Raw genomic sequence first — 46,490 nt, forward strand, 5'->3', positions numbered from 1 at the left:
CGGCCTTGAAGGCGTTCAGCAGCGTCACTTCACGCCCGAGCACCGAGAGCAGCTTCTCGTTCGGCACGGTGATGAGGGAGTCCACGTGTTGGGACAGGTCCTCGATGCCCTTGAGCGCCACCTGCATGCGGCGGCGGCCCTCGAACGGGAACGGCTTGGTCACGACCGCCACGGTGAGGATGCCCTTCTCCTTGGCGAGCTGCGCCACGACCGGCGCGGCGCCGGTACCCGTGCCACCGCCCATGCCGGCGGTGATGAACACCATGTCGGCGCCTTCGAGCATTTCCTCGATGCGCTCACGGTCTTCCAGCGCGGCCTGACGGCCCACTTCCGGATTCGCGCCGGCACCCAGGCCCTTGGTGACGTTGCCGCCAAGCTGCAGGTGCGTACGCGATGCGCAGCTCTTCATGGCCTGCGCGTCGGTGTTGGCGACGACGAACTCGACGCCTTCGATGTTGGAATTCACCATGTGGGCCACGGCGTTACCGCCGCCGCCGCCCACGCCGATGACCTTGATGACCGCATTCGGTGCCAGTTTTTCGATCAGTTCAAACATTTCCCGTCCTCCGCAGAACTTTTGTTTTATTGGTTTATGTCCCATGGGCGACTCCTGTCGGCCATGGGTTGCGGGCCTTCCTCTTGCCCCGGCGCCCCCATTCCATCGGGCACCGGCTATCCGGTAAATCAGAAATTCTTGGTGAACCAGCTTCGGAACTTCTCGACGACGCTGCCGACATTGCCGACGGCGGAGCCGGTGTGGCGCGCACCGCCGCTCGACCGCGACCCGTGCAGCAACAAGCCCACGCCGGTCGAATGCAGTTCGCTCGACACGACGTCGCCCAGGCCGGACACGTGCTGCGGCACGCCGATGCGAACCATCTTGTGGAAGATTTCCTCCGCCAGTTCCAACGCGCCTTCCATGCGCGACGCACCGCCGGTCAGCACGATGCCGGCAGCGACGAGGCTCTCGTAGCCCGAGCGGCGCAGTTCGTCCTGCACCATCTCGAAGATTTCTTCGTAGCGTGCCTGCACCGACTGGGCGAGCGCCTGACGGGCCAGCCGGCGCGGCGGGCGATCGCCGACGCTCGGCACCTGGATCGTCTCTTCCGCGTGCGCAAGCTGGGCCAGCGCGCACGCGTACTTGATCTTGATCTCTTCGGCATGCGCGGTGGGCGTGTGCACGCCGTATGCGATGTCGTTGGTGACCTGGTCGCCGCCGACGGGCAGCGACTTCGTGTAGCGGATGGCGCCCTGCGTGTAGATGGCGATATCCGTCGTACCGGCACCGATGTCGACCAGGCAGACGCCCAGCTCGAGTTCGTCTTCGGTCAGCACGGCTTTCGCGCTGGCCACCGCGGCGGGCACCAGTTCGTCGACCGAAAGACCGCAGCGCTGGATGCATTTCGAGATGTTCTGCACCGCGCTGGCCGCGCCCGTCACGAGGTGCACGCTGGCTTCGAGGCGCACGCCGCTCATGCCGACCGGATGGCGGATGCCGTCCTGGCCGTCGATGCGGTATTCCTGCGATTCCTTGTAGAGCACCTTGCGGTCGGCGGGGATGGCGACGGCGCTGGCCGCTTCGAGCACCTGTTCCAGGTCGGCGGCCATGACCTCGCGATCGCGGATGGCGGCGGTGCCGTGCGAGTTGCGCGTTTCCAGGTGGCTACCCGAGATCGAGGCATACACCGAGCGGATGTCGCAGCCCGCCATCAGTTCGGCTTCTTCCACCGCGCGCTGGATGGAGTGCACCGTGGATTCGATGTCGACCACCGAGCCGCGCTTCATGCCGCGCGACACGTGGGTGCCGATGCCGATGACTTCGATCGGTTCGCCGGGCTCGTATTCGCCGACGATCGCGACCACCTTGGAGGTGCCGATGTCGAGGCCGACGACGAGCTGTTTGTCGTTCTTGTTTCTCATGTGCTCAGCTTCCGACCTTGGGTGCGGCCGTGGTTTCCGGTTCCGGCCACCGGATGGCGAATCCGTTGGTGTAACGAAGGTCGGCATAGGCGAAACCGCCATGTCGACCGGCGACGAGTTGCGGGTAGACGTCGAGGAAGCGCGCGAGACGCCGGTCGGCCTGGTCGCGGTCGCCGATGACGATCTCGGCACCGCTGTCCGTGGTGACGCTCCAGCTGCCGCGTTCGCTCAGCGAGACGCCGACGATCGACAACTGCGCCCGGCCTTCGAACGCCCTGCGGGCCTGCGCATAGAAGCTCACCACTTCGGCCAGCCGGGAATCCGGCCCGCTCAAGCGCGGCAGGTCACCCATCTGGTCCGCGCCCGGCGCATCGAACACGAGGCCTTGCCGGCTGATGAGGCGATTCTCGTTCCAGCGCGCGAACGGCTGGCGCTCGTAGATGCGCAGGAGCAGCGTGTCGGGCCAGCGCTTGCGCACTTCCACCGACTCCACCCAGGGCAACGCACCGAGTGCGCGGCGAACGTCTTCCAGGTCGGTGGCGAAGAAGCCCTTGCCAAGACGCGGCAGCACGGCGCTGCGGATCTGTTCGGCGCTGACATGCGCGAACTCCGCCTCGACCTTCAGCTGCGTCACGGGCCAGCGGCCCGCGGCGAACCAGCCTTGCATCACGCCGACGACGGGCAGCACCACCAAGGTGATGGCGATACCCCAAGCGACGATCCGCGTGGCGGCGGCTCCCTTCATGCCTTCGCGCCCTCCCGCTTCATCGAGGTTTCGAGGATGCGCCAGCACAGGGCCGGGTAATCCAGGCCGGCTGCCGCGGCGGCCTTGGGCACGAGCGAGTGCGACGTCATGCCCGGCGCCGTGTTCACTTCCAGCAGCCAGTTCTTGCCGTGGCGGTCGCGCATCACGTCGACGCGACCCCAGCCGAAGCAGTCCAGCGCGTCGAACGCCTGCAGCGCCAGCGCACGCATGTCGTCCTCGGCGGTGCCCGAAAGGCCAGGAATGAGGTACTGCGTGTCTTCCGCGATGTATTTCGCGTTGTAGTCGTAGTACGCACTGTTCGGCACGATCTTGATCGTCGGCAGCACTTCGCGTCCGAGGATGCCGACGGTGAATTCGCCGCCCTCCGTCGCGTCGCCCTCGATCAGCGTTTCCATCAGCAGGTCGCCGGGGTAACGGCTTGCCAACTCCACCGCGGCGTCGAGGCCGGCTTCTTCGAAGACTCGCGTGATGCCCACGCTGGAACCTTCCCAGGCCGGTTTCACGATCAGCGGGAAGCCAATGTCGCGCGCCGCCGCGTGCACGTCCGCACCGCGCGGCAACGCCTTGAACTTCGGCGTGGGCAGGCCGAGCGCGATCCACACCTGCTTCGCGCGCACCTTGTCGAGCGACAGCGCCGAGCCGAGCACGCCGGAACCGGTATAGGGAACGCCGAGCGATTGCAGGGCACCCTGCAGTTCGCCGTTCTCGCCGCCCGCGCCGTGCAGGATGTTGAACACGCGGGCGAAGTGCCCCGCGCGAACGGCGTCGAGCAACGCCGGAATACCGTCGATCGGATGAGCGTCCACACCGCTGGCGCGCAGCGCTTCGAGCACGCCGCGGCCGGAATTGAGCGACACCTCGCGTTCGGCCGACTGGCCACCCATGACGACGGCCACGCGGCCGAAATCGGCGGGGTCGGTCACGGTGCGGGGAAAACGCGTACTGCTCATCACTTGTGGGTCCTCAGATGGCCGGCACCTGCCAGCTCGATGGCCGCCGCGCCGATGTCACCGGCGCCGAGCAGCAGGATCAGGTCGCCGTCGCGCGCGAGCGCGGGCAGCGTGTCGCGCAGGTCGCGCGGATGGTCGACCAGCACGGGATCGGTCTTGCCGCGAGCGCGGATGGCACGCGCAAGCGCCTTGCCGTCGGCACCGGGAATGGGGGCTTCGCCGGCGGGATAGACCTCGGTCAGCACGAGCACGTCCACCTCGGCGAGCACGTTGGCGAAGTCGTCGAGCAGGTCGCGCGTGCGGCTGTAGCGATGCGGCTGGAAGGCGACCACGAGACGGCGCTCCGGCCAGCCGCCGCGCGCGGCGGCGAACACGGCGGCCAGCTCGCGCGGGTGGTGGCCGTAGTCGTCGACGAGCAGCGCGCTGCCCTGGTCGAGCGCGATTTCGCCGCGACGATGGAAGCGGCGGCCCACGCCCTCGAACCGGGCAAGCGCGCGGGCGATGGATGCCGCGTCGACACCGAGCTGCCAGCCCACGGCGGCCGCGGCGAGCGCGTTCTGCACGTTGTGGCGGCCCGGCAGGTTCAAGGTGACGGGCAGCATCTCGGCCATGCCCGGCAGGCGAAGATCGAAGTGCATCTCGAAGCCCACCTGGCGCACGTTCGTCGCGGTGACGTCGGCGCCGGGCTGGTCGATGCCATAGGTGAGCATGCGGCGCGAAGTGTCCTGCGCCAGCTTCGCCGTTTCCTCGTCGTCGATGCACAGCACTGCCATGCCGTAGAACGGCAGGCGGTGCAGGAAGTCGCCGAAGGCCTTCTTCACCAGGGCGAAGTCGCCGTGGTAGTTCTCGAGGTGATCGGCGTCGATGTTGGTCACCACCGCGATCACCGGCGACAGCATCAGGAACGAGCCGTCGGATTCGTCGGCTTCGGCGACCAGGTATTGGCCGGTGCCGAGACGGGCATTCGCGCCAGCGGCGTTGAGCTGCCCGCCGATGACGAATGTGGGGTCGTAGTCGGCCTCCGCCAGCACGCTGGCGACGAGGCTGGTGGTGGTCGTCTTGCCGTGCGTGCCGGCGATGGCGATGCCGCGACGGAAGCGCATCAGCTCGCCGAGCATCTCGGCACGCGGCACCACCGGGATACGCGAGGCGCGCGCGGCCACCAGTTCGGGATTGTCGGCGCGGATGGCGCTCGAGGTCACGATGACGTCGGCGCCGTCGACATTGGCGGCCTCATGTCCGATGTGCACGTCCACGCCTAGCGCGGCAAGCCGCTCGGTGGTGGTCGACGGTGCGCGGTCGGAACCCGACACATCGTAACCGAGGTTGCAAAGCACCTCCGCGATACCGCTCATGCCGACGCCGCCGACGCCGATGAAATGGACACGGCGGAACGAGGTCATGAAATCTTCGTGGGCACGCAAACGACCGGGCGTCATGCGGAAACCTCCATGCAATGACGGGCAATCGTTGCTGCGGCGTCGGGCTTGGCCAGCGTGCGGGACGCGTTGGCCGCGGAAAGGATCCGCACGCGGTCGCCCAACAGGTCGTCGAGCATCTTCGCGAGCAGATCCGCGGAATCGTTCTTTGCCAGCATGGCGTCGGCGACGATGCGCGCACCGCCCACGTCCACCATGGCACGGGCGTTCGCCGTCTGGTGGTCGTCCACCGCGTGCGGGAACGGCACCAGCAAGGCCTCGAGGCCGGCGGCGCAGAGTTCCGCCACGGTCAGCGCGCCCGCGCGACACACCACGACATCGGCCCATTCGTAGGCGCCGGCCATGTCTTCGATGAACGGTACGACGCTGGCGGCCACCGCGGCCTCGGTGTAGGCATCCAGGGCTTCCTGGAGACCGCGCTCGCCGGTCTGGTGCACTACCTCGGGCATCGTCGCGCCGGCCGCGGCCATGCGCGACAGCGCGCGCGGCACGGCGAGATTAAGCGTGCGCGCGCCGAGGCTGCCGCCGAGCACGAGCAGTCGTGGACGGCCGTCGCGCCCAGCGAAGCGTTCCGTCGGTGCCGGCAGCGAAGCGATGCGTGCACGCACCGGGTTGCCCACCCACTCCGCATTCGGCAGCACGTTCGGAAAGCCGGTAAGCACCTTCTTCGCGAACGAGGCGAGCTTGCGGTTGGTGAAGCCCGCCACGGCGTTCTGTTCGTGCACCACCAGCGGAATGCCGGCGATGCGCGCCGCGACGCCGGCGGGCCCGGCGACATAACCGCCCATCGAGAGCACGCAGCGCGGGCGCAGGCTGCGCAACAGCTTCAGCGAGGCGAACAACGCGCGGGCCAGCATCACGGGGGCGAGCAGGCGCGTCTTCACGCCCTTGCCGCGCAGGCCGCCCACGGCCACGGTGTGGAGGTCGAGACCGTGCGCGGGCACGACCCGTGTTTCCATGCCGCCTTCCGCGCCGAGCCAAGCCACCGGCACGCCGCGCGAACGCAGCTCGTCGGCGACGGCCAGCCCGGGGAAGATGTGGCCACCGGTGCCACCGGCCATGATCAGCACGGGGGCGCTCATGCCATGCCTCCCGCGGGAGCGGCCGAATCCGGCACGGCGTTCGCCGGCAGGCGCACGGCGGTCTGCCGCGCGTCTTCGGCGCGGTTGATCTCGAACGTGGCGCGTAACAGCACGCCCACCATCGCGCAGGTCATCAGCACCGACGAGCCGCCGGAACTGATCAACGGGAGGGTGAGGCCCTTGGTCGGCAGCACGCCCAGGTTCACGCCGATCGACACCATCGCCTGGAAGCCGATCATCAGGGAGATGCCGTACGCCACGTAGCCGGAGAAGCGATGGCCCAGTTCCACGCCTTTCAGCCCGAGGTACAGGCCGCGCCCCACCAGCACGACGTAAAGGAAGATGACGAGCACGATGCCTGCCAGGCCGAGCTCTTCGGCCAGCACCGCCAGGATGAAGTCGGTGTGCGCCTCCGGCAGGTAGAACAGCTTCTGCACGCTCGAACCCAGACCGACGCCGGTCCATTCGCCGCGGCCCACGGCGATCAGTGCCTGGGTGAGCTGGAAGCCGTCGTTGAACGGATCCTTCCACGGGTCGAGGAACGAGGTGAGGCGCTTGATGCGGTAATCCTCCGCGGTGGCCGCGTAGATCAGCGCGGGCACGAGCGGCGTGCCGAGCAGCAGCAGGTTGCGCATGCGTGCCCCGGCCAGCCACACCATGCCCACCGTGGTGGCGACCACCAGCGCGGCGGAGCCGAAGTCGGGCTGCGCCAGCAGGAGCAACACGATGAAGCCGGCGACACCGACGGGCTTCACCACGCCGAACAATTCATATTCCACGCCCTCGCGATGGCGTACGAGGTAGCTCGCCAGGTAGGCCACGAGGATCAGCTTCACCGCTTCCACCGGTTGGAAGCTCGTCACCAGGAGGTTCACCCAGCGCCGGGCGCCGTTGATGCGCATGCCGAACACGGGCAGGAACACCATCAACAGCATGATGATGCCGACCAGGAGCAGCAGGAAGCTGTGTTTCTCCAGCGTCTTCAGCTCGGTGCGCATGGCGGCGCCTGCGAGGCACGCGCCCAGCACCAGGAAGACGAGGTGGCGCTTCAGGTAATAGAACGCGCCCTGGTGCGAACCGTCGGCCACGGCGATCGAGCTGGAGGTGACCATCACCACGCCCAGCGCCGCGAGAGCGAGCGCCGCCACGAGCAACGGGAGGTCGAAGCTTCCCCGCGGGCCCTGGCGGCGTTTCGCTTGCTTGTTGCCGATGCCGAACATGCTTTCTCAACGCACCTTCAAGGTAGCCAGACCAATGAGCACCAGCACTACGCTGATGATCCAGAAACGAACGATCACGCGGGGCTCGGGCCAGCCCTTCAATTCGAAGTGATGGTGGATCGGCGCCATGCGGAAGATGCGCTTGCCGCGCAGCTTGAAGCTGCCGACCTGGAGCATCACCGAGGCCGTTTCCAGCACGAACACGCCGCCCATCACCAGCAGCACGATTTCTTGGCGCACGATCAGCGCCACGCACCCGAGTGCCGCGCCGATGGCGAGCGCGCCCACGTCGCCCATGAACACCTGCGCCGGGTAGGTGTTGAACCAGAGGAAGCCGAGACCCGCACCCGCCAGCGCGCTGCAGAAGATCGCGAGTTCACCCGCGCCCGGAATGGACGGGATGCCCAGGTATTCGGAGAACACCTTGTTGCCCGCGAGGTAGGCGAAGATGCCCAGGGCGCCCGACACCAGCACGCTCGGCATGATCGCAAGACCGTCCAGGCCGTCGGTGAGGTTCACCGCGTTGGAGAAGCCGACGATGATGAAGTAACCGACCACGACGAAGAACACGCCGAGAGGAATCGCCACCTGCTTGAACAGCGGCACGTACAGGGCGATTTCGGCGGGCAGCTGGTGGGTCTTGTAGAGGAACACCGCCGCCCCGAGGCCGAACACCGACTGCCAGAAATACTTCCAGCGGCTGGCGAGTCCACGGCTGTCCTTCAACACCAGCTTCCGATAGTCGTCGTAGAAACCGATGACGCCGAACAGCATCGTGACCAGCAGCACCACCCACACGTACCGGCTGCCCAGATCCGCCCAGAGCAGCGTGGCGATGGCTACCGCGAACAGGATCAGCAGCCCGCCCATGGTCGGCGTACCCGCCTTCGACAGGTGCGTCTGCGGACCGTCGCTGCGCACCACCTGCCCCGCCTTGAGTGCGGCCAGCTTGCGGATCAGCACGGGCCCCAGCAGCAGCGAGACGGCCAGCGCGGTGAGCGCGGCCATGATCGCGCGGAAGGTGATGTACTGGAACAGATGCAGCGACGCGAAGTGCCGGGCCATCCATTCCGCCAGTTCAAGCAGCATCGGAGGCTCCTTCGGCGTACTTCTTCATGGCCGCCACCACCCGGTCCATGCCGGACGAACGCGACCCCTTCACGAGACAGGTGACGCCTTCGTGGATCTGTGTGCAGGCCGCCTCGATCAGGGCCTCCTGCGTGTCGAAATGCTGCGCACCCGGCCCGAAGGCCTCCACCGCCGCGGCGCTCTTCACGCCGGTAGCGAGCAGGCGTTCGATGCCGCGCTCGTGCGCGTAACGGCCGATGCCGGCATGCAGCTTCACCGCATCGGGGCCCAGTTCGGCCATGTCGCCGAGGATGAGCCAGCGCTCGCCCCGGGCCAGCGCCAGCGTGTCGATCGCCGCGGCGGCCGAGCCCGGGTTCGCGTTGTAGCTGTCGTCGATGAGGGTCCAGCCGCCGGGCATCGGTTCGAGGTCGAGGCGCCCGGCGACGTGCGGCACCTGCTCCAGCCCCTCGACGATGACGTCCACCGGCACGTCCAGGGCCGTGGCGATGGCCGCGGCGGCGAGTGCGTTCGCGACGTTGTGGCGGCCCGGCAGCGGAAAGCGCACGTCGCCGTCGCCGTGCGGCGTGGACAGCACGAAATGCGTGCCGTCGATGCGCTCCTCGACGATGTCCGCACCGATGTCGGCGCGATGATCCAGGGCGTAGCGCAGGATGCGCCGCGATCCGGCGAGGTTGGCGAAGAAGCCGGCGAAGCGTTCGTCGTCGGCGTTCACGATGGCGACGCCGTCGGCGGGAAGCGACCGGTACAACGCGCCCTTGGTTTCGGCGACGCCTTCGATCGTGCCCATGCGCTCAAGGTGCGCCGGCGCGATGGAATTCACGAGGCCGATATCGGGCCGCGCGATGGCGGCGAGGTAATCGATGTCGCCCGGCTTGCCCGCGCCCATCTCCAGCACCGCGTAGCGGGTGTCGGCCGGCATTGCGAGCAGCGTGAGCGGCATGCCGATCTCGTTGTTGAAGTTGCCCGCGTTGACGTGCGTGCGGCCATGGCGCGAAAGGATCGACGCGGTGAGCGTCTTCACCGTGGTCTTGCCGTTCGAACCGGTGATGCCGATGACGCGCACGTCGCTCTGCGCGCGCACCGCACTGGCGAGGTCGCCGAGGGCAAGCTGGGTGTCGTCCACGATCACCTGCGGGATGGGGGCGTCGACAGGACGCGTGACGAGCGCGCCCACGGCGCCGCGTTCCGCCGCGGCGGCCACGAAGTCGTGCGCGTCCACGTGTTCGCCTGGAAGCGCCACGAACAGGTCGCCCGCCTTCAGCGTGCGGGTATCGATGGAAAAGCCGGTCACCTCGGCGTCGGCGCCCTGGAGGCGGCCTCGGGTCCAAAGGGCGACGGCGGACAGGCGCATCATGCGCGAACTCCTTTCTTGCTCGATGCCATCGCTTCGGCGGCGACGGCAAGGTCGTCGAAGGGACGCTTGCCCTCCGGACCTTCCTGGTAGGTTTCGTGACCCTTGCCTGCGATCAGCACGACGTCGTCGGCCTTGGCATCGGCGAGGGCCAGCGCGATGGCCTGGGCGCGGTCACGCTCGACCATCACGGTTTCGGGATGGCTGAAGCCCGCCACGATCTGGGCGACGATGGCGTCGCCGTCTTCCGTGCGCGGGTTGTCGTCGGTGACGATGACGACATCGGCCAGGCGTTCTGCGATGGCCGCCATCAGCGGACGCTTGCCCTGGTCGCGGTCGCCACCGGCGCCGAAGACGCAGATCAGGCGGCCCTTCGTATGCGAACGCAGTGCCAGCAGCGCCTGCTTCAGCGAATCGGGGGTGTGCGAATAATCGACCACCACGAGCGGCTTGCGGCCGTCGCCGCCCAGGCGGCTCATGCGTCCATTCACCGGCTCCAGCGCTTCCAGCGCGGCATGGATACGGTCGAATGGTTCGCCCAGCGCGCCGAGCACGGCGGCCACGGCAAGCAGGTTGTGCACGTTGAAGCGGCCGAGCAGTCCGCTGCGCACCGTGCGCATGCCCCAGGGCGTATTGAGGTTGAAGGACAGGCCCTTGGCCGACGTCACGATGATGTCGGCCCGGATCTCGGCGTCCTTCTCCGTGCTGTCGGTCGCCATCGACGTGCGCAGCTTCGCGACGCCCTCGGGAAGACCCTTCGCCAGTTTCGCGCCGAACGGATCGTCGACATTCACCACGGCGGCGCGCAGACCCTCGAACGCGAAGAGCTTCGCCTTCGCCGCGCCGTAGGCTTCCATCGTGCCGTGGTAATCGAGGTGGTCGCGCGTGAGGTTCGTGAACACGGCCACGTCGAAATCGATGGCGTTCACCCGGCCCTGCTCCAGCGCGTGCGACGAGACTTCCATCGCCACGTGCGTGGCGCCGGCATCACGAAAGCCTGCAAGCAGCGCCTGCATGCTGATCGCGTCCGGCGTGGTGCGTTCGCCTTCCGCGATGGCGCCATGCAACCCCGCTCCGAGCGTGCCGACCGTGGCCGCCTTGCGGCCAAGGAAGGCCAGCGCCTGCGCGATCAGCTGCACGGTCGAGGTTTTGCCGTTGGTGCCGGTGACACCGACGATGTCGAGCGCGGCCGACGGATCGCCAAAGAAACGCGCGGCCATCGGGCCCGCCTTTTCGCGCAGTCCTTCCACGGCGATGACGGGCACGCCGGCGTCGTCCGCGGTGAACGGCGGCTCCGCCAGGATCGCCGCGGCACCCTGGGCGACGGCCTTGGCGGCGAAGTCGATGCCGTGGCCCTTCGTGCCACGGAGCGCGACGAACGCGTTGCCGGACACGATATCGCGCGAATCGAGACTGAGGCCCGAAACGACGATTTCGCCGGCGGCGTTGGCGTCGGCGAATCCGTCGAGCAGGTCGGCGAGGCGCATGGTCATGGGACCACCTCTTCCGCCGCGCTGTCGTCGGCCTGCGGCGGAGGCGCGTTGCTCGTGCCGATGAGTCCGCCCTGGCTGGGGCCACCGGCGTACCAGCGGCCCACGTTGTCCGGCGGGATATCGAGGAGGCGGACGGCGCCCGTCATCACCTGGGCGAAGGCGGGACCCGCGACCGAGCCGCCGTAGTAACGGCCGTTCTTCGGATCGTTGATCACCACTACGGTGACGAGACGCGGGTTGCTCGCCGGGATCATGCCCACGAAGAGCGAGATGTAATTGTTCGAGTAGTAGCCGCCGACCGAGTTCTTGTGCGACGTACCGGTCTTGCCGGCCACGCTGTAGTTGGCGACGGAAGCGAACCCGTAACCGGTGCCGCCCGGGGCCACCACGGTTTCCAGCATGCGCACGAGTTCATGCGCCACTTCGGGCGTGACGACCTGCGAGGGCGGATTGTCGGCTCCCTTGATGAAGCTGGGCGCGCGCAATGCGCCGCCGTTGCCGATCGCCGCGTAACCGGTGGCGAGCTGCAACGGTGTCAGGTTCAGGTTGTAGCCGTAGGCGAGGCGGGACTTCTCGATCGGCTTCCAGGTGCGCCCGACCGGCAGGTAACCGGCGGCCTCGCCCGGGAATCCGCTGCCCGTGCTGTTGCCGAGGCCGAAGGACTTGTACACGCCGTAGAGGAAATCCGTGTCCAGCGTCATCGCGATCTTGGCCGCGCCGACGTTGGAGGATTTCGTGATGACGCCGGTGGGCGTCAGGGTGCCCCAGTTATGCGTGTCGCGCACCGGGTGGCCACCCATCATCCAGGTGCCGGGCGAGGTCTCGATCAAGGGCGCGGTGGGCGTGTACTTGCCGCTCGTCAGCGCCGCGGCCATGGTGAACGCCTTCATGGTCGAGCCGGGCTCGACCACGTCCGTGACCGCACGGTTGCGCCGCTCCGACGGCGTGCTGCCACGCACGGCGTTCGGATTGAACGACGGGAGGTTCGCCATGGCCAGCACTTCGCCCGTATGGACGTCCATCATCACGATGGAGCCGGAGTCGGCCTTGTTCTTGTCGAGCGTGTCCTTCAGGGCGCTGTAGGCGAGGTACTGGATGCGACGGTCGATCGACAGCGTGATGTCGCGGCCCGGCTGGGGCTCACGCACCAGTTCCACGTCCTCCACTACATGTCCCATGCGGTCGCGGATGACGCGCTTGGCGCCCGGCTTGCCGGCCAGCCACTCGTCAAAGGCGAGTTCCAGGCCTTCCTGCCCGTGGTCGTCGATGTTGGTGAAGCCGAGGATGTGGCTGTTCACCGCACCGGACGGGTAGTAGCGGCGGTACTCGCGCTGCGCGGAGATGCCTGGAATCTTCAGGTCGACGATGGCCTGGGCGTCTTCCGGGCGCATCTGGCGCGCGATGTACATGAATTCCTTGTCGGCGCGCTGGACGATCTTCTGCTTCAGATCGTCCGCATCGACGTGCAGGGCCTTGGCGAGTTCCGGAATGCGGTCCTCGTTCTCGAGCACTTCCGGCGGATTCGCCCAGATCGATGCCACGGGCGTCGACACTGCCAGCGGCTCGCCGTTGCGGTCGAAGATCGTGCCGCGCGACACCGCGATGGGCATCTCGCGCAGGAAACGCGCATCGCCCTGGTCCTGGTAGAACTGCTTGCGCACCACCTGCAGGTCGAATGCGCGCACGACGAGCCCCGACGCGGCGACGCACAGGAGCGCGACCACCACCGTCATGCGCTTGCGCGGGCTGGGGCCCTGGCCGCGGCGGCGGCTGGGAACCACGGGCTTGCCGTAGCGCGCCTTCATCGACGCACCAGCTGGATGTCCTGCGGCTTCGGCGTGAACATGCCGAGCTTGCCGCGAGCCTCGGCGTCGATGCGGGCGGGCTCGGCATAGGTCGCCTGTTCCAGCTCGAGCCGGCCATATTCCACGCCCAGATCGTCCTTCTGCGCCTGCAGGCGCGAGAGTTCGACGAACAACACGCGGCTTTCGTGGCGCGTCCACACCACACCGATCGCGCTGGCGAGGACCGCCAGCAGCAGGATCGTGAGGCAGATGGCGCCGAAGACCTTCATGCGACCTTCTCCGCGATGCGCAGCACCGCCGAGCGAGACCGGGGGTTCCGCGCCACTTCCGCGTCGGAGGGGAAGATCGCCTTGCCGACCGGCTTGAGGCGGGCGGCCTTGGCTTCCGTCGGCGGCGCGCGACGGCTGCCCTGCACGCGGCCTTCGTGACCGCGGATGAACTGCTTCACCGTGCGGTCTTCCAGCGAATGGAAGCTGATCACGGCAAGACGCCCGCCCACCTTGAGCAATTCGAGGGCGGCGTCGAGCCCGCGCTCCACGGATTCCAGTTCGGCGTTCACGCGGATACGCAGGGCCTGGAAGGTCCGGGTGGCGGGATTCTTGCCGGGTTCGCGGCGGCCCACGCAGCGCGCGACCAGCTCGGCGAGGTCGCCGGTGCGCAGGATGGGTGCGGTGACGCGGCGTTCCACGATGGCCTTCGCGATGCGGCGGCTGAAACGCTCTTCGCCGAAGGTCCAGAGCACGTCGGCGATCTCGGTCTCGTCGGCCTCGGCCAGGAAGTCGGCGGCGCTGATGCCGCGCGTGGTGTCCATGCGCATGTCGAGCGGCGCGTCGGCCATGAAGCTGAAGCCGCGGCTGGCGTCGTCCAGCTGGGGCGAAGACACGCCGAGATCGAGCAGGATGCCGTCGAGACCGCCTTCGAGCGCGGCCCATTCGCCCATGGTGGCGAAGTTGTCGTGACGCAGGGATACGCGCGGATCGGCGGCAAGGCCCGCCTCGGCAACGGCGATGGCCGTCGGATCGCGGTCCATGAGGAAAAGACGGCCGTCGCTCGAAAGGCGCGCGAGGATCGCCCGCGCATGACCGCCGCGGCCGAATGTTCCGTCCAGGTAGCGCCCGTTCTCGCGCAAGGCGAGGCCCTCCAACACTTCGTCGAGCATCACAGGGATGTGCGCATCGCGCCCCGCCATCGCCACATCCCGCTCCCGTTCCACCGAAAACCTCGAATTAGTTCGTCGTCACAACCGCAGGTCCGCCATGTCGTCGCTGATCTCGTCCTCGCCGATCGTCTGGCGGATCTTCGCGAGGTGGGCCTGTTCGCTCCAAAGCTCGAACTTGTTGCCCATGCCCAGGAGGACGGCCTTTTTTTCTATTCCGGCGGCCGCGCGCTGGCTGGATGGCAGGAGGATGCGGGCGGCTCCGTCGGGTTCGACGATGGCCGCTGCGCCCACCAGCTTCATCTGCAAGGCACGGTGCACGGCCTTCACGCCAGGAAGCGCATTGACCTGGTCGCGAACCTGTTCCCATTCCGCGTACGGAAAGATCCAGAGGCACCCGGTCTCGAAGGGGTTGTAAGTGACGACCAAACGGTTCTTGCAGGCGTCGGCCACCGCATCCCGATACGAAGTCGGGATCGTCAGACGACCCTTGTCGTCGACCGTGATGGCTGTCTCGCCTTGGAACATGTTTGCTGGCCGCCCCACCAAATCCCACGATTTCTCACCGGGGCCCACGATAGTCTCGCCCCTTGAGACTGTCAAGGAAATTTTTCTTGTGAATCAAAGAGAAAGGGCAGCTTGGCCGTCATTTCCAGCCATTTCTGAGGAACTGGTGGAAGGTGATTGTTTCGTGGGGTTTTTTTGCGACAGGCTTCGCGTTTTCAAGGGCCTAAAAGACGGCTGGGAATGAACCGGTGTTCATTCGGAGACGACTGTGGGAGCCGCCATGGCGGCGAGAAGCCGACAGGGCGATGAAGGCGCGCGGCAAGCCTCTCTCGCCGCCATGGCGGCTCCTACAGAAAAACCGCAGCGCCCCGAAAACCGCGGCGCGCCAGAAAAACCGCGGCGCCCCTAAAAGGGACGCCGCGGCACCTTGCGAAGAAAAGGAGTCGGCCTGTAAGCCGGGTTCTGTGCGTCTTGCGACGTGACAGTCATTCTTCTCGGCCTGGCGTCGCCACCAGGCTCTAGCAACCTACCCGGGAACGACGCGGGCCGCGTCATGGTTCCCTTATTTGGTCTTGCTCCGGGTGGGGTTTACCGTGCCGTGCGACGTTAGCCCCGCACGCGGTGCGCTCTTACCGCACCCTTTCACCCTTACCTGATCCCCTTGCGGGGCCATCGGCGGTCTGCTCTCTGTTGCACTGGCCGTCAGCTCACGCTGCCCAGGCGTTACCTGGCACCCTGCCCTGTGGAGCCCGGACTTTCCTCGATGCGCACACGGCGCAACGCGACTGTCCGGCCGACTCCGTGGAGGAGTATAGCCGCTAGGAGCCGCGTCGGCGGGGCGGCAAGCTTGCCCGCTGCCGCGGGATCGCCGCTGAAGCGGCTCCCACAAGAGCAGGAGCGGCTCCCATAAGGGTAGGAACGGCTCCCACAGGGATAGGAACGGCTCCCGCGGGGATAGAATGCTTCGTTGATTGCCTCTCTTCGGCCCACTCATGTCGTCATCCCGCCCCGGCGTCCTCCATGTCGTCGCCACGCCCATCGGCCATCGCGACGACATCGGCGCACGTGCCATCGAAACCTTGCGGCGGGTGAAAGTCGTCGCCGCGGAGGACACCCGGCATACCCGCCCCCTCCTCCAGCACCTCGGTATCGACACACCGCTCGTGGCGCTGCACGACCACAACGAGCGCACCGCCGTGGACGGCCTCGTGGAGCGCCTCCGCGGCGGCGAGGACATCGCGCTCGTCTCCGACGCGGGCACGCCGCTCATCAGCGACCCGGGCTTCCGCCTCGTCCGCGCCGCACGCGCGGCCGGTATCAAGGTCAGTCCCGTGCCGGGCCCCAGCGCGGTCGTCGCGGCGCTATCGGTCGCGGGGCTGCCCAGCGACCGCTTCGTCTTCGAGGGCTTCCTGCCCGCGAAGGCCGGCGCACGCCGCTCGCGCCTCGGCGAACTGGCGGGGGAAGCGCGCACGCTGATTTTCTATGAATCCTCGCATCGCATCCTCGAGTCGCTCGAGGACATGCGCGATGCTTTCGGTGCCGACCGCGAGGCCGTGGTGGCCCGTGAGCTGACCAAGATGTTCGAGACGGTGCTCGACGGCGCGCTGGAAGACCTGGCCCGCCGGGTCGCCGCCGATCCGAACCAGCAGAAGGGCGAATTCGTCGTGATGGTCGCCGGGCGCGAGGCCGGGGAAGACGAGCGGCTGGCGGAAGGCCTGCGGGTTTTCGCGATCCTGAAAGACGAATTGCCGCCGGCCAAGGCGGCGAAGCTGGCCGCCGCGATCACCGGCGCGCCGCGCAAGGCACTCTACGGCGCCTGATGGGAGCTGTGTGGGAGCCGCTTCAGCGGCGAAGGGTGCTCGCCGCAAGGTTGCCCGCTGTCGCGGGATCGCCGGCATAGCCGGCTCCCACAATGCCTCACGCCGGTCTCGCGAATCGATGGGCTATGATCCGGACGTTTCGGTGCCGGAAGGCACCCGTGCAGCCAAGGACCATCTCCCGATGCGATCGATCCGTGCGGCCACCCTCGGCCTCCTGCTTTCCGCCGGCCTTGCCGGCTGTGTGACCCAGGGCGGCGTGCAACATGGCGCAGCGCCCTCCGGCGCCGCCACGCAGGCCGCGCAGGCGCTCTACACCAAGGGACAGTTCGACCAGGCCGCGCAGGCTTACCTCGCCCTGGCCGAGCAGGACACCAGCCATCGCGATTACTACAAGTTGCTGGCGGCGGAGGCGTACCGGCAGGAGGGCGCTCTCGACCGCGCCGCTCCCGTCGTCGCCGACATCCGCCGCTCGCGGCTGGAAGGCGAGGACGCCCTGCGCCTCGACGCGCTCAAGGCCGAGATCGCCCTGAAGAACAACGATGCGAAGACGGCGCTGTCGCTTACCGGCAAGCCGTCCTCGCGGGTCTCGCCGCAGATCGACCAGCGGTTGGCCGTACTCCGGGCACGTGCACAGGCCGCCGCCGGCGATCCCTGGAGCGCGGCCCAGACGCGTATCGAGCTCGACGGGCAGCTCCGTGGCATCGACCGCGAGCAGAACCGCAAGGAGATCCTCGCGCTGCTCACCGGGCTCGGCGCCCAGCCCTTGGCCGAACGGGGCGGATCGCTGCCGGCGAACGACCCGATGAAGCCTTGGGTCGTCGAGGCGCAGGCCCAGCTTGGCAGCGTCAATCGCGCTCCCGCCGTGCTCGACCAGGCCGTGGGTACGGTCACCGGCGACAAGGGCGTGCGCGAGGGGTACAAGGTGCCCACCAAGGTCGCCTTGTTGCTTCCGCTCTCCGGTCCGCTCGCCGGCGCGGGCGCCGCCATTCGTGACGGGTTCTTCGCGAACTACCTTGAAGCCGCCCACAGCGGGGCGCCGCGCCCGGACGTCGCCGTCTACGATTCCGGCAACGATGCGCAGCACGCCGTCGCGGCCTACGACAAGGCCGTGGCCGAGGGCGCCCGCTTCATCGTCGGCCCGCTCAATCGCGACGGCGTTTCTGCCATCTTCGCGAAGGGCGCGCTTCCCGCGCCGATGCTCACGCTCAACTATCCGAACGACAACAGGAACCTGCCGCCGGCGGGTGCGAACGAATTTGGCCTGCTGCCCGAAACGGAGGGCGCCCAGGTTGCCGACCACATGGCGGACCGGGGCATGCGCACCGCCACGGTCATCGTCTCCACCGACGACTTCGCCCGGCGTGCCGGCAACGCCTTCAAGGCCGAATGGCAGGCACGCGGCGGCACGCTCGCAAGCCAGGTCACGCTCGACGCGGGCAGCATCGACTTCGCGTCGCAGCTGTCCGCGCCAACGGAACAGGATCCGACCACCAGCGGCGTCTTCATCAGCATGAAGCCGCAGCAGGCCCGCCTGCTCCTGCCGCAGCTGCGCCTCGCGAAGAACACGCTTCCCGTGTTCGCCACCTCGCACGTCTATGCCGGCGGCGACGACGCCACGGCCGACCGCGATCTCGAAGGTGTCGAATTCTGCGATGCGCCCTGGCTGTTCGACGCGCAGTCGGGTCTGCCCCGCCGCGCATCCCTCAACGATACACTGCCGGCCACCAAGGGCGTGACCGCCCGCCTGTTCGCCTTCGGCATGGACGCATGGGGCCTGGTTCCGTACATCGACTGGATGCGTGGCCATCCGGGCAGCTACCTGCCCGGCGCCACGGGCCAGTTGGTCGCGGACGAGTTCGGGCGCGTGCGCCGCGTACTCATCTGGGCGCGCTTTGCCGACGGCGTGGCCCGTCCGGTCGCGGGTAGCCTCGAACTCGAAGCGCCTGCCACGGCCCCGAGCGTCGAGAGCGGCGGCGGCTGATCCGGGGGGCGCGAACAGGATGTGTTCGCATGGCCCCACCCACGAAGAAAACCACTGCGCGCCGCGCCACCGGCAACCGCTTCGAAGACGCGGCGCGTGAATTCCTCGAGTCGCGCGGGCTACGGCTCGTGCGAGCCAATTTCCTCTGCCGCCACGGCGAGATCGACCTCGTGATGCGCGACGGTGACACCGTCGTCTTCGTCGAGGTCCGCTATCGCCGCGACGGCGCCTTCGGCGGCGCGCTCGGTTCGGTCACGTTGGCCAAGCGGCGCAAGCTGGTCAGCGCCGCACATCTGTGGATGGCCTGGCATCCGCACGACGCACGGCGGCCCAGCCGCTTCGACGTGCTGGCGTTCGAAGGCGACGACATGCAATGGGTTCGCGCCGCCTTCGAGGCGTGAGGGGGATCAAGCTTTCCCGTCTCGCCGCTCTGTTGGCTTCTCGCCGCTGTAGCGGCTCCCACAGCGGAAATCCTCGCTGCGCATCTTCGCCAGCTCGGCCACGGCTTCCACGACGATGTCGGGTGGTGTCTCTTCGAGTTCCTTGCCCGCGGCCGCGGCGTAGTGGCCCTGACGGACGAACACCGTGGTGACCTTGTCGCCGAGGAGCTTCTTCATCGCGACGAGGATGCGCGGCTTGTCGTCCACCATCACGTAGTGGTCCGCGGGGTAACGTGCGCGCATGTCGTCGAGCATGTCTTCCTTGTGCACGTAGATGAGCACGTCCTTCTCGAAGACGTCCCATAGCCCCGCGCGGCGGATCTTCCGCGGCTGGAACACGGTGTCGCCGTCGGACAGGATGACGGGGCGCCCCATCGTGCGCAGGTGCGCGATCGTCTCGGGTACACCCGGAAAGCGACACTCGTCGAAGGGGTAGTCGAGCAGGAAGAACGACAGCCGCAGGTAGGCGGGATCGCCGCCCTTGCCACGCAGGCGCTGCAGGGCGCCCAGATAGTCGGCGTAGCCCACCTCGGCCCGGAGCTGCTTGTCGACGGCCGCATATCGGGCGGGACCGTCGGGGCCTAGCTCGCGCTCCAACCGCGCGGCAAGGTCGGCGCCGAAACGGTCGTTGTCGATCAGCGTGTTGTCTACGTCGAAGAGGAAAACGATGGCGTCTTGGCTGGGCACGAATCAGGCAACCTTCGCTTCGTTGACGAACGCCGCCAACGCGGCTTCCAGCCGCTCGAGGCCCTCGGCCGTTTCCTCGTCGGTAATGGTCAGGGGCGGCACGATGCGCAGCACGTCCGGCCCCGCCTGCAGGATGAGCAGGCCATGCGCGGCGGCGAGGTCGAGGATTTCTCCGGCGCGCCCCTTGTAGGCAGCGTCCAGCACCGCGCCGATCATCAGGCCACGGCCGCGCACTTCCGAGAACAGGCGCAGTTCGTGATCGATCTTCGCGAGGCCCGCGCGGATGTCGTTGCCCTGGCGCTCCACGTTCAGAAGCACGGCCGGCGAGGCAATCTTTTCCAAGGCCACGCGTGCGACGGCGGCAGCCATCGGGTTGCCGCCGAAGGTCGTGCCGTGCGCGCCGAACTGCATCACGCCGGCCACCTTCGGCCCCGCGAGCATGGCGCCGATCGGGAAGCCGGCACCAAGCGCCTTCGCGAGGGTGACGATATCCGGCGTGACGTGATCGTGGGTGTGGGCGAACAACATGCCGGTGCGACCCATGCCGCACTGGATTTCGTCGAGCACCATCAGCGCGTCGTGCGCGTCGCAAAGCTCGCGCACTTTCTTCAGGAAGCCCGGTGCGGCCGGCGTCACGCCGCCCTCGCCCTGCACCGGCTCCACCATGACGGCCGCCACCCCGCCCTGCGCGAATGCTTCTTCCAGCGCTGCGGAATCGTTGAAGGGCACATAGCGGAAGCCGGCGGGCAGCGGCTCGTAGCCTTCCTGGTATTTCGGTTGCGCCGTGGCGGTGACGGCAGCGAGCGTGCGCCCGTGGAAGGAGCCGGTGAACGTAACGATCACACGGTCCTCGGGGGCCCTGCCCTGCGACGCGGCCCATTTGCGCACGAGCTTGATGGCGGCTTCGTTGGCTTCCGTGCCCGAGTTGCAGAGGAAGACGCGCTCGGCGAACGGCGCATGGCCGACCAGTTCGGCGGCGAGGCGCAGCGGCGGCTCGGAATAGAAGACGTTGCTGGCATGCCAGAGCTTGTGCGCCTGGGCGACCAGTGCCTCGACGAGGTCCGGGTCCTGGTGGCCCAGCGCGTTCACCGCGATACCCGCGCCGAAGTCGAGGTAATCGCGGCCTTCGGTGTCCCACACCCGGGCGCCCTTGCCGTGATCGAGCACGACCTCGCGCGGCCGGTAGACCGGGAGCCAGTAACGCTTGCCCAATGCAATGAGGTCGGACGGATCGGAAGAATGGGACGACGACATGACTTGCGACTCCAGTGAAGGAGAGCATCGTACTAAGGCGCGGGCCGCGGCGACAACGCGCGCGATGTACCGCCCGTGCAACGCCCTGTTACAGGTCGCTACACAGGCTGAACGGCGCGGCCAGCGGAGCCACGGCGAAAATCCTTGCGAATCAAAGGAGCCCCCTCGTGGCACGGCGCTTGCTCCCCATGGGAACAAGGCCCTGTGAAGCCGCGTGGTTCGTTCGCCCGACGACCCTGCCAAGCCGGACGACGAATGGGAACTCCCGGTCCTCCCAGAGGGCCGGGAGTTTTCTTTTTGGCGGAAGGGCTCAGCGCAGCTGATCGAGGGCCAGTTGATGCTTCTTGCAGAGACGGTACACGGTGACGCGGGACACACGCAGGCGGCGGGCGCATTCGCTGATGTTGAAGGCGCTTGCGCGCAGGCAATCCACGATGGCCTCGCGCTCGGCCGATGTGCGCGCGCTGCCCAGGCTGTCCCGGTCGCGTGTGGGGCCGTCGGCACTCAGTTCCAGGTCTTCGGGCGTGATGAGCGCATCGTCCGCGATCACCGCCGCACGCTGCACGCGGTTCATCAGCTCGCGCACGTTGCCCGGCCAGGAAAACGCATTGAGCGCCTTGCGCGCGCTGGTGCTGAACGCGCGGGCACGGGTGCCGTAACTCTCGCGGAACGCGTCGAGGAAGTGCTGTGCCAGCAGTTCGATGTCGCCCGTGCGTTCGCGCAGGGGCGGCATGCGCAGCCGCAGCACGTTCAGGCGATAGAAGAGGTCTTCGCGGAAGCGACCCTGCGCCACGGCCTTCTCCAGGTCCACGTGCGTCGCTGCGAGCACGCGCACGTCCACCTTGATCGACTGGCAGCTGCCGATGCGTTCGATCGTGCCCTCCTGCAGCACACGCAGAAGGTTGGTCTGCGCATCCAGCGGCAGGTCGCCGATCTCGTCGAGGAAGACGGTGCCGCCGTCCGCCGATTCGAAATGGCCGATACGCCGTGCGGTCGCGCCGGTAAAGGCGCCGCGCTCGTGCCCGAAGAGTTCCGACTGCACGAGGTTGGCCGGCAGCGCGCCGCAGTTGATCGCGGCGAACGGCTTCGCACGACGGGGGGACAGCTGGTGCAGGGCGCGCGCCGCCATCTCCTTTCCAGTACCGGTTTCACCGGTGATGAGGAGCGGCAGCTCCACCGGCGCGAACTTGCGGATGTTGTGCGACAGCGCCCGAATGGCGGGGCTGCTGCCGGTGAGCAGGCTGGGTGCGTCGTCGTCCCGCGCCGCCGCGGCGTCGCCCGGCACGCGGGAGAGGGCCTGGCGCAGTGCACCGAGGGACGACGGGCCGTCGATGATCTCGAAGGCATGCGGCAATACGTGGCGAATCGATGGATCGGCGGCCTGCGTCTGCGCACCGGTCAGTCCGATCCAGGCGATGCCGGGATAGGTCTGGCGAAGGTCGTCGAGAATGCGTACCGCGGCCTGCGCCTTCGTGCGCAGATCCACGACCGCGATAGCGCCGTCGCCGCATTCGGGCAACTCGCCATTCCTTGCGGGATCGGCCACGAACGTGCGCCATCCCGCACGGATCAGTCCGAAGTGTTCTTCAACGCTCGGTCTTCCAATCCAAACGACGCAACGACCCGCCGATTCCCCGCGCGACATGCCCGCTCCTCACCCAGTCTCGTGGCCTGCTGTCAGCTTCGCGGGTTCGACGCCGGACCCGCCGCCGGCACCCCTGCAGGCCGGCAAGCCCCACTCGCCGCCCCCGACCCGCAGGGGCGACGCGGCCGACGTTATACCCCGCCATCGCACGCGGCCATACACCAAACGGGCTAGCCCCCTCCGCGCCGTTCATAGTTGTCGCGATAGCTATAGAAACAGGTCGGGCAGGAGCGGATTGCCGGGAACGACGGCGTAGCGGTCGAAATCGCGCACGCCGGCTTCGCGCAGTACGTCTTCGTCGATGAAGAAGCGGCCGGTGGCCTCGCGTGAAGGTTTGATGAGGATGGCATGGGCCGCGTCGGCAACGATGTCCGGCTTGCGGCAGTTTTCCGCTTTCACCGTGTCGCCGAGCATGGCGATGGCCGCCGTGGCGATGACCGTCTTCGGCCACAGGGCGTTTACCGCGATGCCCATGGGGGCGAACTCCGGCGCCATGCCGAGCACGCAATGACTCATGCCGAATTTCGCGATCGTGTAGGCGACATGGGGTGCATACCAGTGCGGATCGATGCTGGGCGGCGGCGACAGCATCAGCACATGCGGATTGTCGGCCTGCTTCAGGAACGGCAGGCAGGCCTGGGTGGCGAGGAAGGTGCCGCGAGTGTTCACCTCGTGCATGAGGTCGAAGCGCTTCATCGGCGTGCCCTCGACGCCGGCAAGCCAGATGGCGCTGGCGTTGTTCACCAGGATGTCGATGCCGCCAAAGCGCTCTGCCGCGGTTGCCGCGGCCATGCGCACTTCGGCCTCGTCGCGTATGTCGACCTTGAGCGGCAACGCAGTGCCGCCGGCGGCTTCGATCTCGGCGGCGGCGCTGTGGATCGTGCCCGGCAGGCGAGGATTCGGCACGTTGCTCTTGGCGGCGATGACGATGTTCGCTCCGTCCCGTGCCGCGCGCAGTGCGATGGCGAGGCCGATACCGCGCGACGCGCCGGTGATGAAGAGGGTCTTGCCGGCAAGGGTGTTCATGGGATGGTCTGCTTCAGGCGCGCTGGAAGCGCGGAAGGATGTCGCGCAACTCGGCGAGGCGTTGCAGCGGGTCGTCGAGCTCGAGCATGTGCTGGCATTCGTTGGCATCGAGTGGCAGCAGTTCGGACAGGCGGAAGCCCACCCAACTGGCATCGTCGGCGCGCGCGGCCACCTCGTGCCGCCATGGCGGCATCATCTGCTCGGCGAGACGCTCCAGGATCGTCGCGAGCAATCCGAACTCAGCCGGCAACGGCAGGGTTTCCTCTTCCGGCCAGGTAGCGACGTCACCGCGGACCTGGCCGTCCGAACGAATCCGCGTGCGGGTGACGCGAAAGCGCAGGCCGCCCTCGGCGACGATGCCCAGGAGGCCGTCCTCGCGAGTATGGAAATCGGTGATGGTGGCCAGTGTACCCACCGCGGCGGGCACGGCGGGCTGCCCGGCTTCGCGGCCTTCGAGGATCATGCACACGCCGAACGCCCGTCCGGTGCGGGCGCACTCGCGTACGAGGTCGATGTATCGCGGCTCGAAGATGCGCAGTTGCAAGTGACCGCCCGGGAAAAGGACGTTCGACAAAGGAAACAGCGGAAGGTCGAGGGCGGGCGTGGTCGCGGCCATGCCCGGCAGTCTAACCTGCGCCCAGCGCCGCGAAGAAGGTGCGTGGCGCGCCTTCGAAGCCGCCGTTCGACATGAAGACCACATGGTCGCCTGCGCGCGCCTCCGCCACGAGCGTGGCAACCAGCTGGTCGACGCTCGCGGCCGTGGCACCGCGGCCGCGCAGGGCCGACGTGACCCTGCCCGCGTCCCAGGCCAGTTCGGGGCGATGGAGGAACACCGTGACGTCGGCATCGGCCAACGACGGGGCAAGGGCCTCGGCATGCGCGCCGAGCCGCATCGAGTTGGAGCGCGGCTCGAGGGCCACGAGGATCCGCGCGTTACCGACCTTCGCCCGCAAGCCGGCCAGCGTGGTGGCGATGGCCGTGGGATGGTGGGCGAAGTCGTCGTACACGGTGACACCGCGCGCCGTGCCGACGACTTCCATGCGCCGTTTCACACTGGCGAAGCCGGCGAAGGCGGGAAGCAGCGTCACCGGGTCGGCGCCCGCCGCCGCGGCCGCCGCCAGCGCGGCCAGGGCATTCATCACGTTGTGCCGGCCGAGCGAGCTCCAATGGACTTCGCCCAGCGTCGTCCCCTTGTGCCGCACGCGGAAGTGCGAACCGTCCGCGGCGAGCAGTTCGGCGCGCCAGTCGCCGGCATCGATGCCGAAGGTTTCGACCGGCGTCCACGCCCCCATCGCGAGAACCTCCGCGAGGCGGGCATCCTCGGCATTCACGATCAGCCGGCCGTTGCCCGGCACGGTGCGTACGAGGTGGTGGAACTGGCGCTGGATCGCCGCGACATCGGGAAAGATGTCGGCATGGTCGTATTCGAGGTTGTTGAGGATGGCGATGCGCGGGCGGTAGTGCACGAACTTCGAGCGCTTGTCGAAGAACGCCGAGTCGTATTCGTCCGCCTCGATCACGAATGGCCTGCCTTCGCCGCGCCGCGCGGATACGTCGAAGTTGCCCGGCACGCCACCGATCAGGAACCCAGGCGACTGGCCGGCCGATTCGAGGAGGTGGGCCAACAGGCTCGTGGTGGTGGTCTTGCCATGGGTGCCGGCCACGGCCAGCACCTCGCGGCCGCCGAGCAGGGTCTCGCCCAGCCACTGCGGGCCGGAGATGTACCGCATGCCCTCGTCGAGCATGTATTCCACGGCCGGATTGCCGCGGGTCATGGCGTTGCCCACCACCACAAGATCGGGTGCCGGCATCAGGTGCTCCGCCGTGTATCCCTGCATCAGACCGATGCCGAGCGCCTCGAGTTGCGTGCTCATGGGCGGATACACGTTGGTGTCCGATCCTTCGACCTGCAGGCCGAGTTCCCGCGCGAGGGCGGCGACGCCACCCATGAAGGTGCCGCAGATACCGAGGATGTGGACGCGCATGGCTGGGCTCTTCGGGACGGTGCGTCGGAAGGCCCGCCGAAACCGGCGGGCCGCGCGGTCAGGCGCTGGCGGCGGACGTGCTCTCGAGCGCGGCCTTGATGCGAGTGGTGACCTCGTCGAGTTCGCCCACGCCGTCCACGACCTTCAGCTTGCCGCGCTTCGCGTAGAACTCCGCGACAGGTGCCGTCTGGTCGGCGTAGATGGCCAGGCGCTTCTTCACGGTGTCCGGATTGTCGTCCGGGCGGCCTTCCTTGTTGAAGCGGACCACGCAGCGATCGACGATGGCCTCGTTCGGCACCTCGAGCTTGATCACGACATCGAGCGGCTGCCCGATGCGCGCGAGCACGCCGTCCAGCGCCTCGGCCTGGGCCAGGTTGCGCGGATAGCCGTCGAGGATGAAGCCAGGCTTCGCGTCGGGCTGTCCGAGACGCTCCTCGATGATTCCGAGCATGATGTCGTCGGAAAGGAGCTGGCCGGCATCCATGATGCTCTTGGCTTTCTTGCCCAACTCGCTCTCGGCCTTGATCTCCGCGCGCAGGAGATCGCCGGTGGAGATGTGCGGGATGCCCAGGTCCTGCTTCAGGCGGGTGGCCTGGGTGCCCTTGCCGGAACCGGGGGCGCCGAATAGCACGAGTCGCATTGATGCTCCATTTCGCCGGGGAAGCGGAAAATCCGCTTGCCGGACACGAGAAAAATGGGTCCCAAGGTAACGGCAGGGGCGCCACCGCGTCAAACTCCCGACACCTGAGGGGTGTAATGGGCCCCGGCCCGCACGCCCTTTCAAGGCGCCGCGACACGCGGCGCGCTACGCTGCCGCTTTCGACCACATAAGGATCCGAAGCATGGCCGCCGGCAAAATCCTCTACGCCCAGTCGGGTGGCGTCTCCGCCGTCATCAATGCGACCGCCGCTGGCGTGATCGAAACGGCACGTGACAAGGGCATCCCGGTCTACGCCGCGCGCAACGGCATCCTGGGAGCGCTGCGCGAAGAGCTGATCGACACAACGAAGGAAGCCAAGGCGAACATCGCGGCCCTGAAGCACACGCCGGGCGGCGCGTTCGGGTCGTGCCGCTACAAGCTGAAGTCGCTGGAAGAAAACCGTGCCGAATACGAGCGGCTGATCGAGGTGTTCAAGGCGCACGACATCCGTACCTTCCTCTACAACGGCGGCAACGACTCGGCCGACACGGCGAACAAGGTGTCGAAGATCGGCCAGGCACTCGGCTATGAGGTGAACTGCATCGGCGTGCCGAAGACGATCGACAACGACCTCGTGGTCACCGACACCAGCCCCGGATTCGGCTCGGTGGCGAAGTACACGGCCATCGCGGTGCGCGAAGCCAGCCTCGACGTCGTCTCCATGATGGACACCTCGACCAAGGTCTTCATCATCGAGGTGATGGGCCGTCATGCCGGATGGATCGCAGCCGCGGCCGGACTGGCCGGTGCCGGCGCGGGCGATCCGCCGCACGTGATCCTGTTCCCGGAAAACGTGTTCGATCCGGAGGCCTTCCTCGCCAAGGTGAAGGCCACCGTGGAGAAGGTCGGTTACTGCACCGTCGTCGTTTCGGAAGGCGTGAAGGACAGCGACGGGAAGTTCCTTGCCGAGTCCGGCGCGCGCGACGCGTTCGGCCATGCGCAGCTGGGTGGCGCCGCGCCGGTGCTCGCCGCCCTGGTGCGCGAGAAGCTCGGCTACAAGTACCACTGGGCGTTGCCGGACTACCTGCAGCGCTCGGCGCGCCACGTCGCGTCGAAAACCGACCTCGAGCAGGCCTATGCCGTGGGCAAGAAGGCCGTCGAGTACGCCTCCGAGGGCCTGAACGCGGTGATGCCGGTGATTGTCCGAACGTCCGACGAACCGTACAAGTGGAAGATCGAGGCGGCGCCGTTGGACAAGATCGCCAACCACGAGAAGAAGATGCCGAAGAACTTCATCTCGAAGGATGGCTTCGGCATCACGGCGGCGGCCCGCCGTTACCTCGCACCGTTGATCCAGGGCGAGGCACCTCCCCCGTACGGGCCGGACGGGTTGCCGGTGTATGTCACGCTGAAGAATGCGCCCGTGCCGAGGAAGCTGAAGAAGTTCGCGGTTGGGTGATCCCGCTTCTTGTGGGAGCCGCTTCAGCGGCGATGGGAGCTCGCGGCAATCTTGTCAGTTGCCGCGGGATCGCCGGCATAGCCGGCTCCCACAATTTATCCCAACAGCTTTCGGATCAGTTTCAGGTCTCTGACGAAATCGGCGAAGCCCGCTTCCCGCGCGTCGTGATCCGGCAGGCGCAGCAGGTACGAAGGGTGCACCGTCGCCATGGCCTTGCTCCCGTCCGGAAGCGTCAGCCACTCGCCGCGCTGGGCCATGAGCCGGAACGACGAACCGAAGACTCCCTGTGCCGCCATGGCGCCCATGCAGACGATGCCGTCAGGGCGGATCCGTTCGATCTCCGCCGCCAGCCAGGGCCGGCAGGCCGCCTGCTCCTCCGCATTCGCGCGCTTGTGCAGACGGACCTTGCCGCGCGGCTCGAACTTGAAATGCTTCACGGCGTTGGTGACGTAGAGCGACGACCGGTCGATGCCTGCCTGCTCCAGCGCGCGATCGAACAACCTGCCGGCCGGCCCGACGAAGGGCTTGCCGGCCAGGTCTTCCTGGTCGCCCGGCTGCTCGCCGATCACGACGATGCGCGCATCCGACGGCCCCGTGCCGAACACCGTTTGCGTGGCGGGCTTCCACAGGTCGCAGCGGCGGCAATCGCGCGCCTGCCTGCGCAGCGCGGCAATGCTGCCCTCGGGCGCGTCCACCGCCGCCTTCTGCAGGGGCGTCACCTTTTTCCTCGGCACCGTCGGTTGCTTTTCCACCATGGCCTGCATCCTCGGCAGCGCATCGCGCACCAGTTCGGGGATGAGCCGCGCCTCCGGCAGGTTCTTCCAGTACTTCACCGGCATCTCGCGGCGCATCGCGTCCACCTTCAGCCGGGCCGGGTTGAAGATGCTGGCGTAATAGGTACGCCAGAGGTCTTCCAGCGCGTCTTCCGACGGCGCGTCCGCACGCTCGGCGCCCGGCCCGAACACGAGGGTGGCGCCGTCCCAGTGCGCGCTGCGTGATGGCGTCAGCAACGACCAGTGCATGCCCGTGAACCGGCGAACGAAGAACGGCGCCACGCGGGAAACGATGTCGTACTCGGGTTCGAACCAGGCGACGTACACGGTGTCGTCGCCGAGACGTACCTCGCGAAAGCGCACGAACGCCTTCATCTTGTGCATGTCGCGGCTCACCTGGCGCGCACAGGCGTGCGCCCATGCCACGTCGTCGTCGGTGGCGATGCGCAACAATTCCCTCTCGCCGTGCGCGATGCGCCAAAGCATCCGGTAAAGCGTAGCGTGCCGGCGCGGGTCGCTGTGCGCCAGCACGGTGCCGGCCAGCTCGAGGAAGGTGCGCGGTACAGCTGGCGCAGCTGTCCGGCGCGGAGCGGGCATGGCATCGTCGCCGCCGAACAACCCACCCCCTGCGCCCGTCCGCCATTCGACATCGGCCGGATCGATCCCGGCAAGCAGCAATGCCCGGGCTTTCGCCCGCCATGCCTCCAGGTCCGAGGGATCGTCCAGCGTGACGGCAAGCATCGTCAGCCGAAAAGATCCGGCTGCGCGGGCTCGCGCAAATCGCGGCGCAACAGCGGCGTATCGCGATCCCCACGTGGCCGGTGGTCCACGGTTTCCACGAACGGGGCCACCTTCTTCACGGGCACCCGCAGGCGTACCAGGTCGTCGTAGCGGACACGCCGGTGCGCGCGCATGGCGATCAGCTTGTCCACCGTTTTCACGCCGAGTCCGGGGACGCGCAGGAGCATCTCGCGCGATGCGCGGTTTACATCCACGGGGAAGCGCTCGCGGTGGCGCAGCGCCCAGGCCAGCTTCGGATCCATGTCCAGGGAAAGCATGCCGTCGTCGCCCGGTGGCGCGATCTCGTCGGCGGCAAAACCGTAGAAGCGCATGAGCCAATCGGCCTGGTACAGGCGATGCTCGCGCACGAGCGGCGGCGGCTTCAGCGGCAGGATCTTCGACGCGTCCGGAATCGGGCTGAAGGCCGAGTAGTAGACGCGGCGAAGGTGGTAATTCGTATAGAGGTTGGTGCTTGCGGTCAGCACGTCGCGGTCGCTCGCGGCGTCGGCGCCCACGATCATCTGGGTGCTCTGCCCCGCCGGCGCGAACCGCGGCGCCTTCTTTTCCGCCTTCGCCTCGTCGATCGAACGGCGCAGCCGGCCCATGGCGCTGCGAATGTCGCCCAGGTCCTTCTCCGGCGCCAGGGACTTGAGGCCGCCCTCCGTGGGCATCTCCACATTGATGCTGAGACGATCGGCCCAGCGGCCGGCGGCGTCGATCAGCTCGGGTGCCGCGTCGGGAATGGTCTTGAGGTGGATGTAGCCGGCGAACGTGTGCTCGGTGCGCAACGTGCGCGCGACGCGAACGAGTTGTTCCATCGTGTAGTCGGGCGATTGGATGATGCCCGAGGAGAGGAACAGGCCCTCGATGTAGTTGCGGCGGTAGAACGCCAGTGTGAGGTCCACCACTTCCTCGACCGTGAAACGCGCCCGACGCACATTGCTGCTTCGCCGGTTCACGCAGTACACGCAGTCGTAGACACAGAAGTTCGTCAGCAGGATCTTGAGCAGCGAGATGCAGCGCCCGTCGGGCGCATAGGCGTGGCAGATGCCCATGCCTTCGGTCGAGCCGATGCCACCGCTCTTCAGCGAATTCCGGCCCTTGCCGCCGCTCGACGAGCACGAGGCGTCGTACTTCGCGGCGTCGGCGAGGATGGCGAGTTTCTCGGTCACGTTCATGGGGAATCCCATGGTGCCAAAAGAGGTCTCCGGGCGCGTGAAGGCCCCGCTATCATGGGCGAATCGCCGCCGGAACCGCCCCATGGACCTCATCATTCGTCACGCCAACCTTCCCGATGGGCGCTCCGACGTGGACATCGGCATCGATGGCGGGAGGTTCGCCGCGATCCAGCCCGCCTTACCGGCAAAGGGCGCTGAGGAAATCGACGCAGCCGGTCGTCTCGTCAGCCCGCCCTTCGTCGATGCGCACTTCCACATGGACGCCACGCTATCCCTCGGCCTGCCCCGGCTGAACGCCTCGGGCACGCTGCTGGAAGGCATCGCACTGTGGGGCGAACTGAAGCCCGACCTCACCCAGCAGGCGCTGGTGGACCGCGCGATGGCGTACTGCGACATGGCGGTGGCGCAGGGCCTGCTCGCCATCCGCAGCCATGTCGACATCTGTGACGACCGTCTGCTCGCCACCGAGGCACTGCTCGAAGTGAAGCGCCGCGTGGCGCCTTACCTCCACCTCGAACTGGTGGCGTTCCCGCAGGACGGTCTGCTGCGCTCCGCCCACGCGCGCGGGAACCTCGTGCGCGCGCTGGACATGGGTGTCGACGTCGTGGGAGGCATTCCGCATTTCGAACGCACGATGGCGGATGGCGCCGCTTCGATCCGCTGGCTGTGCGAGCTGGCTGCCGAGCGCGGGCTGCGCGTGGACATGCATTGCGACGAATCCGACGATCCGATGTCGCGGCATATCGAGACGCTGGCAGCGGAAACGATCCGCACGGGGCTGCAGGATCGCGTGACGGGTTCGCACCTCACGTCGATGCACTCGATGGACAACTACTACGTGTCCAAGCTGCTTCCGCTCATCGCGGAAGCCCGCGTGCATGCCATCGCCAATCCCCTCATCAACATCACCTTGCAGGGGCGGCACGATACGTACCCGAAGCGTCGCGGCATGACCCGCGTGCCCGAGCTCCTCGATGCCGGCGTCAACGTGGCGTTCGGGCACGATTGCGTCATGGACCCCTGGTACGGCATGGGCAGTGGCGACATGCTCGAGGTCGCGCACATGGGGCTGCACGTGGCCCAGATGACGTCCACTCACGGTGTCGCGAGGTGTTTCGATGCCGTCACGACCCACGCGGCACGGGTGCTGGGGCTGGACGGCTACGGCATCGCGCCGGGGAACCGCGCCGACTTCGTGCTGCTGCAGGCCGGCGATGTCCACGAAGCCATCCGGCTGAAGGCCGCCCGGCTCCTCGTCGTTCGCGGAGGCCGCGTCCTGGCCCGTTCCCCCGAGCGGCGTACCCGTCTGAGCCTTCCGGAGCGCCCGGCCGAACTCACGCTGGAATTCCGTCCAGGCTCCATTTCCTGAACCGCTCGGTTCATTAGCTGTCGAGACAATGAACACTTTCGCGGAGCTTTCAATTCGTAGGACTCCGCGTTCAGCCTCGCCTTCCTAGCATCCGAATTGCCGATCGGCCGCACGAACCCGCGGCACAGCGATCGCACTGGGAGACAGGACATGAAAACGATGCTGCGTACCGCGTTTGCCGCCATCGCGCTGGTCGCCACCACCGCGGCCTTAGCGGACGACCAACATGGCCATGACCGTGGTCGCGACGGTCGCGACTACCGTCATGACGACGGCGGCCGGTGGCGTCACGACAACGGCTGGCACGGGCATCGTCCGCCCCCGCCTCCGCCGCGCTACTACGGCCACGGTTACTACCACCACCCGGCGCCGGTCTATTACGGCCCGCCGCCGCGTTACTACAACCGCTGGGGTCACTGGGAACGCGGTCACCGCTACTATGGCCGCCCCGTGGTCGTCTACGACTACGGCAGCTACCGCCTGCGTCCGCCGCCGCATGGATACCACTGGGTCCGTGACAACGACGACTTCCTGCTCGTGGCTATCGCCACTGGCGTGATCCTCGACATCGCCACCCGCTAAACGGAGTCATCGCATGAAGATGCTGGGCAAGCTGGTTTTCTCCATCGCCGCTGCAGGCGTCATCGCCCCGGCGTTCGCGTTCGCGCCCGCCCCGATCCAGGATCACGGGAACTGGCATGATGACAGGCACGATGACAAGCACGATCGCCGCGACCACGACAACGGCAACCATTACGGCCGTGACGACCACCACGACAATGGCAACCACTACGGCCGCGACGACCGCCGTGGCGACTGGCACCCCGGCCCGGGCGGTCATTGGGAGCGCGGGCACCGTTACGACGGCCGTGTGATCGTGATCGAAGACTGGCGCGGCCGCCGCCTGCGCCCGCCGCCGCGCGACTACCACTGGGTGCGCGCCGATAATGGCGACCTGCTGCTCGTCGCCATCGCCACCGGCATCATCGCGGACATCGTTTCGCAGTAAGCCGATAGAGCAGGCATAGGTACCTGCGGGAAGCGCGCTCGTACGGGCGCGCTTCCCATTGCGCAAGCAACTTGCGCAGCGCACAACGCCAATCGACACCTCCCCTGCCTATACTCGGACCGGGCCCCATGTTGGGCTCCCACAATTCGGGGAGGCTTCGATGCTGCAACAGTACGGTTTATGGATCGCGCTGGCATGTGCGGTCGTCGCGATTCTGTACGGCGCGCTTTCGGTCAGCTGGGTACTGGCGAGGTCGCCGGGCAACGAACGAATGCAGGAGATCGCCGCCGCCATCCAGGAAGGCGCCCGCGCTTACCTCAACCGCCAGTACGCCACCATCGGCGTGGTCGGCATCGTACTTTTCCTGCTCATCGGCATCTTCCTCGATTGGGGTACCGCGATAGGCTTCGCGCTGGGGGCGGTCCTCTCGGGAGCCGCCGGCTACATCGGCATGAACGTGTCGGTTCGTGCCAACGTGCGTACCGCCGAGGCCGCCAGGAGCGGCCTTTCTTCTGCCCTCGCCGTGGCCTTCCGGGGCGGCGCCATCACCGGCATGCTGGTGGTGGGCCTGGGCCTCCTTGGCGTTGCCGGCTACTACGGCGTGCTCACGCACATGGGCTACGAACAGACGCATGTGCTGCATGCGCTCGTGGGCCTGGCCTTCGGTTCCTCGCTCATCAGCATCTTCGCCCGCCTCGGCGGCGGCATCTTCACCAAGGGCGCCGACGTGGGCGCCGACCTGGTGGGCAAGGTGGAAGCGGGCATTCCCGAAGACGATCCCCGCAACCCGGCGGTGATCGCGGACAACGTGGGCGACAACGTGGGCGATTGCGCCGGCATGGCCGCCGACCTCTTCGAGACGTATGCGGTGACCCTCATTGCCACGATGCTGCTCGGTGGCGTGATGGCGACCGTGGTCGGGCCAAACGGGGTGCTGTACCCGCTGGTGCTCGGCGGCGCCTCGATCGTCGCTTCCGTGATCGGCACCTTCTTCGTGAAGACCCGCGGCGGGAAGATCATGAACGCGTTGTACGCGGGCGTGGCCGTGTCCGCCGTGCTGGCGGCCATCGCGTTCTGGCCGATCACGCAGGCCTTGATGGCCGATTCGGGCTTCGGCGTGGGCCGCATCTATGGCTGCACCCTGATCGGACTGGTGCTGACGGGTGCCATGGTCGTGATCACCGAGTACTACACCGCCACGGAATATCGCCCGGTGCGCCACGTGGCGCAGTCCTCGACCACCGGCCACGCGACCAACATCATCGCCGGCCTGGGCGTGTCCATGAAATCCACGGCACTGCCGGTGCTGGCGGTGTGCGCGGCCATCTGGGGTGCCTTCGCACTGGCCGGCCTCTATGGCATCGCCATCGCGGCCACGGCCATGCTCAGCATGACGGGCATGGTAGTCGCGCTGGATGCCTATGGCCCCATCACCGACAACGCGGGCGGCATCGCCGAAATGGCCGAACTGCCGGCCGAAGTGCGCGGCGTCACCGACCCGCTGGACGCGGTGGGCAACACCACCAAGGCCGTGACCAAGGGCTACGCCATCGGTTCCGCGGGACTTGCCGCATTGGTGCTGTTCGCCGACTACACCCATAACCTGGGTCTGCACTTCGGCGGCACGCCGGTGACCTTCGACCTGTCGAACCACTACGTGATCATCGGCCTGCTCATCGGCGGCCTCATTCCGTACCTCTTCGCCGCGATGGCGATGGAGGCGGTGGGCCGCGCCGCCGGTGCCGTGGTGGAGGAAGTGCGCCGCCAGTTCCGGGAGATCGCGGGCATCATGCAGGGCACCACCAAGCCCGACTACTCGCGCGCGGTGGACATGCTTACCCGTTCCGCCATCCGCGAAATGCTGGTGCCTTCGCTCCTGCCCGTGCTGGTGCCCGTGGTGGTGATCTTCGGCTTCAAGTGGCTAGGCGGTCCCCTGGCCGGTGCGCAGGCACTGGGCGGCGTACTGATCGGCACGATCGTCACCGGCCTGTTCGTGGCCATCTCCATGACCACGGGCGGCGGCGCCTGGGACAACGCGAAGAAGTACATCGAGGACGGTCATTTCGGTGGCAAGGGCTCGGACGCACACAAGGCTGCCGTCACGGGCGACACCGTGGGCGATCCGTACAAGGACACGGCGGGCCCGGCGGTGAATCCGCTGATCAAGATCATCAACATCGTCGCGCTGCTGCTGATCCCGTTGCTGTAACGCGGCTCCGCTGTAGGAGCCGCCATGGCGGCGAGGGGACTTGCCTCGCCGCCTCATCGCTTCGTTGGCTCCTCGCCGCTATAGCGGCTCCCACACTTTCTAAACTCCTAATTGGATTCGAAGCATGCACAGACGCTGGCTTGCGCTGGCCTTCGCCCTTACCTTCAGTGGCATGACCCAGGCATACGACACTCCGAAGACCCCGCCCGCCGCCCAGGCGGATGCGAACGACAAAAACCTCTGGCTCGAGGACATCGACGGTGCCAAGCCCCTCACGTGGGTGAAGGCACAGAACACCTCGACGGTTTCCACATACGCCAAAAGCCAGGATTTCAAGACGCTGGACGCGCGCATCCTCGAGGTGCTCGATTCCGACGCGAAGATTCCCATGGTCACCAAGATCGGCGACCACTTCTACAACTTCTGGCGCGACAAGGAGCACCCCAAGGGTCTCTGGCGGCGCACGACGCTGGCCGAGTACCGGAAGGACAAGCCGGCGTGGGAAACGGTGATCGACCTCGATGCGCTCGCCGCCTCCGAAAAGGAGAACTGGGTGTGGCACGCGGCGCAGTGCCTGAAGCCGGATTACCGCCGCTGCCTCGTCTACCTCTCGCGCGGCGGTGCCGACGCCGACGTGGTGCGTGAGTTCGACCTGTCGACGAAGACGTTCCTGAAGGACGGCTTCACCTTGCCCGAAGCGAAAACGCAGACCGCCTGGATCGACGACGACCACCTCTACGTGGCGACCGACTTCGGCCCGGGGTCGATGACCGACTCCAGCTACCCGCGCATCGTGAAGGAGTGGAAGCGGGGCACGCCCCTGTCGTCGGCCAAGACGGTATACGAAGGCAAGAAGACGGACATGTCGATCTGGGCGTTCCGCGACCGCACGCCCGGTTACGAACGCGATTTCGTGTCGCGCGCGCTGGAGTTCTACAACAGCGAGACCTTCCTGCGCGGCAAGGACGGCAAGCTCACCAAGATCGACGTGCCCAACGACGCGGAGACCGATGTCGAGCGCGAATGGCTGCTGATCGAACTGCGCACGGCCTGGACGGTAGGCGGCAAGACGTATCCTTCCGGCTCCCTGCTCGCCGCGAACTTCGACGACTTCATGGCGGGCAAGCGCGACATCACCGTGTTGTTCACGCCGGACGACCATACCTCGCTGTCCGGGCATTCGTGGACCCGGCACCACCTGATCCTCAATGTGCTGCGCGACGTGGTGAGTGAAGTGCGCATCCTTACGCCATCGCCCAAGGGCGAATGGAAGAGCGAACCACTGGGCGATGCTCCGGCACTCAGCACCATCCAGGCGGCGGGCGTGGATGCGGACGATACCGACGAGTATTTCCTCACCGTGTCCGGGTACCTCCAGCCGCCCACGCTGTACTACGGCGTGATCGGCCAGGGTGGCAGCGAGGCCCTCAAGCACAGCCCCGCTTTCTTCGATGCATCGAAGTACGTGGTTAGCCAGCATTTCGCCACGTCGAAGGATGGCACGAAGGTGCCCTATTTCGAGATCGCCCCGAAGGCGATGAAGGCCGACGGCAACAACCCGACGCTCGTCTACGGCTACGGCGGTTTCGAAATCGCGCTGCAACCGATGTATTCGGCGGCCGTGGGACGTGCATGGCTGGAAAAGGGCGGCGTGTACGTGGTTGCCAATATCCGCGGCGGCGGCGAATACGGTCCACGCTGGCACCAGGCTGCGCTGAAGGCCAACCGTCCGCGGGCGTACGAGGATTTCGCGGCGGTATCGCAGGACCTGATCGACCGCAAGATCACGAGCCCGAAACACATGGGCATGATGGGCGGCAGCAACGGCGGCCTTCTCGCCGGCAACATGCTGACGAAGTATCCGCAGCTCTACGGCGCGGTCGTGAGCCAGGTAGCCCTGCTGGACATGAAGCGCTATCCGCACATGTCCGCCGGTGCATCGTGGATGGCCGAATACGGCGACCCGGACAAGCCGGACGAATGGAAGTACATCCAGACCTTCTCGCCGTACCACAACCTCCACAAGGGCACCAAGTATCCACCGGTGCTCTTCACCACCTCGACCCGCGACGACCGCGTGGGCCCGGTGCACGCCCGCAAGATGGCCGCGCGCATGCAGGCCATGGGCTTCGATGCCAGCTTCTACGAGAACATCGAAGGTGGCCACGGGGCGGCGGCCGACAACAAGCAGTCGGCGTTCATGAACGCCCTGGCGTACACCTATCTTTGGGAGCACCTGAAGTAGGCCGGAGCCTCCTGCCCCAGGGGCAGGAGGTCTCGTGTGGGAGCCGCTTCAGCGGCGATGGGTGCTCGCGGCAAGCGTGCCCGCTACCGCGGGATCGCCGCTGAAGCGGCTCCTACAAGGGCCTCGCCGCTGAAGCGGGTCTCACGGGTCTTCGCCGCTGAGATGGGCTCCACGGTCCTCGAGGCCAGACCGGGGTTTCCCCGGGGGTGGGCTGGCCGTATCCTATCCGGCCCGCCTAATCCCCAAAGAATCAAGGAATCCCATGGGTCTGCACCTCGTTTCCGCTGGCCGCAACGTGCCGGACGAAATCAACGTCATCATCGAAATCCCGAAGGATGCCGAGCCGGTCAAGTACGAAGTCGAGAAGGAAAGCGGTGCCATCTTCGTCGACCGCATCCTCTCCACCCCGATGCGCTACCCGTGCAACTACGGCTACGTGCCGGGCACGCTGGGCGGCGACGGCGACCCGCTGGATGCCCTGGTGATCCTGCCCCTGTCGCTGGTCCCGGGCTCGGTGATCCGCTGCCATCCGGTCGGCATGTTGAAGATGACCGATGAAGCCGGCGCCGACGAGAAACTGGTCGTCGTCCCTGTGGAAAAGGTGTTCGCCGGCTACGCGCACATCCGCGACATCAAGCAGGTGTCGGGCCATTGGCTGGAGCGCATCGGCCACTTCTTCGAGCACTACAAGGACCTCGAGAAGGGCAAGTGGGTCAAGGTCGAGGGCTGGGTCGGCGCCGACGAGGCGAAGGCCGAGATCACGGCCGGCATGGGCCGTTACAAGGCCGATAAGTAAAACCCGGAGTCAGGACGGCCTTTGTGTGGGAGCCGGCTATGCCGGCGATGCTGCGCGGCAGCGGGCAAACTCGCGGCGAGCACCCATCGCCGCTAAAGCGGCTCCCACATAAAGCCCTCTCAGCCGCGGCCCAGCAGGGCCCGCAGGTCGATGATCGCGGCGTTCGCGCGCGACACGTAGTTCGCCATGACCAATGAGTGGTTGGCGAAGAAACCGAACGGTGAACCGTTCAGTACCACCGGGCTGCCCAGCGACTTCTGCGACTCCTCGAGTTCGCGGATGACCTGCTGCAGGCTCGCGTCGGCGTTCTTGCTGCGCAGGATGGGCGCGAAGTCGTGCCGGATCGCCTTGAGCTGTTCGAGCAACGTCCAGGTGTAACCGCGCGCTTCATAGAAGTTGTCGTCGATCTTCGACCAGGGCGTCTTCACGTAGATCGCTTTGGCAGGGCCCGCGTTCGCACCCACGGCGGCATCCGGAGCCGCGTCCACCTTCAACTGGCCCACGCTGGCGGACAGCCGCTGCGACAGGGAACCGAGGCGTGCCGAAACCGTCTGCAGGTAATCGGCAAGATTGTCGGCCCTCGCATAGAAATGCGCGTTGGCGTCGGCCGCATCCGATAGCCGCGACAGGTAGTTGTCGAGGTCGTCCACCGCCTTGCCGTACTGCGATTCCGAACTGGGCAACAACCAGCGGTCGTTGGGACTGTTGAGCAAAGGATCGGCCTCGCCGAGGTCCTTGTCTTCGGTGGACTGCGTCTGTGAGCGGCTGAAGTCGTTGCGCAGTGCGCGTGCCAGGTCACGCGACGCGGTCAGCGAGCCGAATTCCCAGTTGGGCATGTTATCCATGAACACGCCCGGGGGCATCCGGTCGTTGCTGAGGTAGCCGCCGCGCTTGTCCATCAGCGTGTCGACCGAGCGGATCAATGTGTACGTGGTCACGGCGCCCGTGCTCATGGGCCGGCCGATGTCCTTCATGTGCGCCGTGGTGGCCGCGACCGGGTCGAACTGTTCCGGCTCCTTGTCCCACCACCACATGAGCAGCAGCACGAGCAGGATCAGCAGGGCGATCGGCAGGAGGATCGCCAGGCCGAGCGGATTGCGCCGGCGCCGGGCCGGCGCGGGAGTGGCGGTCGCATTCATGGAGACTTCCTTCTTGTCGCGAACGTGAGCGCCTAGCTTAGCTCAGTGGGCCGCGGGTTCGCCCTTCGCACCGAGGTTCTCGAGCAGCGTCGCCATGTCTTCGGCATGTTCCTCTTCCTGCGCCAGGATGTCTTCCATGATGCGCCGCGTCGTCGGATCGTCGTCGCCGATGTATTGCACGATGGCGCGGTAGCTGTCGATCGCGATGCGCTCGGCGACCAGGTCTTCCTTGATCATGTCCACCAGGGTGGTGCCTTCCACGTAATCGGCATGACTGCGCGAAAGCAGGCCTTCGGGATTGAAATTGGGCGTGCCGTCGAGCTGCGTGATGCGCTCGGCGATGCGGTCGGCGTGCTCCTGCTCCTGCGTCGCGTGTTCGAGGAACTCCGCCTTCACGCTTTGCGAGTGGATGCCCGGTGCCATGTAGTAGTGGTACTTGTAGCGCAGCACGCAGACGAGTTCCGTGGCGAGGGCTTCATTAAGGAGCTTGATGACCGTTTCGCGGTCCGCGCGATAACCGGAGGTGACCGCCCCGTTATCGATGTGTTCGCGGGCGCGCTTGCGGATGTTCTCAATATCGCTGATGAAGGGCTTGGGCTGGGACATGCCTGGTCTCCTGGAGAAGGGACTGGGAAGACCATGACGGTAGGGCGTGAGACGGGAAAAGCCGGTGAAGACGGGAGGCCGGATCGTGGGAAGCGTGCCCGCGCGCGGAGGGATGCTCGCGGCAAGACCGTTCGCGCGCCAGCGCGCTTCCCACATTGAGTTCAAGCCTTCCGGTAAACCTCGCCACCCTGCTCCCGGAACTCCAATGCCTTTCCCTCCATCCCCTCCGCAAAATCCCGCACCTCCTGCGTGATCTTCATCGAGCAGAACTTCGGTCCGCACATGGAGCAGAAGTGCGCCGACTTGTGCGCTTCCTTCGGCATCGTCTCGTCATGGAATTCCCGTGCCTTCTCGGGATCGAGCCCAAGGTTGAACTGATCGTCCCAGCGAAACTCGAAACGGGCCTTCGACAACGCGTTGTCGCGCACCTGCGCGCCAGGATGCCCCTTCGCCAGATCGGCCGCGTGCGCGGCGATCTTGTAGGCGACGATGCCATCGCGCACGTCCTGGCGATTGGGCAGGCCAAGATGTTCCTTCGGCGTCACATAGCAGAGCATGGCCGTGCCGAACCAGCCGATCATCGCGGCGCCGATGGCGCTGGTGATGTGGTCGTAGCCGGGAGCGATGTCGGTCGTGAGCGGCCCGAGCGTATAGAACGGCGCCTCATGGCACTTTTCCAGCTGCCGCTCCATGTTCTCCTTGATGAGCTGCATGGGCACGTGTCCCGGCCCTTCGATCATGCATTGCACGTCGTGCTTCCATGCCACTTTCGTCAGCTCGCCCAGGGTGTCGAGTTCGCCGAACTGCGCCGCGTCGTTCGCGTCGGCGACGCATCCTGGCCGCAGGCCGTCGCCCAGGCTGAAGGACACGTCGTAGGCCTTCATGATCTCGCAGATGTCCTCGAAATGCGTGTAGAGGAAATTCTCGCGATGGTGCGCCAGGCACCACTTCGCCATGATGGACCCGCCGCGCGACACGATGCCCGTAATACGTTTCGCCGTGAGCGGCACGAAGCGGAGGAGCACGCCAGCGTGGATGGTGAAATAGTCCACGCCCTGTTCCGCCTGCTCGATGAGCGTGTCGCGGAAGATCTCCCAGGTCAGTTCCTCGGCGACACCGCCTACCTTCTCCAATGCCTGGTAGATGGGCACGGTGCCGATGGGCACCGGAGCGTTGCGTACGATCCACTCCCGTGTCTCGTGGATGTGCTTGCCGGTGGAAAGGTCCATGACGGTGTCTGCGCCCCAGCGGATCGCCCACACGAGCTTCTCCACTTCTTCCGCGATGCCGGAACTCACCGCGCTGTTCCCTATGTTGGCGTTGACCTTGGTAAGGAAACGCCGGCCGATGATCATAGGCTCGGCTTCGGGATGGTTGATGTTGGCGGGAATGATGGCGCGGCCGCGCGCCACTTCGTCGCGCACGAACTCCGGCGTGATGCGCGCAGGCAATGCCGCACCGAACGCCTCCCCGGGATGCTGCGCACGGAGGACCGCATCGGCCAGCGCATCGATCCGCTGATTCTCGCGAATGGCGACGAATTCCATTTCCGGCGTGACGATGCCGCGCCGGGCGTAATGCATCTGCGTGACGTTCGCGCCGCCGCGGGCACGCAGCGGCTGGCGCGTTCCGCCGAAGCGTATGGCGTCGAGGCGCGCGTCGTTCGCCCTGCCCCTTCCAAAGCTCGACGACAAGCCATCCAGCCGCTCGACGTCTCCGCGTTCGGCGATCCATGCGGCGCGCAGGGCCGGCAGGCCGGCCGCGAGATCCACGGTGTGCGAGGGGTCGGTATAGGGCCCGGACGTGTCATAGACCACGATCGGCGGATTCGCTTCGCCGCCGAAGAGCGTGGGTGTGGCGGATTGCGCGATCTCGCGCATCGGCACGCGCAGGCCCGGACGGCTGCCGGTCACATGGACCTTGCGCGAACCGGAGATCGGTGCGGTAACTGACTGGGACAGCTCGCGCGCGGCGCGGGCCAGATCGGAGGGCATGGCGTTCATCGGCTTCTCGTTCCTCAGGGGGAAGGGAGAAGCGGACGGCGCCGTCACGGGACACGGCATGCGCGTACGCATGCCGATCGTGGACGAAGCTTCCTACGCCGGTACGGACCGGATCAGGTTCGAAGGGACTCTCTCAGCCCGCGCGTTTCGCTTGGGCACCCCCGCTTCGCGACGGATTAAAGCACGAAGCGGGTGCGAGCGGGTCAGACGTTGACGTTGCGCGGGGAATACGCGCGCATGAACATGTCGACCGCGGCCAGCGCGTTGGCCTTCACCTCTTCCGCGAACTGCACGGCGCAGTCTTCGCAACCGAACAGGCGGCGGATCAGCAGGTCGCCCTTGAGCAGGGCGAGGAACTGCGTGGTGGCGCGCGATACGTCGGGGATGTCGAGTTGGCCGCGTGCGGCGGCACCCTCGAGCAGCCGCTGCATCAGCTTGTGCATGCGCACCGGGCCCTCTTCCCAGACGAGCCGTCCGAAGCGCGGATTGCCGCCGTTGTGGCAGTCGGAAAGGATGGCGCGGAACGTGCCCACCGACTCGGTGTTCGTTTCCATCGCCGCGTGGCGGCTGGCGATGTTGGTGAGCGTGGCGCGGATGTCGGCGCCCTGGCTGAAGTCGAACAGGTCGTCCGGCAGGCGCTCCTGCACGTGCGCGCGGATCACCTCGCGGAAGAGGTTGTCCTTGTCACCGAAGTGGCTGTACACCGTGAGCTTGGACACGCCGGCCGAAGCCGCGACGGCGTCCATGCTGGTGCCGGCAAAGCCGCCCTGCGTGAAGAGCGCCTTGGCGGCGTCCAGGATGGCCGCGCGCTTTTCCATGTCCTTCGGACGCCCGGGTCCCTGGGTCTTGAGTTTCGGGCTGGCGTTCATGGCTGCACCTTCACAAACAGAGATTATGACTTTATTATACGCGTCGGTTCAGTTATTTCCAGCAGGGTTCTGACCGTCCGGGCTACCTTAGAATGGTAAATGGGGATGCAGCGGCGGTTACCCCATGGGATCGGGGGTTCACCACCCAGGTCGTTCAGGTACCTGAGGCCATTCGGCGAAGGGCATGACTTCCGTCAGTCCAGTCCGGTGACTTCCGGCACTTCGTCCCGGAGCCCCGGCACCGCAGCCTCTAGCTATTGGGAAACCGGGCGCTAAGCGCTTATCCTTCCGAATCTTTTTGCAGCTTTCGTACGGAATACAACCATGGCGATGAATTTCGAGCAGGCCCGGCAGAACATGGTCGAGAACCAGGTGCGTCCCTGGGAGGTTCTCGACGCCGACGTCCTCGAGACCCTGAAAAGCGTGCGCCGCGAGGACTTCGTCGCTCCCGAGCACCGCAACGTGGCCTTCGCCGACCTCACCCTGCCCTTGGGACATGGCGAGGTGATGATGAAGCCGGTGATCGAAGGCCGCGTGCTCCAGGCCGTCGCGCTTAACAAGGTGGACGAGGTCCTGGAAATCGGCACAGGCTCGGGCTACCTCACGGCATGCCTCGCCCGGCTCGCCGGCAAGGTCACCAGCATCGACATGCACGCCGACTTCGTCGAGGCCGCCCGTGCGCGCCTGGCGGCTGCCGGCGTGGCGAACGTGAAGCTCGAAACCGCCGAGGCGGTCAACGGCTACACGCCCGCGGGCGTTTTCGACGCCGTCGTGGTCACGGGCGCCGTGCACAACGTTCCCGAGAAGTTCGTGCGCTGGCTGAAGCCCGGCGGACGCATGTTCGTGGTACGCGGCGATTCGCCCGCGCAGACGGCTGTCCTGCTGACCCACGAGGGCGAGGGACGGTATCGCGAGGAATCGCTGTTCGAAACGGACCTTCCGTACCTGGCGCATGCCGCGCCGGTGAAGCGGTTCGTGCTCTGACCCACCCGCTATCCTTCACTTACAAGGCGAAACCATGCGCTTGAAGCTGCTCACTGTCGCGCTGGCATTGGCCGCGATGCCTTTCGCGAGCCATGCGGAAGACCTGCTCGACGCCTACCGCCAGGCCCGGGCCAACGACCCGGTGCTGTCGCAGGCCGACTCCACCCGTCTCGCCACGGGTGAGGGCGTGACGCAGGCGCGTGCCCTGCTGCTGCCGCAGATCAATGCCCAGCTCAGCCTCAACCAGAGCGATCCGAACGGTCCGTCGCGGTCGATCGTCACCGATGCCGCGGGCAACCCGGTGGTCGACGGGGCCGGCAATCCGGTGCTCACCGGCGACGCCGGTCACACCCGCACCCGCGACGTGAGCGCCACGATCAGCCAGAGCGTGCTCGATCTCAGCCGCTATGCCGACCTGAAGGCGGCCAAGTCGTCGTCGCAGGCCCAGGACGCCACGTACGAGGCCGCCCTGCAGCAGCTGGCCACCCGTGTGGCGACGGCGTACTTCCAGGTGCTGACCAACGACGACGCCCTCACCTTCGCGAAGGCCAACGAGCAGGCCCTGGCTCGCCAGCTCGAGCAGGCCCAGCAGCGTTTCGATGTCGGCCTGGCCGCCATCACCGACGTGCAGGACGCCAAGGCCCAGCACGACACCGCGGTGGCCGCCGTGATCACGGCCGAGAACACCCTCGCCGATTCGCGCGAAGCGCTCACCCAGATCACCGGCAAGCCGGCCGACAACCTGAAGAAGCTGCGCGAAGACCTGCCGATGGACGCGCCGTCGCCGAACGACCCGAAGGCCTGGGTCGCCGAAGCGGTGAAGAGCAACCCGACGATCGTCGCCTCGCAGTACAACGTCGATTCGGCCGAGCACAGCATTTCCTCGGCACGGGCCGGCCACCTGCCGACCATCGATGCCACCGTCGGCTACAGCAAGACCACGGCGTGGACGCAGAACGCCGGCACCGCCAGTACCGCCGGCACGCTTGGCAGCGGCAGCAACGGCCGTGGCGGCACCACCGTGGGCCTCACGCTGAACGTGCCGATCTTCTCCGGCGGCGCCACGCAGTCGCGCGTTCGCCAGTCGATCTACCAGCGCGACGCCGCGCAGGATTCCCTGGAAGCCACCCGCCGCCAGGTCGTCCGCGACACGCTGAACTTCTATCGTTCGGTCGTGGCCGGCATCAGCAAGGTGGAGGCCACCAAGGCCGCCGTCGAGTCCTCCGAGAGCGCCCGCGACGCTACGCAGGCTGGCTTCGAAGTCGGTACGCGCACCATCGTCGACGTGCTGCTCGCGCAGCAGAACCTCACCCAGGCGCTCAGCGACTACTCGCAGGCCCGTCACCAGTTCATCCTCGACAAGCTGCTGCTGAAGCAGACGGCCGGCACGGTGGACGTGAAGGATCTCGAGGCCATCAACGCGCTGCTGCAGTAACGGCGGAAGCTTCGCCGACGAAAAACGGGCCCTTGCGGGCCCGTTTTTTTTGCCGTGCGCTGCCGCATCGGCGGGCGAAGAAGGCGCGCGGGCTATTCCTGCAACAACCTGTCCACGAGCTTCATCACCTTCCCCACCGACCCCCGCTCGCTGTCGAAGACGTGGCGCGCGCGGGCTCCCATGGCCTCGCGGCGCTCACGGTCCCGCAACAGCGACAGCACCTGTCCACCCAGTTCGGTCTCGTCCTTCACTCGCTGGCCGCCGCCTTCGTCGATCAGGGCCTGCGTGATCTCCTCGAAGTTGAAGGTGTGCGGGCCCACCAGCACGGGTTTGCACAGGGCTGCCGGCTCCAGCACGTTGTGGCCGCCGATGGGCACGAGGCTGCCGCCGACGAAGGCCACGTCGGCCGAGGCGAAAAAGCGCAGCAACTCGCCCATGGAGTCGATGACGAAACATTGCGTCGAGTGGCCCGGCGCGCCGTCGGCGCTGCGCGTGGCCACGTTGAAACCGAGACTGCGCACCGAGGACTCCACCGCCTTGAAGCGCTCCGGATGGCGCGGCGCGATGAGCAGCAGCGCATCGGGCAGACGACGCATCACGTCGAGGTGCGCCTCGAGCACACACATCTCTTCGCCTTCGTGCGTGCTGGCGGCGATCCATACCGGACGACCCGTGCCCCACGCGTTGCGCATGGCCGTGCCGGCTTCCAACGCTGCCTGGGGCACCGGCATGTCGAACTTGAGGTTGCCGCAGACGGTTAGCTGGCTGGGCTCGGCGCCGAGCAGGCGGTAGCGGGCGGCGTCCGTTCGCGATTGCGCCGCGATGTGGCTCACGCAGCGCAGCGCGCGCTTCACCAGGGAGCTCATCCGCGCATAGCCGCGCAGCGAGCGCTCGGAAAGACGCGCATTGGCGATCAGCAGCGGGATGCCGTGCTTGCGGCAGGCGAAGTAGAGGTTGGGCCAGATCTCGGTTTCGACGATCACGGCCAGACGCGGACGCGTGTTGCGCAGGAAACGCTTCACCGCGAACGGCAGGTCGTAGGGAAGATAGACGCTGTGCACGCTGTCGCCAAACAACTGACGGACGCGCTCGGAACCGGTGGGTGTCACCGTGGTCACCAACATCGGTGCCTGCGGGTACGCCTCCATCAACGCCTTCACCAGTGGCTCGGCCGCGTTCACCTCGCCCACGGACACCGCATGCACCCATAGGCAGCCCGCCAGGCGCGGCTCTCTGAACCGGCCGAACCGTTCGCGCCAGCGCACGTGGTAGTCGCCATAGCGCATGCCCCGCGCCATGAGGCGGAGCATCACCAAGGGCGTGAACAGGTACATGGCGAGGTTGTAGAGCAGGCGCAGGAGCACGCGGATCCCTGGATTT

At 67.0% G+C, this 46,490-nt stretch carries 40 protein-coding genes, 1 other RNA gene and 1 riboswitch; of the genes, 12 read left to right on the top strand and 29 right to left on the bottom strand.

What is annotated here, in order from left to right:
* From ACPYOD_RS13255 to rnpB, 15 genes are all read right to left on the bottom strand, one after another.
* Window positions 1–556: cell division protein FtsZ (locus tag ACPYOD_RS13255; protein WP_481302202.1), on the bottom strand; the 556-nt coding region annotated here is incomplete at its 3' end.
* 128 nt (window positions 557–684) lie between these two features.
* Window positions 685–1,920 carry a cell division protein FtsA gene (gene ftsA / locus ACPYOD_RS13260; protein WP_413625376.1) on the bottom strand — a complete coding sequence of 412 codons (1,236 nt, stop codon included), beginning with the start codon at window positions 1,918–1,920 and terminating at the stop codon, window positions 685–687.
* Between the two features lie 4 nt (window positions 1,921–1,924).
* Complete coding sequence (locus tag ACPYOD_RS13265; RefSeq protein ID WP_481302203.1) at window positions 1,925–2,665, bottom strand: cell division protein FtsQ/DivIB; 741 nt, start codon at window positions 2,663–2,665, stop codon at window positions 1,925–1,927.
* Complete coding sequence (locus tag ACPYOD_RS13270; RefSeq protein WP_481302204.1) at window positions 2,662–3,636, bottom strand: D-alanine--D-alanine ligase; 975 nt, start codon at window positions 3,634–3,636, stop codon at window positions 2,662–2,664. Before ACPYOD_RS13270 ends, ACPYOD_RS13265 begins: the two co-directional genes overlap by 4 nt.
* Window positions 3,636–5,075 (bottom strand): UDP-N-acetylmuramate--L-alanine ligase, encoded by a 1,440-nt coding sequence (gene murC, locus ACPYOD_RS13275; protein ID WP_481302205.1) that lies wholly within the window; start codon window positions 5,073–5,075, stop codon window positions 3,636–3,638. The genes ACPYOD_RS13270 and murC overlap by 1 nt, the downstream gene beginning before the upstream one ends.
* Complete coding sequence (gene murG, locus ACPYOD_RS13280; RefSeq protein ID WP_481302206.1) at window positions 5,072–6,157, bottom strand: undecaprenyldiphospho-muramoylpentapeptide beta-N-acetylglucosaminyltransferase; 1,086 nt, start codon at window positions 6,155–6,157, stop codon at window positions 5,072–5,074. Before murG ends, murC begins: the two co-directional genes overlap by 4 nt.
* Window positions 6,154–7,377 (bottom strand): putative lipid II flippase FtsW, encoded by a 1,224-nt coding sequence (ftsW, locus tag ACPYOD_RS13285; protein ID WP_481302207.1) that lies wholly within the window; start codon window positions 7,375–7,377, stop codon window positions 6,154–6,156. Before ftsW ends, murG begins: the two co-directional genes overlap by 4 nt.
* Window positions 7,378–7,383: 6 nt before the next feature.
* A complete protein-coding gene (gene mraY / locus ACPYOD_RS13290; RefSeq protein WP_481302208.1) occupies window positions 7,384–8,466 on the bottom strand; it encodes a phospho-N-acetylmuramoyl-pentapeptide-transferase in 1,083 nt (360 codons plus the stop codon).
* Window positions 8,456–9,820, bottom strand: a complete 1,365-nt coding sequence (locus tag ACPYOD_RS13295; RefSeq protein WP_481302209.1) for a UDP-N-acetylmuramoyl-tripeptide--D-alanyl-D-alanine ligase — start codon at window positions 9,818–9,820, stop codon at window positions 8,456–8,458. Before ACPYOD_RS13295 ends, mraY begins: the two co-directional genes overlap by 11 nt.
* On the bottom strand, window positions 9,817–11,310 hold the full coding sequence (locus tag ACPYOD_RS13300; RefSeq protein ID WP_481302210.1) for a UDP-N-acetylmuramoyl-L-alanyl-D-glutamate--2,6-diaminopimelate ligase: 1,494 nt from the start codon (window positions 11,308–11,310) through the stop codon (window positions 9,817–9,819). The genes ACPYOD_RS13295 and ACPYOD_RS13300 overlap by 4 nt, the downstream gene beginning before the upstream one ends.
* On the bottom strand, window positions 11,307–13,115 hold the full coding sequence (locus ACPYOD_RS13305; protein WP_481302211.1) for a peptidoglycan D,D-transpeptidase FtsI family protein: 1,809 nt from the start codon (window positions 13,113–13,115) through the stop codon (window positions 11,307–11,309). The genes ACPYOD_RS13300 and ACPYOD_RS13305 overlap by 4 nt, the downstream gene beginning before the upstream one ends.
* Window positions 13,112–13,384, bottom strand: a complete 273-nt coding sequence (gene ftsL / locus ACPYOD_RS13310) for a cell division protein FtsL (protein ID WP_481302212.1) — start codon at window positions 13,382–13,384, stop codon at window positions 13,112–13,114. The genes ACPYOD_RS13305 and ftsL overlap by 4 nt, the downstream gene beginning before the upstream one ends.
* The gene (rsmH, locus tag ACPYOD_RS13315) at window positions 13,381–14,304 is read right to left on the bottom strand and encodes a 16S rRNA (cytosine(1402)-N(4))-methyltransferase RsmH (protein ID WP_481302213.1); all 924 of its coding nucleotides are present in this window, start codon (window positions 14,302–14,304) and stop codon (window positions 13,381–13,383) included. Before rsmH ends, ftsL begins: the two co-directional genes overlap by 4 nt.
* 48 nt (window positions 14,305–14,352) lie before the next feature.
* The gene (gene mraZ / locus ACPYOD_RS13320) at window positions 14,353–14,799 is read right to left on the bottom strand and encodes a division/cell wall cluster transcriptional repressor MraZ (protein ID WP_481302214.1); all 447 of its coding nucleotides are present in this window, start codon (window positions 14,797–14,799) and stop codon (window positions 14,353–14,355) included.
* A 414-nt stretch (window positions 14,800–15,213) separates the two neighbouring features.
* Window positions 15,214–15,579, bottom strand: an RNA gene (gene rnpB, locus ACPYOD_RS13325) — RNase P RNA component class A.
* Between the two features lie 191 nt (window positions 15,580–15,770).
* Here rnpB and rsmI point away from each other — a divergent pair.
* From rsmI to ACPYOD_RS13340, 3 genes are all read left to right on the top strand, one after another.
* Window positions 15,771–16,598: a 16S rRNA (cytidine(1402)-2'-O)-methyltransferase gene (gene rsmI / locus ACPYOD_RS13330; protein ID WP_481302215.1), complete on the top strand. Its 828-nt coding sequence runs from the start codon at window positions 15,771–15,773 to the stop codon at window positions 16,596–16,598.
* A 181-nt stretch (window positions 16,599–16,779) separates the two neighbouring features.
* Window positions 16,780–18,579 carry a penicillin-binding protein activator gene (locus ACPYOD_RS13335; protein ID WP_481302216.1) on the top strand — a complete coding sequence of 600 codons (1,800 nt, stop codon included), beginning with the start codon at window positions 16,780–16,782 and terminating at the stop codon, window positions 18,577–18,579.
* 29 nt (window positions 18,580–18,608) lie between these two features.
* Window positions 18,609–18,980, top strand: coding sequence for a YraN family protein (locus ACPYOD_RS13340; protein ID WP_481302217.1), 372 nt, complete (start codon window positions 18,609–18,611; stop codon window positions 18,978–18,980).
* Window positions 18,981–18,986: 6 nt separating this feature from the next.
* Here ACPYOD_RS13340 and ACPYOD_RS13345 read toward each other — a convergent pair whose 3' ends face one another.
* The 7 genes from ACPYOD_RS13345 to ACPYOD_RS13375 all read right to left on the bottom strand — a co-directional run bounded on the left by ACPYOD_RS13345 (window position 18,987) and on the right by ACPYOD_RS13375 (window position 26,256).
* On the bottom strand, window positions 18,987–19,706 hold the full coding sequence (locus tag ACPYOD_RS13345; protein WP_481302218.1) for an HAD family hydrolase: 720 nt from the start codon (window positions 19,704–19,706) through the stop codon (window positions 18,987–18,989).
* Between the two features lie 3 nt (window positions 19,707–19,709).
* Complete coding sequence (locus tag ACPYOD_RS13350; RefSeq protein WP_481302219.1) at window positions 19,710–20,960, bottom strand: acetylornithine/succinylornithine family transaminase; 1,251 nt, start codon at window positions 20,958–20,960, stop codon at window positions 19,710–19,712.
* Window positions 20,961–21,270: 310 nt separating this feature from the next.
* Entirely contained in the window at window positions 21,271–22,605 is a 1,335-nt protein-coding gene (locus ACPYOD_RS13355; protein WP_481302220.1) for a sigma-54 interaction domain-containing protein, read from the bottom strand.
* A gap of 207 nt (window positions 22,606–22,812) precedes the next feature.
* Window positions 22,813–23,631 carry an SDR family oxidoreductase gene (locus ACPYOD_RS13360; RefSeq protein WP_481302221.1) on the bottom strand — a complete coding sequence of 273 codons (819 nt, stop codon included), beginning with the start codon at window positions 23,629–23,631 and terminating at the stop codon, window positions 22,813–22,815.
* Window positions 23,632–23,644: 13 nt separating this feature from the next.
* Window positions 23,645–24,247, bottom strand: coding sequence for an LON peptidase substrate-binding domain-containing protein (locus tag ACPYOD_RS13365; protein WP_481302222.1), 603 nt, complete (start codon window positions 24,245–24,247; stop codon window positions 23,645–23,647).
* 10 nt (window positions 24,248–24,257) lie between these two features.
* A complete protein-coding gene (mpl, locus tag ACPYOD_RS13370) occupies window positions 24,258–25,616 on the bottom strand; it encodes a UDP-N-acetylmuramate:L-alanyl-gamma-D-glutamyl-meso-diaminopimelate ligase (protein WP_481302223.1) in 1,359 nt (452 codons plus the stop codon).
* A 58-nt stretch (window positions 25,617–25,674) separates the two neighbouring features.
* A complete protein-coding gene (locus ACPYOD_RS13375; protein ID WP_481302224.1) occupies window positions 25,675–26,256 on the bottom strand; it encodes an adenylate kinase in 582 nt (193 codons plus the stop codon).
* 202 nt (window positions 26,257–26,458) lie between these two features.
* Between ACPYOD_RS13375 and ACPYOD_RS13380 the strand changes: the two genes are divergently transcribed.
* Window positions 26,459–27,715 (top strand): 6-phosphofructokinase, encoded by a 1,257-nt coding sequence (locus tag ACPYOD_RS13380; RefSeq protein WP_481302225.1) that lies wholly within the window; start codon window positions 26,459–26,461, stop codon window positions 27,713–27,715.
* Window positions 27,716–27,810: 95 nt separating this feature from the next.
* On the opposite strand, the gene ACPYOD_RS13385 is transcribed toward ACPYOD_RS13380, so the two are convergent.
* Both ACPYOD_RS13385 and ACPYOD_RS13390 read right to left on the bottom strand, forming a co-directional pair.
* Complete coding sequence (locus tag ACPYOD_RS13385; protein ID WP_481302226.1) at window positions 27,811–29,229, bottom strand: UdgX family uracil-DNA binding protein; 1,419 nt, start codon at window positions 29,227–29,229, stop codon at window positions 27,811–27,813.
* 2 nt (window positions 29,230–29,231) lie between these two features.
* Complete coding sequence (locus ACPYOD_RS13390; RefSeq protein ID WP_481302227.1) at window positions 29,232–30,446, bottom strand: putative DNA modification/repair radical SAM protein; 1,215 nt, start codon at window positions 30,444–30,446, stop codon at window positions 29,232–29,234.
* 82 nt (window positions 30,447–30,528) lie between these two features.
* Here ACPYOD_RS13390 and ACPYOD_RS13395 point away from each other — a divergent pair, with 82 nt between their 5' ends.
* The 6 genes from ACPYOD_RS13395 (at window position 30,529) to ppa (ending at window position 38,074) form a co-directional block, all read left to right on the top strand.
* Window positions 30,529–31,815: an amidohydrolase family protein gene (locus ACPYOD_RS13395; protein WP_481302228.1), complete on the top strand. Its 1,287-nt coding sequence runs from the start codon at window positions 30,529–30,531 to the stop codon at window positions 31,813–31,815.
* Between the two features lie 150 nt (window positions 31,816–31,965).
* Window positions 31,966–32,397, top strand: coding sequence for an RcnB family protein (locus ACPYOD_RS13400; RefSeq protein ID WP_481302229.1), 432 nt, complete (start codon window positions 31,966–31,968; stop codon window positions 32,395–32,397).
* Window positions 32,398–32,410: 13 nt separating this feature from the next.
* On the top strand, window positions 32,411–32,824 hold the full coding sequence (locus tag ACPYOD_RS13405; RefSeq protein ID WP_481302230.1) for an RcnB family protein: 414 nt from the start codon (window positions 32,411–32,413) through the stop codon (window positions 32,822–32,824).
* A gap of 160 nt (window positions 32,825–32,984) precedes the next feature.
* Complete coding sequence (locus ACPYOD_RS13410) at window positions 32,985–35,033, top strand: sodium-translocating pyrophosphatase (RefSeq protein WP_481302231.1); 2,049 nt, start codon at window positions 32,985–32,987, stop codon at window positions 35,031–35,033.
* A 172-nt stretch (window positions 35,034–35,205) separates the two neighbouring features.
* Window positions 35,206–37,278 (top strand): prolyl oligopeptidase family serine peptidase, encoded by a 2,073-nt coding sequence (locus tag ACPYOD_RS13415; RefSeq protein WP_481302239.1) that lies wholly within the window; start codon window positions 35,206–35,208, stop codon window positions 37,276–37,278.
* Window positions 37,279–37,540: 262 nt separating this feature from the next.
* Complete coding sequence (gene ppa / locus ACPYOD_RS13420) at window positions 37,541–38,074, top strand: inorganic diphosphatase (protein ID WP_481302232.1); 534 nt, start codon at window positions 37,541–37,543, stop codon at window positions 38,072–38,074.
* Window positions 38,075–38,193: 119 nt separating this feature from the next.
* Here ppa and ACPYOD_RS13425 read toward each other — a convergent pair whose 3' ends face one another.
* From ACPYOD_RS13425 to ACPYOD_RS13440, 4 genes are all read right to left on the bottom strand, one after another.
* Window positions 38,194–39,213 carry a DUF2333 family protein gene (locus ACPYOD_RS13425; protein ID WP_481302233.1) on the bottom strand — a complete coding sequence of 340 codons (1,020 nt, stop codon included), beginning with the start codon at window positions 39,211–39,213 and terminating at the stop codon, window positions 38,194–38,196.
* 42 nt (window positions 39,214–39,255) lie between these two features.
* Window positions 39,256–39,819: a ferritin-like domain-containing protein gene (locus ACPYOD_RS13430; protein WP_481302234.1), complete on the bottom strand. Its 564-nt coding sequence runs from the start codon at window positions 39,817–39,819 to the stop codon at window positions 39,256–39,258.
* A gap of 161 nt (window positions 39,820–39,980) precedes the next feature.
* Window positions 39,981–41,822, bottom strand: a complete 1,842-nt coding sequence (gene thiC, locus ACPYOD_RS13435) for a phosphomethylpyrimidine synthase ThiC (RefSeq protein WP_481302235.1) — start codon at window positions 41,820–41,822, stop codon at window positions 39,981–39,983.
* A 73-nt stretch (window positions 41,823–41,895) separates the two neighbouring features.
* Window positions 41,896–41,995: riboswitch (TPP riboswitch) on the bottom strand.
* 30 nt (window positions 41,996–42,025) lie between these two features.
* On the bottom strand, window positions 42,026–42,691 hold the full coding sequence (locus ACPYOD_RS13440; protein WP_481302236.1) for a TetR/AcrR family transcriptional regulator: 666 nt from the start codon (window positions 42,689–42,691) through the stop codon (window positions 42,026–42,028).
* A gap of 324 nt (window positions 42,692–43,015) precedes the next feature.
* Here ACPYOD_RS13440 and ACPYOD_RS13445 point away from each other — a divergent pair, with 324 nt between their 5' ends.
* Both ACPYOD_RS13445 and ACPYOD_RS13450 read left to right on the top strand, forming a co-directional pair.
* Window positions 43,016–43,675, top strand: coding sequence for a protein-L-isoaspartate O-methyltransferase family protein (locus tag ACPYOD_RS13445; RefSeq protein ID WP_481302237.1), 660 nt, complete (start codon window positions 43,016–43,018; stop codon window positions 43,673–43,675).
* A gap of 34 nt (window positions 43,676–43,709) precedes the next feature.
* Complete coding sequence (locus ACPYOD_RS13450; RefSeq protein ID WP_481302238.1) at window positions 43,710–45,110, top strand: TolC family outer membrane protein; 1,401 nt, start codon at window positions 43,710–43,712, stop codon at window positions 45,108–45,110.
* A gap of 92 nt (window positions 45,111–45,202) precedes the next feature.
* Here the strand turns inward: ACPYOD_RS13450 and waaA are convergent, their stop codons facing one another.
* Entirely contained in the window at window positions 45,203–46,474 is a 1,272-nt protein-coding gene (waaA, locus tag ACPYOD_RS13455; RefSeq protein WP_481302240.1) for a lipid IV(A) 3-deoxy-D-manno-octulosonic acid transferase, read from the bottom strand.
* Window positions 46,475–46,490 lie beyond the last annotated feature (16 nt).

The organism is Luteibacter sp. HAY1-4A, from assembly GCF_056755355.1.

What these genes read in the sequence shown, in the direction of transcription:
- ftsA (WP_413625376.1), bottom strand. Translation starts at nt 1,920, where the DNA reads ATGAGAAACAAGAACGACAAACAGCTCGTCGTCGGCCTCGACATCGGC.
- ACPYOD_RS13265 (WP_481302203.1), bottom strand. Translation starts at nt 2,665, where the DNA reads ATGAAGGGAGCCGCCGCCACGCGGATCGTCGCTTGGGGTATCGCCATC.
- ACPYOD_RS13270 (WP_481302204.1), bottom strand. Translation starts at nt 3,636, where the DNA reads ATGAGCAGTACGCGTTTTCCCCGCACCGTGACCGACCCCGCCGATTTC.
- murC (WP_481302205.1), bottom strand. Translation starts at nt 5,075, where the DNA reads ATGACGCCCGGTCGTTTGCGTGCCCACGAAGATTTCATGACCTCGTTC.
- murG (WP_481302206.1), bottom strand. Translation starts at nt 6,157, where the DNA reads ATGAGCGCCCCCGTGCTGATCATGGCCGGTGGCACCGGTGGCCACATC.
- ftsW (WP_481302207.1), bottom strand. Translation starts at nt 7,377, where the DNA reads ATGTTCGGCATCGGCAACAAGCAAGCGAAACGCCGCCAGGGCCCGCGG.
- mraY (WP_481302208.1), bottom strand. Translation starts at nt 8,466, where the DNA reads ATGCTGCTTGAACTGGCGGAATGGATGGCCCGGCACTTCGCGTCGCTG.
- ACPYOD_RS13295 (WP_481302209.1), bottom strand. Translation starts at nt 9,820, where the DNA reads ATGATGCGCCTGTCCGCCGTCGCCCTTTGGACCCGAGGCCGCCTCCAG.
- ACPYOD_RS13300 (WP_481302210.1), bottom strand. Translation starts at nt 11,310, where the DNA reads ATGACCATGCGCCTCGCCGACCTGCTCGACGGATTCGCCGACGCCAAC.
- ACPYOD_RS13305 (WP_481302211.1), bottom strand. Translation starts at nt 13,115, where the DNA reads ATGAAGGCGCGCTACGGCAAGCCCGTGGTTCCCAGCCGCCGCCGCGGC.
- ftsL (WP_481302212.1), bottom strand. Translation starts at nt 13,384, where the DNA reads ATGAAGGTCTTCGGCGCCATCTGCCTCACGATCCTGCTGCTGGCGGTC.
- rsmH (WP_481302213.1), bottom strand. Translation starts at nt 14,304, where the DNA reads ATGGCGGGGCGCGATGCGCACATCCCTGTGATGCTCGACGAAGTGTTG.
- mraZ (WP_481302214.1), bottom strand. Translation starts at nt 14,799, where the DNA reads ATGTTCCAAGGCGAGACAGCCATCACGGTCGACGACAAGGGTCGTCTG.
- rsmI (WP_481302215.1), top strand. Translation starts at nt 15,771, where the DNA reads ATGTCGTCATCCCGCCCCGGCGTCCTCCATGTCGTCGCCACGCCCATC.
- ACPYOD_RS13335 (WP_481302216.1), top strand. Translation starts at nt 16,780, where the DNA reads ATGCGATCGATCCGTGCGGCCACCCTCGGCCTCCTGCTTTCCGCCGGC.
- ACPYOD_RS13340 (WP_481302217.1), top strand. Translation starts at nt 18,609, where the DNA reads ATGGCCCCACCCACGAAGAAAACCACTGCGCGCCGCGCCACCGGCAAC.
- ACPYOD_RS13350 (WP_481302219.1), bottom strand. Translation starts at nt 20,960, where the DNA reads ATGTCGTCGTCCCATTCTTCCGATCCGTCCGACCTCATTGCATTGGGC.
- ACPYOD_RS13355 (WP_481302220.1), bottom strand. Translation starts at nt 22,605, where the DNA reads ATGTCGCGCGGGGAATCGGCGGGTCGTTGCGTCGTTTGGATTGGAAGA.
- ACPYOD_RS13360 (WP_481302221.1), bottom strand. Translation starts at nt 23,631, where the DNA reads ATGAACACCCTTGCCGGCAAGACCCTCTTCATCACCGGCGCGTCGCGC.
- ACPYOD_RS13365 (WP_481302222.1), bottom strand. Translation starts at nt 24,247, where the DNA reads ATGGCCGCGACCACGCCCGCCCTCGACCTTCCGCTGTTTCCTTTGTCG.
- mpl (WP_481302223.1), bottom strand. Translation starts at nt 25,616, where the DNA reads ATGCGCGTCCACATCCTCGGTATCTGCGGCACCTTCATGGGTGGCGTC.
- ACPYOD_RS13375 (WP_481302224.1), bottom strand. Translation starts at nt 26,256, where the DNA reads ATGCGACTCGTGCTATTCGGCGCCCCCGGTTCCGGCAAGGGCACCCAG.
- ACPYOD_RS13380 (WP_481302225.1), top strand. Translation starts at nt 26,459, where the DNA reads ATGGCCGCCGGCAAAATCCTCTACGCCCAGTCGGGTGGCGTCTCCGCC.
- ACPYOD_RS13385 (WP_481302226.1), bottom strand. Translation starts at nt 29,229, where the DNA reads ATGCTTGCCGTCACGCTGGACGATCCCTCGGACCTGGAGGCATGGCGG.
- ACPYOD_RS13390 (WP_481302227.1), bottom strand. Translation starts at nt 30,446, where the DNA reads ATGAACGTGACCGAGAAACTCGCCATCCTCGCCGACGCCGCGAAGTAC.
- ACPYOD_RS13395 (WP_481302228.1), top strand. Translation starts at nt 30,529, where the DNA reads ATGGACCTCATCATTCGTCACGCCAACCTTCCCGATGGGCGCTCCGAC.
- ACPYOD_RS13400 (WP_481302229.1), top strand. Translation starts at nt 31,966, where the DNA reads ATGAAAACGATGCTGCGTACCGCGTTTGCCGCCATCGCGCTGGTCGCC.
- ACPYOD_RS13405 (WP_481302230.1), top strand. Translation starts at nt 32,411, where the DNA reads ATGAAGATGCTGGGCAAGCTGGTTTTCTCCATCGCCGCTGCAGGCGTC.
- ACPYOD_RS13410 (WP_481302231.1), top strand. Translation starts at nt 32,985, where the DNA reads ATGCTGCAACAGTACGGTTTATGGATCGCGCTGGCATGTGCGGTCGTC.
- ACPYOD_RS13415 (WP_481302239.1), top strand. Translation starts at nt 35,206, where the DNA reads ATGACCCAGGCATACGACACTCCGAAGACCCCGCCCGCCGCCCAGGCG.
- ppa (WP_481302232.1), top strand. Translation starts at nt 37,541, where the DNA reads ATGGGTCTGCACCTCGTTTCCGCTGGCCGCAACGTGCCGGACGAAATC.
- ACPYOD_RS13425 (WP_481302233.1), bottom strand. Translation starts at nt 39,213, where the DNA reads ATGAATGCGACCGCCACTCCCGCGCCGGCCCGGCGCCGGCGCAATCCG.
- ACPYOD_RS13430 (WP_481302234.1), bottom strand. Translation starts at nt 39,819, where the DNA reads ATGTCCCAGCCCAAGCCCTTCATCAGCGATATTGAGAACATCCGCAAG.
- thiC (WP_481302235.1), bottom strand. Translation starts at nt 41,822, where the DNA reads ATGAACGCCATGCCCTCCGATCTGGCCCGCGCCGCGCGCGAGCTGTCC.
- ACPYOD_RS13440 (WP_481302236.1), bottom strand. Translation starts at nt 42,691, where the DNA reads ATGAACGCCAGCCCGAAACTCAAGACCCAGGGACCCGGGCGTCCGAAG.
- ACPYOD_RS13445 (WP_481302237.1), top strand. Translation starts at nt 43,016, where the DNA reads ATGGCGATGAATTTCGAGCAGGCCCGGCAGAACATGGTCGAGAACCAG.
- ACPYOD_RS13450 (WP_481302238.1), top strand. Translation starts at nt 43,710, where the DNA reads ATGCGCTTGAAGCTGCTCACTGTCGCGCTGGCATTGGCCGCGATGCCT.